Origin of the sequence: Pseudocolwellia sp. AS88 (assembly GCF_030551755.1) — a bacterium.
Taxonomy (GTDB): Bacteria; Pseudomonadota; Gammaproteobacteria; order Enterobacterales; family Alteromonadaceae; genus Pseudocolwellia.
The window spans coordinates 1-57671 of the sequence record NZ_JAUPEC010000027.1; the positions used below are offsets into that span (position 1 = coordinate 1).

Consider the following 57671-nt stretch of genomic DNA (forward strand, 5'->3'; position numbering starts at 1 on the left):
GCCGACGAAATTGCAGAAGATTTAACAGAAGATCTAACGGATCCTGATGATATTGATGCACTTATGGCTTCGATAGATAATGCTGAACCAGAAGAGCAGCCGGAGCCTGAAACGCAAGAACCCATTGAAGACGTTGCCGAAGAAATAGACGAAGAAATTGCAGAAGATTTAACAGAAGATTTAACAGAAGATTTAACCGACCCTGATGATATCGATGCACTTATGGCTTCGATAGAGAATGCTGAACCAGAAGAGCAGCCGGAGCCTGAAGCGCAAGAACCAATTGAAGAAGTTGCTGAGGAAATAGCCGAAGAAATTGCAGAAGATTTAACAGAAGATCTAACGGATCCTGATGATATTGATGCACTTATGGCGTCTATTTCCGATTTAGAAAATGATGATATTGACTCTGAAGATACAGAAGCATCAGAAGAGTTAACAGATTCCGACGATATTGATGCATTTCTAGAAAGTTTATCTGTTGAAGAAGACGATGATATATCTTCTCGAGAACTTGATGACTTATTAAATTTAACGTCATCAGATGAAGAGATAACTCCTAATCATGAGCCAGAAGATGAAACCAGTGAGCTTGAGCCTGATAATAAAGCTTTAATCGAGAAATTTACTGAAGAAGATGTTGCACCTTATCTGAATTTCGATTTTTCTGATATCAAGGCTGCGAGCAACACCGAGAATAGTGAACAAATAACTGAGGCTATTGATAACTCGATTGAAGATTTAGATATAGATGAATTGATACAAGCTACAGAAAAACAAGATGAAGTTATTGAAGAGGCAACTGATGCGCTTGATCTTGGTGATGACTTAGATATAGATGAATTGCTCCAAGCTACAAAGCAACAAGATGAAGTTATTGAAGAGGCAACTGATGCACTTGATCTTGGTGATGACTTAGATATAGATGAATTGATTCAAGACACAAAGCAAGAAAATGAAGTCACTGAAGAGGAAACCGACGAGCTTGATCTTGGTGATGATCTAGACATAGACAAATTAATTGAAGACACAAAGCAACAAGATGAAGCCATTGATGAAGAAATAGATGCACTAGATTTAGGCGATGAACTAGATATAGACAGTTTAGTGAATGAAATAAATGCTGAACCTGAAGAAGAAGTAACAAAAACCATTGATAACTTTAATGATATTGATGCTGAAATGTTACAAGCAATGGAAACTGATTTTGATGAAGATGCATTAAGTCATTTATTAAATGAAAGTGATGATGAAACTGAAGAACCGATAGAATTATCACCTGATTTTAGTGACAGTAATGTGCTTGCAGAGTTACTAGCAGACGATGATAGTGAAAAATCAACAGCAACTGAAGCTAATGAATTAGAAGATATACAAGAACTTGATAACTTAGATTTCGATGAATTGTTGATGAATATTGAAGAAGAGTCTTCTAAAATTTCAGAAGATGATTTAGAGCTAAGTGACGATTTTGATTTAGGCGAAGACATCAATGAAGATTTAGATTTAGATATTGGTGATGACTTAATTGATGCTTCAATTAACGATATAGAAGATAACCCACCGGAAGACTTTATCTCGGTAGATTCACTACTATCAGATTCTTCAGAAGGTACTAGCGAAGAAGAGCCTTATGATAAAACTAGTATTAATGTGGGTTTAGATGAGTTTCCTGAATTTGCTAGTGAGTTAAATCATGAAGATGATGACAACGGAATGGAAGCAAAATTAGATTTAGCTAAAGTTTATATAGAAATAGATGATAAAGAAAATGCTGAAATTATACTCATGGATGTTGTTGCAAATGGCGATATTCAACAACAATTAGATGCCCAGCAATTACTTGATAATTTAATGTAAACTGAAATAATAAAAAGATATTTTGGTTGGTAAGTCATCTTGATTTTCTAGTTAACCTTAGCTCAGGTTAGCTGATCTCAATAAGAATATTATAAAGGATCATTAATATGGATATTAGTTTGTTGGGTGTGTTTTTAACGGTTGCTGTAGCGCATTTTCTTGCCTTACTTAGCCCTGGTCCTGACTTCGTACTTGTTGTAAAAAGTGCAATAAAGTACGATAGTAAAAATGTTATTGGTATTGCACTAGGAATAGCTTCAGCTAATGCGCTATATATTGCTTTATGTTTAGTTGGTGTTGGCTCTATTTTAGCAACGTCAGTAACCACAATGATTGTATTGAAGGTGATTGGCGGAGTGTTTTTAATCTATCTCGCCTTACAGGCTTTACGTGCTAGTAAAAGCTCATATAGTAATCTTGATATTCAAGAAGACACAAATCCCACTGAAACAACTTTTATAAAAGAATTCTTTATAGGTTTCCTATCAGGTGCTTTAAACCCTAAAAATTTACTTTTTTACTTAAGCTTATTTACTGTAGTACTTACTCCTGACGTTGGCTTTGCTTTCAAATTAGCGCTAGGTATTTGGATGACTTCAGTGGTGTTTTTATGGGACTTATCAATCATATTTCTTCTTTCTCGACCTAAAGTGAGAAGTAAATTTACAAAAGCTGCGTTCTATATTGATAAAGTCACAGGTGTTATTTTAGGCGTTATTGGTATTGCTATAGTGAAGTCAGCATTATCAAAGCAATAAGTTTAGTAAATATATCGTTATTTTTTCAGGTTCCAAATATGAAGTGGTTTCAAGTTTTAATATTCGCAATAACGTACTTAATTTTATTCAGTACGTTTGCAGCACAAGCTAGCGAAAAATCTAGGGATATCAGCCACCTTATTACACAAGAGAAATTTTCTACATATGCTAATGTCGCTGACTTTATTGATGACTCACCTAAAGTAACGACAATTGTTCAACCTCAAGCAAAAGATATTGCTGAATACGGTAAAGGCGTTGTTAAGTCGCTGACAGGATCTGATTGCGATAGAGATGGAAAAATGGATGATAACGCAACATGTAATCGCGTTTATTTGAAGCTCTGGCTTAAATATAAACGTTAATCAACTTCTTAATAATCCTCAAATCTTCAGAAAATAATCCCACCTAAATCTTTATAAACTGTAGAATAGTATAGGCGAAATTAATCCTTTCTTTTGTTAGCGTTTTTTTTTATTTACGTTAAACACATATCGAGTAAAGTTAAAAATATGATGAATTTTCTGGTTGTTATTACATTACTAAGTGGCTCTATCGGACTTATGTTATTTATTGTTGGAGCCGCATTCAGTGGTATTGTTGCGATAGGAAATCAGCAAAAAGTATTTGGTTGGGCTATTTTCTTATGTATGCCTCTATCTTTATTTTACTGCGCGAAACATTGGGATATAGCATCATATTCTGGAAAAATGGTTTATTCGGGCACTTTTTTACTCTGTATTACTGCTGGTATACTAAAATACGTGGGTATATTTTAAAATAAGTAAAAAGTGAGTAATAGATAAAATATACTCATCAATTAACAAAACCTAAAAGGACAAAATAATGAAGAAAATAATTATAAGCTTACTTGCTTGCTATACACCTTTCATTGTTAATGCAACGGAGATTGTAACACCAGATATAGAGCTTGGTAACTGGGTCACCACAACAGATGTTTCAGCTTTTATTGCTCAAGCTTTAGCTGGTGTCCCTGAAGCAGCTAGACCAATGCTCCGAAAGATGATGGAAGATCAAATGGAAGGTGCAAATAATGCAAATCAATGTATTACTAAAGACATTTTAGCAAACTTTGATAAACAGCTGAAAAGTGCATTTGGTGAGAATCAAGATTGCAAGTTTGCAGTAACCGAAAGTAGCAAGACTAAATTGGTAGCTTCAATGACTTGTCCTGGCTCTGTTATGAAAATAGAAACACTTTTTGTTAATGACAAGTTAAGTACTTCAAGCTTAAAAACAAATGCGCAAGGTATGCCTGAAACAACTCTTAATATGACGTCTAAATGGACATCGAGTGATTGCTCTAAAGATGTTTAATAGGTTTTTAAACTATCAAGGAGCATATTTTGCTCCTTTTTTAATTGAAGAACTATAAGTGGATAGCAAGTGAAACAGTTAATTAACACCAATAAAACCTTCGGTAATGAAATCTTCATAGGTTTAGAATGCGCTAAAGAAGTTATATCAGGTAAAGAGTTTTACGACTGTAGATTTGAGTCATGTGACTTTAATGAAGCACAATTTCTTAATTGTGAGTTTAACAACTGTACGTTTGTTGCCTGCGATCTTAATAATGTTAATGTAAAAAACTCTAAGTTCTTAGAAGTTGAATTTCTAGATTGTAAAATCATAGGTGTTAACTGGACTTTAGCTTACTGGCGCGGCATGTTGTTATCAGCACCGTTAACCTTTAAACGCTGCATGATAAATTCATCTACTTTTTATGGTTTAAGCTTAGAAAAAATTATATTTGAAGGTTGCCGTGCGCATTACGTCGACTTCAGAGAAGCCAATTTGAATGGTGCAAACTTCTCTCATAGCGACTTAAGAGAAAGCTTGTTTAATAATAGCAACCTCACCAACGCAAACTTTAAAGAAGCTGAAAACTACGATATAAATATAAAAAATAATATCATTAAAAATGCAACATTCTGCCGTTATGAAGCCATCAGGCTATTAAGTTCGTTAGATATAAATTTGATTGATTAGCATCAGACAAGTTTTTACATATCGAAGCTAAAAACTCCTCAATCTACCTTTATTTTCACTACCAACACTTTACCTAAAATGCTCTGACAGCTTGATATGTTTGCACTTAATTGGTGCGTTTAAGGAGCTAGATTATTACATCCTTGTTTGGTTATTATTCAAAATCAATAAATTGATGTAACTATATATAAAAACACTCATTTATTGTATTCATCATAAATATTAATAAGTTATTATTCCTTACTATGACTTAAATCATAGACTTATTTTTTTGTGATATTCAGCTTTAGGCATCGTTTTTGCTTTCTTAGCATTAACTTCATGAAACATAATATGAAGAGTAATACGAACTCTCATATTTTATAGGGAATCATTATGACGCTTAAAAGTCATTTAATGCAATTAACGGATAAAGAAAAACACTGGCTACCTTGGTTTGGTGCTAATGGAAAGTTTGCACTTGGTTGGTCTTGTTTTATTAATAAAAGTACATACTCTGCAGTAGAGCAAACTTTTGAAGGGATAGCGGCAACACGTGTTAAATTATTACATATGTGGGCTGAAAACCACTGGGAACATTTAAACTCACTTCATAATATTCTCAATATAAACCAACTTTCTGCTAATCAAGAATTATTAGTTCAAAAGCAACAAACAGCTCCTGATTTTTCAGAGTTATTCATTTTAGATACAAATAATACTGTCATCATCAGTACCTATCAGAAAAGAGTCGGGCAGCAACACGAGCAATTAAAAGCATTAGCACAAGTAAAGAAACAGCCTTTGCTCCATGGTCCTTATGTTGATCCAATAACATTATCAATTGGCCCATCAAGCTCGAAGTTTCATGACGAAGTAACCTTAATGTTTTATTTTCCTATTATCGATGAAGGGCAGGTTATTGGGATTATTGGGGGGCGAGTACCTAATGATGTTTTAGGAGACCTTATTCAACGTGAAGCAGGACATATTTACTCGGAGTCAGGCGACAACTATTTATTCATGGTTGATTCGGTCTTTGATAAAAGCATAAAACAAGGTACAGCGCTGTCGCGCTCACGTTTTGAAGATAATACTTTTAGTCACGGTGAAAATTTAAAATCAGGTATTAATACAGGATTTGGTACAGTAAAAATAAAGCGTCATACAGAATTGGAAATCCGGTTTACTGATCCCGCAACAAACGAGCTTCATCCGGGAATAAGAGAAACAATTAAAAAGGGACAAAATTTATTTGTTACATACCCAGGCTATTCTGACTACAGACATATTCCAGTTATAGGTAAAGGGTTAACTTTCAAACTTCGAGGTTCACCTGACAAGTGGGGCATGATGTGCGAAGGAGATCTAGAAGAAGTCTATAGAAGGCGCTCAATAAACTTAGGTTTAATGAAACTTTATTTACTTATGGTTACCGGTATTGTTGGTATACATGGAGGTTTAACTGCTTATACAGACTTATCTACTTTATCCGTAAATGGGATTACAGGGTTAGCAACATTAATCAGTTGTTTTATCTTTTCTAAATGTGGAACTAATAAAGTATCTAATCGTCTTCAGGGAATGACAGAAGTCTTAAGAACGATTGCTGAAGGTGAAGGGAATTTAACTCAGCGTCTTGATCCTGCAAAAATAAAACATGACGAAACAGGTGATATGAGCCGTTGGATCAACAGTTTTATTGATAATTTAGATGGTATTGTCGGCCAAGTTATTCATGCTTCACATAATGTGAAAGGAACAAATGAACAAATGCTTGAGAGAAATGAAGAAGCCCACAACAGCTCTCATCAAGTGCATGAATCTATGTTACATATGCAAAGCTTAATTGAGCGTCAACGTGAAGTTATTCTACAAGCATCTCATACTGCTGAAGAAATGAAATCGAGTATGGCAAATGTTGTAGAGAAAGCAAAAACAGACTTTGAAGCTGCTCGTTCAGGTACACATGCCATTCGCGATATTGTTGAAACAACAGCAAACTCAGTGCAATCCATTGATGCTCGTATGAGTGAAATTGGCAATATTATTAATGTGATCACAGGCATAACTAATCAAACAAATCTATTAGCACTTAATGCGGCAATTGAAGCAGCAAGAGCAGGTGAACATGGCAGAGGTTTTTCGGTGGTTGCTGACGAAGTAAGAGGTTTAGCCGGCAGAACGGCAGAAGCTGCACAAGATATAAAATCCATGATCCAAGGTTTACAACAAGAAACTCAAATAGCAGTAAGTTTTATGGAGTCGGGCGTTGAAGATGTAGACCAAAGTTTAAAACTTACTGAGGCTGCATCAGGCGAAAACCATGAACTACTTTCTATTGTAGAAAACATGTTTGAAACTATTAATATCATCGAACAAAATAGTGCTCGAAATGGCGAAACCGCAAGATCCGTTACAGAAGTTACCTTACAAATGGAAAAATCTATACTAGAGTTAGCCGCTAGCTCTAACATGGTTGATATTACTGCCAATAAATTGCAGCAATTAGTTGGCACTTTTAAAGTGAGTGCTACTAGATAAAAAATATAAAATATAAAATATGATGATGTAATTCATTTGTAAACGGTTAATCATTTTAGCCAGAGTAGTTGATAAACTGCTCTGGCTATCTGTTATTTCATTAAAGTGCTTTTGATATTTTATACGCACGGTAAAACCTATTACTTAAATTCAAGATTTAACTGAACATGTGCTTACTGCTTTATTAATGATATAAAAAATTATAAACGACTCTTAGGAATTTATTTTGAAGAAAACCTTAATATTCGGCAATTCAGGTTCAGGAAAATCAACCTTAGCTAAAACGTTGAGTGAACAGAATAATGTTGCTCATTTAGATTTAGACACAATTGCTTGGCAACCCTTTACAGCAGAGCAAACAATTCCGACACGCATGCCTTTAACCGAGTCAGAAAGTTTAATAAAAAGCTTTTTAGCACAACATAATAGTTGGGTTATTGAAGGCTGTTATTCTGATTTATTAGAACTAATATTAGATGAAGCACAAGAAGTGATATTTCTTAATTTGTCTGTAGATGAGTGCATTGTTAATGCTAGGAATAGAGCATGGGAGCCACATAAATATGAATCTGAAGAGGCTCAAAACGCTAATGTAGATATGCTAATCAATTGGATATCAGAATACCCAAATAGAGACGACCACTTTTCTCAAAAATCACATCTCGCACTATTTAATCGCTTTAGTGGTAAAAAAGAAATGCGCACCTCAAATCAGTAAACTTATCTGGCTAACTGATTGATAGGGTTTTACCTTTTTCACTACTTTCAATTGCTAACTCGATCAGTTTAATGCCTTGTAAGGCTTCTAATGCGGTAACAGAGGGTTGCTTGTTGTTATTGATAGCATCAGCCACACCAAGAAAGAAATGCTGATATCCACCACGTTCAGTTTTAATTACTTGGCTCGTTTGAACATCATAAAAGTGACCATAGCTTTCAACGTCTTCATCTGCCCATTCGGCTGACGTAGGAGTTATCCCCGCTTTTAATCGATCTTCTTGAGGATCTAACCCCATCTTTTCGTAACATCCTAGATCACCTTGTACTTTAAACCGTGTATTCGGACCCGCACAAAACAGACTTGCTTGTAATACGGCGATTTTATCGGGGTAATGCAGCGTGATATTGAACAAATCAACATTATTAGAGCCTTCTCGTAATATACGACAATGAGCTGTTATCGCTGATGGCATACCAAATAATTGTAATGTTTGGTCGATTAAATGAGGCCCAAGATCAAATAAAATACCACCACCTTCTGTCGCTGTTTCTCTCCAACGCTGGCGTATTTCAGGTCTAAATCGGTCAAAATGGGTTTCGAAGTACTTAACATTACCAAGGGTATTTTCGTTGATGAGTTTTTTTACTGTTAGAAAGTCACCATCCCAACGTCTGTTCTGGTAAACACTCAATACTAAGTTTTTCTGTTCAGCTAAAGCGATTAACGCTTCACCTTGTGCGCTTGATGTGACGAAAGGCTTCTCTAAAATCACGTGTTTATTATTTTCTAATGCCAATTTAGCTAAGGAGAAATGCACATCGTTAGGTGCGGTAATAATCACTAAATCAATATCACTGTCTTCTATCATATCTATAGCAGTTTCATAAAGCTGCGCTTGTGGAAAGTCTTTTTCTACAACCTCTGTCTGGCTACTGCTAATCGTACACAAATCGAACTCAGCTAAAGTATTTATAAACGGAATATGAAATGTTTTGGCCGAAAATCCATAGCCGACAACGCCTGTTTTTATTGGAGGAGTATTCATATTTTCAGCTTCCGTGTTAGTAAGAGTGATTTTAGAGAGATAAAATGGCATATCCGTAAGGGATACATTTAGTTAAATGATAACGCGCGACCACTTACAATACCAAGAGGAAATCAAATAACTGGTTTATGAGAAAGAAAAGGTTTTCTCTCATTTTTATCGCTAGATTAGGCTTAATCAACTAAGTTTATGGTTAGTTGGTGTAAATCCTTTATAATCACCGCAATTCTCGTTGAACATTACTTCTTCGATAGCAACATATAAAAGGCCATAAACATGATGAATACCAAAATATACAAAAGAGTACTACTAATTACTGATCTCCTAATGGCTGCAGCTCAGGATGAAAATCAAAAAGAATTTGATAAATACTACGCTGAACTTAAAGAATTGTGTGAAGAAAACGAAAGTACCGATAAAAACCATCCTGTCCAGTGGGAAACGTTAGGCGATTTCACTGAAGACTTAGCCGAAGCGGTAACTATTTATGAAAAAGCTTTAGCCAAAGCAGAAGAAATTAACTCTAAAGACTTCCGTTCATCAATCGGCTTTTCAATTGCTAGCTTAAAAGTTGAATTAGGTGACAAAGAGGGCGCTATTGAGCATTTAGAAAAAGCTAAAATTAGCTGTAATAAAATTGTCGATAAACAACTAAAAGCTGAAATACATGATCTTTTAGTAGAGTTAAAAGGCCCAGAAGAACCTAAAGAGCCAAAAGAACCAGAAGCGCCACATCCTATTTATGGTTAATGCTGAAGTTTCGTTTTAATAAACACGATAATAAGTAATTTACTATCGTGTTGTTATCCCAATCAATAATATTATTAAGACGCTTTCATATCGAAAGTTTGTTGAGATTTACCCACAAAAAATCATTACTATTTAAGAGATGCTTATTTCTTTAATTACCACCTAAGACAACATTCCTGTATAATCCCGCGCATTAAACAACAGCCTATTTTTAATCTTAACTTGAGCTGTTAACACCTATTTATAATGCTTTAACCTATAGGTTCAAAGCCAGTTAAAGCAACAGAGCGCAATATGACCGTAGAACAATTCGACCCGCAAGCACCAAAGAAAAGTAGTAACTCGGCTGAAAGCCAAACGACTACGTTAAACATTCCATCTAAAATGATTGAAGAGCAAGCTAATGCTCAACAGCACCTTCAACCGGAAAACCAGCAACCAGAAAACCAGCAGCCAGCTAAAGCAGCTAAAATTGGTTTTGTTAGTTTAGGCTGCCCTAAGAACTTAGTAGATAGCGAACGTATTCTTACTCAACTTCGCACTGAGGGTTACGATGTTGTTAACTCTTACGATGATGCTGAAATGGTGATTGTAAATACCTGTGGTTTTATTGATTCAGCAGTTCAAGAGTCGTTAGATACGATTGGTGAAGCTCTTGCTGCGAATGGTAAAGTATTAGTTACCGGTTGTTTAGGTGTTAAGAAAGACGAGATTATTGAATTACACCCTAATGTATTAGGTGTTACTGGCCCACATGCTTACGATGAAGTATTAACGCAAGTTCATCAACATGTGGCTAAGCCTGTTCATAATCCTTTTATTGATTTAGTACCGCCTCAAGGTGTTAAGTTAACCCCTAAACATTATGCGTATTTAAAAATATCTGAAGGCTGTAACCATCGTTGTACCTTCTGTATTATCCCGTCAATGCGTGGTGATTTAGACTCACGTCCAGTGGGTGATGTATTAGGTGAAGCTAAACGCTTAGTTGATGCTGGTGTTAAAGAGTTATTGGTTATTTCGCAAGATACGTCGGCTTATGGTGTTGATGTTAAACATAAACTTGATTTTTACGAAGGCATGCCCGTTAAAACTCACATGCAACAGTTGTGTGAAGAGTTAGCTAAGCAGGGCGTTTGGATCCGTTTACATTACGTTTATCCGTATCCGCATGTTGATCACATTATTCCATTGATGGCTGAAGGTAAAATACTGCCTTACTTAGACATTCCATTCCAACATGCTAACAAACGTATTCTTAAGTTAATGAAACGTCCTGGCAGTTCAGATCGTGTATTAGAGCGTATTAAGAAATGGCGTGAGATTTGTCCTGAGTTAGTTATTCGTTCAACCTTTATCGTAGGTTTCCCTGGTGAAACGGAAGAAGAGTTTGAAGAGTTGTTAGACTTTTTAGAAGAAGCTCAACTTGACCGTGTTGGTTGTTTCAAATACTCGCCAGTTGAAGGTGCTACAGCGAATGCTTTACCTGATCATGTATCAGAAGAAGTTATGGAAGATCGCTTACAGCGTTTCATGGAAGTACAAGCAAGAATAAGCTCAGCAAAATTACAAGCGCGTATTGGTCAAGAGTATCTTATTCTTGTTGATGAAGTTGATAGCCTTGGTATTGTGGGGCGTTCATACATGGATGCACCAGAAATAGACGGGAAAGTATTTTTGTCTGATGATTATGATGCAGAACCTGGCGACCTTATTTGGGTACAAATTATTCATGCGGATGAACATGATGTTTGGGGTGTTCGTGTTGACGACGAAGCTGAAGATTAATTGTTCATCATGAATATAAAAATAAAAAACCAACTTCATATAAGTTGGTTTTTTTGTTTAAACACTTCGAACAATGCATACTTTTTAACTATTGCACTCAATTTATAACTTTATAATTGAGTGTTTATTCAGGCTGATTAAGTACTCTTTTCAACGGTCCAAGATGCGCTTCATAATTACGCCATTGTTCTAAACCACTTTGATAAATAGGTTGTCTAACTTGCTCTGAACTTGGTGTACGTACGGCACGTTTGTTAGTATGAAAATCGATACAAGCTTGCTCAAAAGGCAGGCCACAATAATCGAGTATACGACGTACTTGAGTTTCTAAATCGGCTACAACATCTTCATATTGAACACGTAATATTTTTCCAGGTAACTCTTTGTCCCAATGATCCATGATATCAACATAATTTCGGTAATAATGTCCAATATCCTCTAGATCATAAGAAAACTGTTGTCCTTCACCAAAGAGTTGTTTGAAACCACTAAAACAACACGACATTGGATGGCGTCTAGCATCGATAATTTTTGCGTTAGGTAAAATTAAATGTATGAGGGCGATATGTCTGAAGTTGTTTGGCATTTTATCGATAAAAAACATCCCACCTTGGCGATGATGTTGAGTTTCTTTAATATAAAGTTCACCCATTTTTTTGATGTCTTCAGCTGATACTTTCTTAAGAATACCCGGATATTGTGGTGTTTCTTGTTTTAATTTACGACCACCTAAACGATGAGCTAAACCAATAATATTAGCTAACTCCATAGTTCCATCTACTTGCGAATGTGATGATAGAATTTGCTCTAATAGTGTTGAGCCTGCACGTGGTAATCCAACAATAAAGATAGGATCTGGCGCTTGGCAACCAGCCTCTTTATTACGCTCAAAAAACTCAGCATCGAAGTCGCTTTTCTGAATATCAAATGAAGTATCAAGGCTTTTACTATCAAATTTGTCTTGCTCACTTTTCAGTTTGTTACCGCGATGATAAAAGGTGAAAGCTTCGTCGAATTCTTTTCTGTCTTCTAAGTCTTTACCTATAGCGAAACAGAAGTGAACTCTATCATTTACTGAAATTGCAGAACTCGCCTCTTGCTCTCGCATTTGCTGGCGTTCTTCTTCGGTGAATCGATACGTTTTTAGGTTGGCTAAACTCCAAAAGGCATCGCCAAAGTCAGGTTTGATGTTATAAGCATTTCGATAAGCTGTTATGGCATCTTCAACTCTACCCATAGTTTTAAGGGCATGACCCAATGTAAGATGAATTGAATGATTGCTTGGGTTACTTTCTAAAACTGTTTCAAATGTATCTATAGCTGCCGCAAAATCGCCTGTTGCTTGTTGAGCATTACCTAATGCGATCTTGAAATTTGCATTGTTAGGATCTGCAGCTAAAAGAATGTTAGCTTGTTCTAATGCTTTATTAAATTTCTGACGTTTATGTAAAACGTTAACGTAATCTAAACGAGCTCTTTGATATTTTGGTTCAAACTCAAGACAACTCGCTAATAAGAACTCTGCATCGTCCAGTACTTGGAACTTTGAACCTAGTTCAGCTAATAAGCGCATTGCTTCAGGGTGGTGTGGATTTTCTTTTAAAAAATGACGACAAAGCCATTCTGCTTTATGCAGGTGTTTTTGATAAATTAAGCTAGAAACAGAAACTAATTCAGGTGGTAAGCTCGATAGCCAATCAAGATGCCTTTTTGCGTCAAGTTTTTTTGCATAGCTTGGCTCATTAGCCAATACTCGCCAACTTCCAAACAAGGCTGGATTAAGCGTTACTGCTTTATCAAATACTTCAATGGCTTTTGATGTTTCACCTAAGGTTTTATAAATATAACCAAGTTCTTGATACGCTCTTGCGTGATCGGGAACTTGCATCAAAACTTGATTCAAGCTGCCCATAGATTCGTTATATTTTTGTTGTTTACGTTGACACACAGCAAGACAATAAATACCTTCAATATGTCCTGGATGTTCAGCAAGCATATTATTAAGATCTTCAGCCGCTTGATTTAGGTGACCCTTTTGGATCAACTGCTGACATTGTTTAATTATTTTTTCAGGTTGGGGAGTCTTTAATTGTTCAGGCAAAATAATGTCCAGTGAATATCAAGTGTATTAAATATGGTGTATTGAATGTTTTATATAAGCAAAAATTAAAAAGGTTGACGATTTTACTCGCCAACCTTTATATACCTATTCCACTTCAAGATGCAAATCTCAGTACGTTTGAATTAAATCTTACATCTTGAAATGGTAGAGCTATACATTAACATAATGTTAAATGTTAATAATCGTAACTTACTCTAAAGCCAATAGTACGTGGTCTAGTTGGAGATACTCTGAACACGTTATCTGCAGAACCAGCCGCTACTTGACCTAACGAGTCTGTCGCATTGTCGATGAAGAACGTTGCTCTCCAGTCGTCTTTGCTAATACTCGCTGATAAGTTAACTTGGTTATAAGATGGTAATTCAACACGGTCATCAGCAACTAGGCTGTTGAAGCGTGAATCTGTCCATTTGAAAACACCCTGATAAACAATAGAAAAATCACCGGCTTCTTGGTAGATACGAGCACCAAGTACACCTTCAGTTTCAGGAGCATAAGGAAGATTTGAACCTACTGGAGCAATACCTACTAGAAGATTATCTGGAATATCAGTTAATTCAGAATCGATATAACTAAATGAACCAAATACATCTAAATAATCGTTAGCAGTCCAGTTTAAATCGAATTCAAGACCGTTAATTTTAGATGTTCCAACATTATCAAAGAATGAGTTGTTAGCAATATCTAGATCAAGAACACTTTGCTGCATATCACTAAAATCAACGTTATATATAGCACCGTTAAAACGTAAAGTGTTATCTAACCATGTTGTTTTCCAACCTAATTCAACGCTTGTTACATCATCTGTATCAAAAGACGCTGGGATACCATTAACATTAGCAGAACGGTTAAACCCACCACTTCTGAAACCTTCAGAGTATGTAAGGTAGAACATAGCGTCGTCGTTCATTTTCCAACGAACATTACCTTTATAGATTGTGCCCGAAAGGGTTGTTGGTGTTAAACCAGCAAGGTTTTCATCAACATTCGTTCCTGCATCAGCTTCTGGTCCTGCTGCTCTTTGACCAAAAGGTGATTGACCTTTAAGTCCGATATCAATTTCATAATGACGAGCGCCAAAGGTTAATGTAACTGCTTCAGTAACATCATAAGCAATTTCACCAAATACAGATATTTCTTCACGATCTGATTGGTAATCATTGAAATAAGTTACACCTGCTGGGCGTGCACTACCATCTGTGTTGGTAAATGCGCCAGGAATAGGGAAGTTTGGTGAAAAACCAGCTTGAACAGAACCTGCATAGTTAAAATCAGTTAAGCTGTTAAGTTGTTGGTCATCATAAAACACACCACCAATAGCACGGAAACGTTCATCAGCATTCGTTGAAACACGGATTTCATGAACTGAACGTTCTGTTTCAAATTGCTCTGATGTAGTCATTACCGGACTAAAACATTCATCGTAGCCAGGGTAAGTACATATGTAGTAAGGAACAAAAGGTCCTACTTCTATGTAAGCCGTGTAATCGGTGTTACCTTGATAAGTTCTGTCAGTAAATGAACCATTGTAGATAACCTCAAGATCACCAAGCATACCGTTCACAGTCCACTGTGTAAGGTTTACTTCATCATTACCTTCTACAGGTGAAAAGGTAGTAACGTTTAAGTCATCATCATCACTGATTGATGGGTCGTATTCAAAAGAACCTTCAGTATCAAGCTGTTGACTTGTATGTTGTACTAATAAATCCCACTCATCGTTAATTTGCCATAATGCACTCGCTCTCATACCACGGTAAGTTGCTTCGTTGTAATCGTCTTTTGCGTATGTTGCATTAGTTACTTCTAAACGAGATGAAGGAATTGTTCCACCTAAACCCGGATTTGTAAGTGGTAACTGAGTTGTAGCAAGTTCGTTATCAATAAAACCGCCATCAGTTGAGCTGTAACCAGCAAGTCTGATTGCAAAAACATCTTCAACTAGAGGGATGTTAACAAAACCTTCAGATTGATTGCTGATAGCACCGCTTTTAGTTGTTGATATACCGAATTCACCACCGGCTCTAAAATCAACTAAGTCTGGTTTGTTAGAAATCAGACGTACTGTACCTGCCTGAGAACTAGCACCAAATAATGTACCTTGAGGGCCTTTTAGTACTTCTACACGTTGTAAATCTACAGCATATAAATCAATATTACGGCCAGGCGTTGTGATAGGCGCTTCATCAAGGTAAAAAGCTACACTTGGCTCGCCACCAATACCAGCAAGTCTTACGTCTGAACGACCAGCAGAAACACCACGAATATAAGTTTCTTGTTTACCTGGGCCTTGACCTTCCGAACTAACACCCGGAAGTAATGCAACGTAATCTTCAAAGCTATCAATACCAAGTTGTTGAAGTTTTTGGCCACTCATTGCTTGAACAGCAAGAGGTACTTCTTGTTGGTTTTCAGCACGACGAGTTGACGTAACGATGATTTTTTCGAGTTGGCGTTCGCTGTCAGCTGCTTTTTCTTCTAAGTTATTTTCTTGAGCTTGAACTGCGCCATTACTCAATGCAAGTGCTACTGCTACAGTTAATACTGTTTTAGTAGGTCTTTTGATTTGAGACATACTTTTCCTTTATGTTTATTATTTAGATTAAGAAAGTTTTATTGTTCCTAATTGTATTAAATGCATATTGCAGATTTAAGACTGTTTAAACCTAACAGCAACAAACAACGGTTCTTTACAACCAAGGTTCGCTTTAAAGCCAACTGCTAAATACTTGCTCTTAAAACTTTGCATTAATTATTCTGTAACAACATGCTCCTATATTTAAAATAGACAGAGCATAGGTAGAAAAACGTAGTTACTTAACCTGTTTTTTACGATCTCAAAGGAACCATTTGAATGATCGTTTGCGGGGATTATAACAAATGAAGCAATTAAGGGGGCAGTTTCAAGCTGTTTTTTTGGGGAAAATTATTTGTTCTCTAACTTTATGCTAAAACCCATAAATATATTGCTTTGGTTATTAAGTGATTGTGAAACTATCGTTTTTGTTGCTATATTGCTGAAATAATGCCGATTTTAGTACGATACAGAGCTAAAAGTTGCTAATATATACGGCAATATTAATAGGCTTAATGTTAAACTAAGCTCGAAATTAAAAGCTTTTATTTGTTTTATAGTTCGTATTGAAAGTAATTTATTTAAGAATAAAGAGAAATGAATTTTGGATAAAAACGTTTTAAAAATAGGCCATCGTGGTGCCATGGGGCATGAGCCTGAAAATACCATTAGGTCTTTCAAAAAAGCATTAGAGTTAAATGTTGATGCGATAGAGTTAGATGTGTATGTGTGCAAAACAGGCGAAGTTATTGTTATGCACGATGACAAAGTTGATAGAACGACAAATGGTAAAGGCTACACTGAAGAGAAAACCTTTGCAGAGTTACGAGAGCTAGATGCTGGTAAAGGTGAACTTGTTCCGACACTTGAAGAAGTTTTAGATGTAATTGATAAAAAGGTTATCGTGAATGTTGAATTAAAAGGTAAGAACACAGCACTAGCGACTAGCCAAGTTATTCAAAAGTATATAAAGACAAAAGGCTGGGCTGAGAGTGATTTCATGGTTTCTTCATTTGATCATCGCGAGTTAAATAAGTTTAAAGAGCTTTATCCTGAAATATCGATTGGGGCATTAATTGAAGGTGTTCCTCTTTCTTACAGCGAATGTGCCATTCAACTTCAGGCTGATTCGGCTAATTTGAGTTTAGATTTTATTAATCAAGATTTTGTCAACGATGCTCATGATAAAGGCTTGAAGGTATATGTTTGGACAGTGAATGAATATGATGACATTGCAAAAGTGAAAGCTTTAGGTGTTGATGGTATTTTTAGTAACTTTCCTGAGCGCCTTTAAGTAAATATAAAAATAAGAATTTAATTGCATTGAGCTATGAGTAACTTTGTTAAATAGGTATTTGTTATCTGAATACTTAAATATCATAACGAATATACAATTAATATTAATTCACACTAACAGAACCATAATTTTATAGACCTTCAAAAAACTATATTACAGCGTTCAATGAGAAATTATGTCTAGTAGACCTCCTAAACAATTAAATATCCTTATCTATATGTATTTGGGTTATGCCGCCATGATGATCTGTCGACAAATGATCACCATTCTTAGCCCAGCTATGCTGGCGGATGAGACTTTGGGCTTAACAAAAACAAACCTAGGTGATTTTACCGCATATGGAACTTTAGGTGCATTGGTGGGTAAACTTATTTGGGGACCTCTTGCCGATAAAATTGGTGGGCGTTTTACCTTTTTAGCCGGTGTGTTACTTACTGCTTTGTTTATTATTGCTTTTGGTTTTTCGCCTAATGTCATGGTGTTTTCTGTATTTTCCTTTTTACTTTACCTTACTAAATCTGCTGGCTGGCCTGGTATGACTAAGCTGGTAGGCGACTGGTACCACCCTCATCATTACGGAAGGGTATGGAGTATTTTATCAACCAGTTCGCGTTTTAGTGTAGTGCTTGCTACCTTATTCTTTGGTTGGTTATTAAGCTTTATGCATTGGCGAACAGTGGCAATAATCGCTGCCGTTTTTGCTTTAGTTATTTTTGTAGGCTGTTATATTTTCTTGAAAGAAAAACCGGAAAATCCTAACTTTTTTAAAGATAATGAAAGTGATAATACTGATATTAACGCTAGCCCTGAAGAAATTGAGTTAGCCTTAGCATCAAAACAAGCCCTTGATAATAAATACAATCATCCGCTGGAAGGTACTAGCATGATGGGCGGAATGCTCGCTTTTGCTAAAAGCCCAAGAGTTTGGTTAGTGGTGATCATGTTAATGATGCTAACCTGTATGATGGCATTTTTAGACTTTGTCGCCGTTTACTTAATGGAAAGCTACAAACTTACACCTTCACAAGCAGCAATGGCTTCTACTATCTTTCCAGTAGGCTCTTTAGGTGGCTTATTAGCTTCTATTGCGTTTTATGACAGATTCTCTAAAAAGGGTATTAGAACTGTTTTAACCATTGCCTTAACGATAAGTTTATTGAGCGTACTTACCTTGAAGTATTTATCTTGGTTTGCTTTTAGTAATGAAGTTAATTATTTAGTGGCGTTAACGGCTATTTTCTTATTCGCTTTTTCAATATCACCAGCTTATTACTTACCAATGTCTATATTCTCTATTGAATATGGCGGACCACATAGCGCGAAGTTAGTATGTTTTATTGATGCTTTTGGTTTTGCTGCGAGTGCAACGTTTGGTTTTGTTGGTGGTCGATTAGCTGATAGTGCAGGTGGCTGGTCTAGCTTTATGAATATGTTAATTTTGATTTCTGCCGTGGGTATTATCTCGGTATGGGGATTTATGCATTCAGAATATAAAGCGACTAAAGTAACCGAAGCTTAATTTATTATTTAAAAAGCCGTGATTCGTTTAAATCGAATCACGGCTTTATTGTTCTGAGTCTTTTAAACCATGAGGTTAGTTAGCTAAATCTAGATTCTCAATTATGTATAAACGGTTGCTATCAATAACCGTTTGTCCAGCGTCTAAGTATTTCTGTTCAAGTACGCCATCTGACGACCATGTGGCGAAGTCATCGTCATTGAGAACACCAATAGTTGTATCGTTTATCAACCAAAGACCTTCTAATTTGTCATGTGGATAACCATTTTCGGCCACTAAATCTACTAATAAGCTTTTATTTGTTACCTCAATGCCAGCATTGGTTAACGTTTCCCAGCCATTAGCTTCTAAGGTAACTTCTTCTAATGTTTTCCCGTCTATGAGTAAACCTAGTGAAGCATCTTGTGTAATATTCCCAGTAGCCGCTAGAGTTTCAATATTTGTAGCATTACTAATGTCGATTTTATATAAATGTTTCATCGCGTTTATATCTTCATTATAAAAGCTTCCATCACGTTCTATAACAACAAACTCGGTATTGCTTAAAGCGACAATACCCGATTGTGAGTTCTGAGTTTTTTCTTGTTTATAAAGGTACTGACCAATACTTCCATCGGTTAAATTTACGGTAACTATACGAACAATATCATTAACTTTTACAGCACTACTTGGATTATAAATAGTTGACTGCATTATACCTACGAGTGTTGATTCATCAGGTGTTACTGCTAAGCCTTCCATACCTCTGTTAGCACGACGATTTGCAAATTCCGCAGGTAATGTATAAGTATTACGAACATCGTCGGCAAATGCATTAATTCGTCCAATCTCTGTACCTTCAGCATTGAAATGAACTATGTGTGGACCGTATTCATCGCTTATCCAAAAGGTGCCATCTGATAAAGCAACTAAGCCTTCGCCATCTAATCCGTAATCATCTACTTTTATAGGATTTGTGGTTTCATCATAAGGTAAGCTCATATCTTCAACGATAACGTTTCCATCTGCGTCATAGGGTGTTTCACCTGTACCACCCAAGGCTGAGCTATTAGGTAAACCTGTAATCAATGTGCCGTCTGGACGTTTTAATAAGATATCTTTAATTTTCTTAACATCACCATTGTTTTGTAATTCAAATAAACCAATTCTTGGTGTGTAGTCTGGTGTTGGGAATTTTTTGCCAACGCCTTGGTCGCCAGTAAATGCAGCATTCGGACCTCGGTCAGTTAATGCATAAAAAAGTGTAGGATCTGTTGGATGTGCAACCATGTCTGAGCCAAAACCACCATTGCGAATTTCCATAAAACTACCCGGTAGCGCACCATTCTCTATGTCTGATCGTATTACACTATAAGGCAATTGAGAACCTGATGTGTCGATCGGATTTACATTACAATTAGTGCTTATGCTTGTTATTTCATTGTCAGCTAGTGAACCGTCACTATCAGTGTCTAGACCTGATGTTACTTTTAAGCCGCCAAAAAAACACTCATCGTTACCTAAAGCTAAGGTTTCATGATCGATTAAACTGTTCAACCCGCTAGCACCTTGAGTTCCATCAGAACCATCATCACAGGCCATTAGACTTAAACTTGCTATTAGCGTTACAGCTAAGGTTATTTTTTTATGTTTCACATTATTTCTCGTATTGATTGGTTTTGTAGTTATCGAGAAATGATAAGTGTAAATTATGACTGTTTTATGAAAAGAGGGTTGAGAGGGAATATGAAAATGAGCATAAAAAAGCCCAACTTATAGTTGGGCTTTTTCTAATAGAATTTGTGTTAATTAAGAATTAACAGCATCTTTTAATGCTTTACCAGCTTTAAATGCCGGTACTTTAGCAGCAGCAATTTGAATTTCTGCACCAGTTTGTGGGTTACGACCTGTACGTGCAGCACGATCGTTAACTTTATAAGTACCAAAACCGATTAATGTTACGTCACCGCCACTAGCTAATTCAGCTGTAACTGTTTCAATTAAGCTATCTAACGCACGTCCAGCAGAAGCTTTAGTGATATCTGCGCCTTCAGCAATTTTTGCTACTAATTCACTTTTGTTCATTATTATTTTCCATTAACTATGATTGTTATGAACATACTAAGAAATAACTGACGTTTGAGCAATAGCTAAAGTTACTTGTTTTCAATAATATGGCTAAAAAAACCTTTATCACTGTAAAAACGGGGCTTACAACCAATGATGAAATTAAAACCACACTCATGGTTGTGTGAAAATTGTGCGATGTTGATATGTTTTTATAACATTTGATGAGTTTGAAATGAATTTTAACTAGGAGGTGTTTTAATAAAATGGCACTAAAACACAATAAAAATTCAAAATACTTCTTAAAAAAAATAACAAAACAATAAAATTAAACGATTTTAACTGGCAATATTTGATTTTTCAGACTTTATCACTAGAAAGGTTATCAAAATATATTTTTTAAAAGGGAGTTAAGCTTTTTTAAATAAACTTAATTGTAAGATTTTATTTATAACTCGGCTTTTTTTATAGCTTTGAAAATAGTTAATTTATTTTATTTGTATTCAACGATTTCTACTTTCTTAAAAATACGACTCAATAGTCATGTCAGGTATTACTTGAAAGTGGGGCTTTATCTCCTGAATTAACTTGAACTAAGTCATTCAAAAAAATAACTTTGAAATTAAAGGTGTATTATATTTGCAAGTATTAAAATAAAAGAACTATTGATTTTATCATTTTTCAATTCTCACTTAAGTACGTATATTTTAAGAATAATGATATAATAAGGGAAAGTTTTATGTTGTTTTTTATATAGGGTATTACTTTGTTTCCTTCCTTTTAACTTTTTATTTTCCTCGTTTAAATACTAAACTTGTTTGAATGTGGTTAGTAATAAAATGAATATGCATTTCACATTCACCGTTCAAGTGAATATTTTAAATTAAAGCCTCGCTGCCTCGCAGCTTTTAATGAGATTGATAAATGTTTTTGATTGACCAAATAATATTGTTGTCTGCGGTTTTGATCTTGCTTGGGATTATTTCAAGCCAATTATCAGCCCGATTAGGATTACCTGTACTCGTACTTTTTTTAATAGTGGGAATGTTGGCAGGTGAAGACGGGCCTGGTGGGATTTTCTTTGATAATGCTGAAGCAGCTCATTCATTGGGAACCTTGGCATTAGCGTTAATTCTATTTGATGGCGGCTTACAAACGCCCTTTAAAGCTATTAAGCAAGTGTGGAAACCAGCCTCTACTTTGGCTACTTTAGGTGTATTAGTCACGGGTGGTGTTACTGGCGTAGCAGCTGCTTATATTTTAGATATTCCGCTGTTACAAGGTTTATTACTTGGCGCTATTGTTGGCTCTACTGATGCTGCCGCTGTATTTTCTTTGCTTCGAAATGCAGGCATCAATCTTAATTCAAAGCTAAAAGCTACCTTAGAAATAGAAAGTGCATCGAATGACCCAATGGCAATATTTTTAACTATTGGTTTGTTAGAAATTTTAGTAAACGATTTAAAGCCAGGCTCTGGCTTGCTTGTGATGTTTTTATCACAAATGGGGTTAGGGGCTCTTGTTGGTTTGGCTGTAGGTTGGATTTCGGTGAAGTTAATTAACAAAATTCAGCTGGTGGCTGCTGGTTTATATCCTGTATTAGTTTCAGCATGTGGGCTTTTATCTTTTGGTATAACTGCCAACATCGGTGGTAGTGGCTTTTTAGCTGTTTTTATTACAGGTGTCGTTATCGGCAATAGTCGATTTGTATTTCAGCGTAGCACCTTCTTATTTCATGATGGTTTAGCTTGGTTAAGTCAAATTACTATGTTCGTTGTATTAGGTTTATTAATAACCCCTACATCGTTATTTGATATTTGGTTTGAAGGGCTTCTTATTGCACTTGTATTAATTTTTATTGCTAGACCTATTGCTGTTGTTCCTGTTTTAGCTTTATTTGGTTTTAATATTAGAGAAATTACTTTGGTTTCGTGGGTTGGATTACGCGGCTCAGTACCTATTATTTTAGCTATATTTCCATTGATATTTGGTTTACCTGGCGCAGATCTTATATTTAATGTTGTGTTTTTCGTGGTGCTTATTTCCGCTACTTTACAAGGCTCAACCTTATCTTGGATGGCAAAGAAACTTAACTTAACGCTTCCTCCACCAGTAACTCCTGCCGCAACATTAGAAATAACCGCTTTAGGTGATGTTGACGCTGATATTGTTGAATATACTTTAGGTGATACATCTCGTTCAGTCGGGCGTCGTATATCCCAACTTGCTCTACCTGATGGTGCTGTGATGGCTATGATCACTCGTAATAATAAGGTTATTGCTCCACGAGGTTCTACTCTATTAGAAGCTGGCGATCAGCTGTTTATTGTATTAAAGCCTAATATCAGAGAGTTTATTGATTATGTTTTCTCGGGAGCCATAACTAAAGAAAGACATGAGTTATCAGTACAAGAGTTGAAAGTTAAAGGCAATAATACTGTTGCTGATATTGCGCATTCTTACAATATTGAAATCCCTACAAAGCCAGAAGAGACGCTCGAACAAGTCATAAAGTCTATGTTAGAAACATCGCCTAAAATAGGGGATGTTGTTGAGTTCGGTGATTTAAAGTTATATGTTCACGATATGGTTGGCGAGCGTATTATTACGGTTGGGATTTTAGAAAAAGTAAGTTTAATTAAAAGATCTTGGCGCATCAGAATGTTGGCTAAAATCAAAAAATAGCATTAAGATTTTTGAGGTAAATATTCTAAAGTAATTCTTTTAGAGGTAATTCTTTTAAAGGTAATTCTTAAGTTATCTCTTTTTGTCATTGTAATCAAAGACCTGACGATAAGCTAAAGCATGGGTAATGTGTTTTATTTCTATAGGTGTAAAACACAAAGTGCGTTTAGCTTTAGTTACTGCGGTATTTTCTGGGTGGGTAAGTGTCTTATTTTGTGTATGGTCTTCACCCCATAATATTTTGCTTGATACGGTAATTTGCATCGCATCACCCGTATGCCAATCCAAAAACAAGAGATTAGCTATTGGATTTTTATATAAATTTCCCATTGTATTAAAAAAGCCATTGCCAAAATAATCCTCTACGAGTAATTGTCCCGTTTCATTAATCTTCACAAAACCAACATCACCGCCACGGTGTGACATGTCTACACCTCGGTTATTTAATTGCTGACCATCATCAAAGCTACTGGCAATAAAAAATACATCAGTATTTGTTATTACTTTTTTATCGCTTTTACTGAGGAGTTGGCGTGTTTCAGCGATAAAATTAGCGTAATGAGCGTTTGGAGTTAAGGTTTTCGGTTGAATATATTTAGGGCAGTTTCCATAACTTTGTAACACCTTTAATCTGATGTTTTTTTGATTGATTTCAGTAATAACTCCATTGATACGATTACGTCTTTTTGTATTAAATTCAATACCGACTAAGCCAATACGGTCGCCTATTTTTAAATCAGAGTTGATATCGTTACTTATAGAATATTGTGTATTAATGATTAACTCATTTTCCGTAGGTGACTGAATAAAGCCTACAGAACCAAATAGAACACTAGCCATAATGTCGGAACTATAATCGTTATAGCCAATAAAAATCATCGACAACGACTGAAAAAAATCACGGTGTTGCTCAGGCATAAATTCACGAATAAACTTATTACCTATTTCAGCCATTCTTAGATCAGTGCCTGCTAGTTTTTGAACCGCCAGTTCACCTTCATGCCAAACGGCTAACTGCTCATTATTCATTAAATTGTCCTACGCTGTAATTAGTTCAAGTCTGATGCCACCAGGAATAATACACATCATATGATGAATAGGGAGTTCGTCTAATTGTTCTGGTGCAAATTCAATATCGATATTATCAGCTAAAGCAAATTGTTGATGTATTGCTTCTAACTTTTCTAAGTTGGCAACTTTAAGAGCAAAATGATGTAAACCTACGTTATTTTTACGATCAAATGTAGTCATGGTATTTGAATCGCTGATTTGCCAAAGAGTTAGCATTACTGTGCCATCTGAAACAAATAGAGCTGGATATTCTGGTTTTTCACCAACGATATTGAAATTGAGTTGATCGATAAAAAACGCAGCCGTTTGTTTTATATCAGGCACACTAAGGCCAAGATGATGAATACCTAAAGTACTAATAGTATTGTTATTAGTTGCTGAGTCTGTTGCTGTAGTACACATAATAATTGACCTTAATCTACATTAAATGAGGGGTGAACAAATCTGTCTACCCATTATGGGTGGACAGAACTGTTTACGTCAAGCTAAATGTTGTTATAATTTAGAACAAGTAGTGAAAATTAAGATATGAAATATGCAACCAAGAAAACAACACTTGATTGATACAGCGTTGGAGTTATTCAATCAACATGGTTATCACGCAACAGGCATTGATCTGATTTTAGCGCAATCTAAAGTATCAAAAGCAACGCTATACAAGCATTTTCGCAGTAAAGAAGAGTTGATTTTAGCTGCGCTGCAACAGCGTCATGAACAAGTATTTACAGCAATACAAAATAAAATAGAGCAAGCCAATGAAGCAGAGGATTCTGGTATTTTAGCTATATTCGATAATTTAGATGAATGGATTAATAGCGAAACTTTTTGGGGCTGTAATTTTATTAATGTGAGCGGCGAATATGCCGATGCTTGCCATCCGATCAACATATTCTCAGCACAACATAAACAGTCGATTGTTGAATTGATCAAAACACAATTAAAAGATAAAAATGAAGATAAAGCAGAGCAAATTGCGCTGTTGCTAGAAGGCGCTATTGTAATGGCCCATACGCGTGGGTTAAAAAAATCAGCACTTATAGCAAAAGAGATGGCCAAACATTTTATTTAATAGTTATTTATTGAATAAAGCCAAATAAAAGTTATTCATAAATAATGGAGAATATAAATTTTTTGAATGAAAAACCCAAATGAAAGGTCTTTATCAATTAAGCCTACATTCATTTCAGATTTTTAACTAAAGCAGGAACGTGTAGAGGAGTGATGTAAATCGTACTTTTACTCAGCTTTATAACTGGTTTAGTTAAAAACTAAGAAGGTATTCATGAAATTATTTAATCATCCATTTTGTTATTCTTCAGAGAATAAATTTTGTATTAAATCTCTTGCATTTAAAACGATATTTACCGTTTTAATATTGTTACTTGTTTTAATATTAACGGATAAAGCCAGTGCTGAAAGTTCTCGCTCTATAGACAACACTGATACGAATGTTAGTGCTGTATGGCCCTCAAAAACTTCTTATCGTTATGCCACGGTAGAAGGAAAACGTATTTTTTATCGTGAAGCAGGCGAGCAACATAAGCAAACCATTGTGTTATTGCATGGTTACCCTTCGTCTTCACATACCTACCGTGAGCTGATCCCGTTGTTGTCAGGCCGTTATCATGTTATTGCATCTGATTATTTAGGTTCTGGTTATAGTGATCGTCCCGATCCATCTCAGCATAAATATACCTTTGACGTTTTAGCTCAGCACGTAGAAGGTTTGCTTAATATCCTTAATGTTGAGAAATATAGTTTATACATACAAGATTTTGGTGCGCCAGTTGGTTTTAGAATGTTGTTAAACAATCCAGATAAATTAGAAGCGTTAATTGTACAAAATGGTAATGCTTATTTAGAAGGCTTAACGCTTCCAAGACAAGCTTTTTTCAAAAAAGCGAATCAAGACAAATCACTAGAACAAACAGATAAAATTTATTCGTTTACCTCAGAATCAGCAATTATTAATAAACAGTATTTGAGAGATGTGCCTGAGAATATTGAAACCATGAACCCTGATAGTTGGATTCATGACTTGCATTTTTTACAAACGGAAAAAGATAGAAACATTCAAGTTCAGTTACTGCAAGACTATTATAATAACTTACTTGATTACCCTAAATGGCAAGCTTATTTAAGGAAGTATCAACCACCTACGTTAATTGTTTGGGGTAAAAAAGATCCTGCTTTTATTGCTGCTGGCGCTAAGGCTTATTTAAAAGATGTACCTAAGGCTGAATTACATTTATTAGATTCAGGTCATTTTAGTGTTGAAGAAAAGTCAGTTGAAATTGCTCAGTATATTGTTCAATTTATGAATAAAACGTTTACTATAAAATAAGCTTTTTTGATAAGTGTAAATTTTCATCATGATTGTTTCATTCATCATTTATAGGTCATAAAAAAGAGCTAATCATTGACTGATTAGCTCTTTTTACATTCTTATAAGACTAACTAACCTCAGCTCAGGATAAGCAAAGTTACTCAATAAGCTATTTTTAAGCCTAACATCGTTGTATTCGTTACCAATAGCCAGCTATTGGGTAAACAAATCCGCCTTGCTAGGCATAAAACTATCAATATTGAGTCATCATATTACTTGTAAAGTACTCTGATGTTTCTTTAATCTATTGATAAATAATTCTTTTTATTGAATGTTATGACATTCATTATCCCGAGTTGAGGTTAATTACTATATCGACTTAAAATCCACATTGCTTACCTTGGTTTTTCTCTTTTAACCAAGTTTGTAATGGTGAAAAATAATCTAAAACAGCAGTAGCATCCATTTCTTCTTTACCTGTAAGAACTTTGTAAGCTTCTTGCCAAGGTTGGCTTGCACCCATTTCTAATACAGTGTTTAACGCGGTACCCGCTTCTTTACTGTTGTAGATTGAACAACGATGAATTGGATCTGTATTACCTGATATTTCACAAAGGGCTTTATGAAATTCAAACTGCTGAACATGAGCTAAGAAGTAACGAGAATAAGGTGTTCCGCCAGGTATATGGTATTTTGCTCCTGGATCAAAAGCATTTTCATCACGGTCAACAGGTGCGGCAATACCTTGGTATTGTTCACGTAACTCCCACCAAGCACTGTTGTAGTTTTCTGGTGTTATTTCGCCTGAATAAACTCCCCAGCGCCATTTATCAACAAGCAAACCAAATGGAATAAAGGCAACTTTATCAAGCGCCATTTTAAGTAATAAACCTATGTCTTTCGACTCATCAGGAATAGTATCAATTAAGCCTATTTTCTTTAAGTATTTAGGCGTAACGGAAAGGGCAATCGTATCGCCAATTGCTTCGTGGAAGCCATCATTTGCACTGCCGCGATAAAGCTTAGGTTGATCTTTATAAGCACGCTGGTAAAAGTTATGACCTAACTCATGATGTATTACACCAAACTCTTCACCTGTTTTTTGAATACACATTTTGATGCGAATATCGTCTTTATCGTCAAGATCCCAAGCTGAGGCATGACAAATAACATCTCGATCTTCTGGTTTAGTAAATAAAGAACGAGTCCAAAAAGTTTCAGGTAAAGCATCAAAACCTAACGAAGTGAAGAACTGCTCAGCGCCTTTCACCATTTTTATTTCGTCGTAGTTATTTTTTTCTAATTGCGCTGTTAAATCATAGCCTGGATCAGCATCTTCAGGAGCAACTAAATCATAAATATTCCCCCAAGATTGAGCCCACATATTACCTAATAGATGTGCCGGGATAGGTTTGTCTTGAGGAACTTTATCAACGCCATATTCTTCACCTAATTCGGTGCGAACATAACAATGTAGGTCATCATATAATGGTTTTATTTGTCCCCATAAACGATCAAGTTCTTTCGCAAAGTCATCAGCAGGCATGTCGTATTTTGAACGCCACATAACGCCTAAATCTTTATAGCCTAAGCCTTGAGCACCTTCGTTACCTAGTGCTGATTGTTCAACATATAAAGGCTTCATATCAGGGCTGATTTCTCGCCATCCTTCCCACATTTCTAATAATTCATCGTAGTTACGTGAGTTAGCCATAATGCTAGATAGTTCGCCTAAACTTAATTCTTTACCTGATTTATCAGTGTAAGTGCCTTTACCGTACATACCATTTAATGCTGATGTTACTCGTGCAAGTTCTGCAGACTTTTCAGGATCTTGCGGTGCAGGCATAACCAAGCTTAGTTTTAACATATCTAGCTTACGTCTTTGATCGGCAGTAACTTCTACATTGTCGTAGTTCGCAGCTTCCATCGCATATTTAACGCCAACTTCTGTGATCTTTTGATTAGTTCTAGCTGATAATGCTTCGGTATCTTCAGTGATGAAATTGCTATAAACCCACTCGACTTGACTACCTTCTAAGCTAAGTTGCTCAAATTCTTTTTCAGCTTTCGTTAAAAATACTTCGGCATCTTGTGAGGTTAACTCTTGCTGTTTACTTTGCTGTGCAACAGGTGTTGTTTGCTCAGAAGATTCTTGCCCACAACCATATAATAATGTGCTAATAACGAGTGCTAGGGAGGATAAGGTAAATGATTTTTTCATCGGATAATTCACTGTCTTTTGAATGATGTTATTGAACTAGTAAAGTATACTTTTAAGCAGATAAAAACAATGTTTTAGCTGTTTTAACAGCGTTAAATTATTCATCCATAAATCTTATTTATTGTTTTAAAAAATCAGCTTGTACAAAATTATTCTGATTTCCATAAGGGTAAGTGAAGGGAATCATTTTTTTGCTGAGTTTTAACATGGCTTTGTGCCTCTGAAATATTGACCTATGGCGGCGTATACGTTATTTTAAACAAACGTTTTAAATGCATTTCTTTTAAAATAATACTATTTAATCCTATTTCATTTTCAAGATAAGTTTGATCATACTATGAGTACAAAAAGTAAAATTTTAGATGCAGCAGAACATTTATTTGCCATACATGGCTTTAATGGTACTTCGTTAAGAGAAATAACAAGCCAAGCTGAAGTTAATTTAGCTGCGGTAAATTATCATTTTGGCTCTAAAAAAGAGTTAATCAAGGCGGTAATGTCGCGTTACATGAACGAGTTATCTCCGCGTTTAGAAGCGGCTTTACAAGAAATTTGTGAGGCTGAAACAAAGCCAACATTAACGGAAGTGTTTTCTGCTTTTGTTGAGCCTTTATTATCGTTAAATGAATATAAAGAGAATGGTACAAGTCATTTTTTACAACTTCTAGGGCGCAGTTATACTGATAGCCAAGGTTTTTTACGTTGGTTTTTAACAAGTCACTATTCAGGTGTTATTAGTAATTTTGTGAAAGCTGTTTATAAAGCCTACCCAGAATTAACAGCCGAAGAGGTTTTTTGGCGTTTACATTTTACTATGGGGACTTTGGTATTTACTATGTCTTCAAGTAATGCATTACTTGATATCGCTAAAAATGACTTTGATAATAATATTGATATTTCGGGGATTATCCACAAAGTTATTCCGTATATTGCTGCAGGTGTTGCTGCGCCGATCATGCCTTTAAATAAAGAATAAAGAATAAAGAATAAAGAATAAATAGAAGAGTTTACTTAAGCTTAACTCTTCACGTTTTGTATTCTTTAACTAAAGCCTTCTTTTGCTTTTTAGATAAACACATTCAGTTATATCCTTTCCTTTTTAATCATTTATAATTAACCTCAATCACAAAATTACAGATAAATAATGGTTTTTATGGGTCCTATAATGTTAGATGTGCTTGGCACATCGTTAACCGCAGAAGATAAAGAATTATTAGAACATCCATTAGTGGGTGGCCTTATTTTATTTACCCGAAACTTTGAGTCGGTTGAACAATTATCGGATTTAAATCTTCAAATACGTAAAGCCGCAGGTAAAGATATTCTTATTGCTGTTGATCACGAAGGTGGCAGAGTACAACGATTCCGCGATGGTTTTAGTCTTATTCCTGCTATGGGCTCTTTGCTTACAAAAACACAACACGACTTTAATATCGCTAAAGAACTCGCCCAGCATTGTGGTTATGTGATGGCGACTGAAGTTCAAGCCTGTAATATTGATATCAGTTTTGCTCCCGTTTTAGATGTGAATGGTATCAGTGAAGTGATTGGCGATAGATCTTTTGATTCGCAACCTGAACCGATTATCCATCTAGCTAATGCTTTTATTGATGGCATGCATTTAGCTGGTATGAAAGCGACAGGTAAGCATTTTCCGGGACACGGAAGTGTACAAGCTGATTCTCATATTGCACTGCCTATTGATCCTCGTGAAAAATCAGAAATTGAATCTTTTGATATTTTACCTTTTAAACACTTAATTAAAGCCAATAAAATTGATGCTTTAATGCCTGCACATATTATATTTCCAGAGATTGATAATGAATCAGTCGGATTTTCATCTTATTGGTTACAAGACATATTACGCAAACAACTTGGTTTTGAAGGCGTTATTTTTAGTGACGACTTATCAATGGAAGGTGCTTCTTGTGTAGGCGGTTATGTGGAGCGCGCTGAAGCAGCACAACAGGCCGGTTGCGATATGTTGTTACTTTGTAATAACAGAGAGGGTTGTATTAGTGTTATTGATAAAGCCAATATTGAAATTAATAAAGCTAGTAATCAACGCATTGAGCGCCTACTTAAAAATACAAACACAAAATTTAGCCAACTTCAGCAAGATATAAAGTGGCAAGAGTCACGTCAGTTTATTGAAAAATACAGCTAAGCTATAAATAACTCTCATAATAAATTTAGGTACTTTTTATGTTGTCTAAACGATCTTTTCTCTGGTTAGCGCCGCTTTTAAGTTTCTGTTTTTATTATGTGCTTACCTTTTCTGGGTTAGCTCATATTCCTGCTATCGCGGCAGCAATAACCTTACTTACCGTTATATGGTGGGTAACCGAAGCTATACCTATTCCTGCAACCTCACTTGTTCCCTTTGCCTTATTTCCAATATTTGGCGTAATTGATCACAAAGATGCTGCTGAATCCTTAGGTAGTCACGTTATTTTGCTTTTGATGGGCGCATTTATGCTGTCTAAAGCAATTGAAAAAAGTGGTGCCCATGAACGTTTAGCTATGTATATGCTGAAGCTAGTAGGGGTTTCGAGCGGCAAACGTTTAGTTTTTGGCTTTATGTTCGCTACTGCATTTTTGAGCATGTGGATATCAAACACAGCAACCACCTTGATCATGTTACCTATGGCTTTAGCTATTCTTAAACATGTTGATAACGCTACATTAAAAGTAGCCTTAATATTGGGGATTGCTTATTCAGCAAGTGTTGGAGGTATAGGAACGCCTATTGGAACACCACCCAATGTTATTTTTATGGGGATATATGAAGAGCAAACAGGACTAGAGTTTAGCTTTTTTTCTTGGATGAAAATAGGCGTACCTGTTGTTCTAGTATCTATCCCAATTATTGGCTTATGGTTAACTCGAAATGTAAAATTAGAAAGTAATATTTCGTTACCTGAAATAGGTGAGTGGCGTATCGAGGAAAAAAGAACGTTAATCGTATTTGGTATAACAGCGCTTTTATGGATAACGCGTTTAGAGCCCTTCGGAGGCTGGAGCGTATGGTTAAATATCACAACCATAGGAGATAGCAGTATAGCTTTATGTGCTGTGGTTGTTATGTTTTTAATTCCTAATGGTAAAGAAAGCGATGGTGAGAAAGAGCATTTATTAGATTGGAACACTGCCGTTAGTATTCCTTGGGGGATGTTACTTTTATTTGCTGGTGGTATTGCTCTGGCTAAAGGTTTTTCAGCTTCAGGACTTAGTCAAATTATGAGTGACTGGTTGACATCTTTTGCTGCTTTACCGCCTATTTTAATGATATTAAGCATATGTTTGGTGGTTACCTATTTAACTGAAATCACCAGTAACACTGCAACGGCAACTTTGCTAATGCCTATTTTGGCTATAACCGCTATTTCATCAGGATTAAATCCTGAGGTATTAATGATACCTGCGGCTATTTGTGCGAGTTGTGCATTTATGTTGCCTGTAGCAACAGCGCCTAATGCTATTGCTTACGGTACAGGTGAGATAACCATAGGCGATATGGTAAAAGAGGGCGCAGTATTGAGCTTTGTTGTTTCTTGTGTCGCTGGTGTGATTTGTTATTTCATGCTGATGTAGGCTGTTATAAAGGCAAGCTAGAGACTAAAGAGATAAACAGTTAAAAAGATGAATAAACCGAATAAGGTTATTCATCTTTTTTATTTAGGTCACTACGATTTACAGATTAGATTGTTTTATCTTTGATTAAACGTATGGTTAATAAGAACGCCAAAATCGCGCTATAAACAGCAAATACAGCAATCATTACTTGCGGCATACTAAAGCCTACAAACTGCCAGTTAATATCACCACAATCACCATTAGCTTCAAACAACGATGGTAACCATTCGTGCAAAGGTGCCCATTGTGGAAAGTTAGGTACAATTTCACATACATACATAAATGAAAGAGTCGATGTTTGCATATCAACATGTTCAATGGCTATTAACATTCCCCATATAGAACTCGTACCCCAAAGAATATAGGCTAATAAGCGCGTTATAAGCAAACTCTTACCTAGATAACCCACTACAGCAGCAAAGAATACTCCCCAAAGCGCAGTACGTTGATAAATACACATAATGCACGGATTCAATCCCATAGCATATTGAAAATACAATGCGACTATTTCTAATCCTAGAGCACTTAATGCTAATACTAACCAAGCGCGAGAGTTAGTCGCTAAATCACTTATAAACTTCACGGAATAACCTTCTTAATTTTTCAAAACGTTAGGGTTTATTGAACTATCGATATTACTTTTCAGCAATATGTTTGGTACTCATAAACGGCAAAGTGTGTTGTCTATGATGAGTTACTTAAACAAACGATAATGCTATCTAAGTTTCAAACAAATGATGCTTTTTAGGTTTATTTGAAACTTAATACTGAAACATCAGTAAACCCTATCTTATATAAATAAAAAGCGCCATAAAAGGCGCTTTAAATAGTGTAAAACTATATTTTAATACAACTTAGTGAGCTTCAGGTGCCGCGCCATGAGATGTAGACTCTGAATGATGAGTGATAATACCAGACTCATACATATCAGCTGTGCTACTTGCTAAGTGACCTGACGATATAGCAACCAAACCTACAATTGTTAAAACGATAGTATATGGTAAAGCCATAATAACCATTCTACCGTAAGACAAACGAACTAACGGAGCAATTGCAGAAGTTAGTAAGAACAAGAACGCAGCTTGACCATTAGGTGTTGCAACACTTGGTAAGTTTGTACCTGTGTTAATTGCTACTGCTAATAAGTCGAATTGGTCGCGAGTTATTTGCCCAGCCATTAATGCTTTTTGTATTTCGGTAATGTAAACAGTACCAACAAACACATTATCACTAACCATTGAAAGTAAACCATTAGCTAGATAGAACATCACTAATTGCATGTTACCTTCGTAAGTAAGTACCCAAGTGATTACCGGTGTAAATAATTGTTGATCAATGATTACCGCTACCACAGCAAAGAATACGGCAAGTAATGCAGTAAAAGGTAAAGCTTCTTCAAAAGCATGACCAATTTGATGCTCTTCAGTAATACCTGTAAATGTTGTCGCTAAGATAATAACAGTCAGACCAATTAAACCAACTGGCGCTAAATGAAGTGCTAATCCAATAATTAACCAAACAGCAATTACACCTTGCATAACAAGTTTAATGTTGTCACTTTTTGTACGTTTAGCTGTTTCTGCAACATCGTAATCATTAAGGATCTTACGAACGTTAGTTGGTAATACAACACCGTAACCAAAGAATTTAAATTTCTCTAAAGCCACACAAGTTAACATACCAGCAATAAATACAGGGATAGTAACGGGAGACATACGAATCGCAAACTCTACAAATTCCCAACCTGCTTGTTGGCCAATAATTAAGTTTTGTGGTTCACCAACAATAGTACATACACCACCTAAAGCAGTACCAACACCCGCATGCATTAACAAGTTACGTAAATAGCCACGAAATTGCTCTAAGTCAGTTCGGCTAAGATCTGGTAATTGGTTGTCTTCATTATGGTCGTGTGATTGATGTGAGTCTTTACCTGAAGCTACTTTGTGGTAAACAGAGTAGAAACCAATTGCAACACTGATGATAACCGCGATAACGGTAAGTGCGTCTAGGAATGCTGATAAAAAAGCACCTGAAAAGCAAAATAAGAAAGATACCATGACTTTAGAGGTGACTTTAGTGACTATTTTTGTGAATAAAAATAGCAGTAAGTTCTTCATAAAGTAGATACCTGCAACCATAAATATTAGAAGTAAAATCACTTCAAAATTTACAATCATTTCATGCATAACTTGGTTGGGAGATGTCATCCCTATAGCTACAGCTTCAATAGCTAACAAACCACCTGGTTGCAGTGGGTAACATTTTAATGCCATAGCGAGTGTAAAAATAAACTCGATAACTAATGCCCAGCCTGCGGTATATGGGTCTACAAGAAAAAATAATATAGGGTTTATAACTAGAAAAGAAACAATTGCGAGTTTATACCACTCTGGAGAGTTTCCTAGAAAGTTTTTATAAAATGCAGCCATAGACGATTGTTGCATAGTGGACCTTTTTGAAGTTAAGTTGAATTAAGTTTACAGATTCTTAATTTTATTATTATTAATACGTACATTAATATCGTACATTATTGATAAAAACACCAATAGTTATATTAGTTTAAGCGCTAAACTATCGCTTGTAAATAATCATTACAGCTGATTATAGCGGCTTGTACCAATTAGATGTTCTGGTACAATCACTATTATAAATAATAAAAATCAAGTCATTGGATACTTATGGTTATTAAAGCACACAGTCCGGCAGGATTTGCAGAACAATATATTGTTGAATCTATATGGAATGGTGGTTTTCCTCCAGGTTCTATTTTACCGGCAGAACGTGAGTTATCTGAACTTATTGGTGTTACTCGTACTACGCTTCGTGAAGTTTTACAGCGTTTAGCAAGGGATGGTTGGTTAACCATTCAACATGGTAAACCGACTAAAGTAAATAATTTCTGGGAAACCTCTAGTTTAAATATATTAGAAACTTTAGCCCAATTAGACCAAGAAGGTATCCCCGACTTAGTTGATAACCTGTTATCCGCTCGTACCAATATAAGCGCTATTTATACTCGTGGTGCTTTAAAAAACAATCCAGAAGAAGTTATTAGCATTTTGAGCGAATATAAAAATATTGCTGATGACGGTGATGCTTTTGCTGAATTTGATTATAAAATTCATAAAGCACTTGTGGTTGCCTCAGGAAACTCAATCTACTTATTAATCTTAAATGGCTTTAGTGGCCTGTATTCGCGTTTAGGTGGTTTGTATTTTTCTCATCCGAAAGGGCGTGAAATTTCAAGGAACTATTACGATGCTTTAATAGAACTGGCCAATACAGGTAAGTTTGACGAAGCTGTTTTTGTAACACGAGACTATGGTATAGAATCAGGTAGACTTTGGTTAGAACTTAAAGAGCAGATGCTTAAAGAGTTAGCTAAGTAACCTGAGTTAGTGATAACAACTTGTATGCTAATAGCGGTTTCCCTTATTAACTAAAAGCATCAAGCTAGAATCAATAAAGTAATTAAGCATTTTCAAAAGGTAGCTAATATAGCTGCCTTTTTTCGTTTTAACAGACCTTATCTCATAGTATTCAGTAGAGGGATGTTTGATAGATAAATATAAATTATTTTTCTAAGAGGAAGGGCATTGAGAACTAGAACAAAAAAAATAGGCTTAGACATATAGTCTAAACCTACTTTTGTTGTTAGGGTCTGTTGATCTTTCAGGGTTAAATTTTATTCAATTTAAAACGGATTTAATCGCGATGTGAGTTTTGTCTAATAGTTATTCTATTAAAAAAGCGAACAACAATGAGTAAATTCGCTTTAAATGAACCCAAAGGGCAGCATGTGTTTGAAATTCCTAACTTTGGATAGTCAGGGCGTTATCGTCTGTTCGAGTAGCCAGCTACACGTCACAGACTCCGCCTTGTCTAAATATCAAACACCTTGCTGTAAAAATAATCTCGAAAGATTAACAGACCCTAGTTTGAGCTTATATAAAACGATAAGCTTACTTTACTACCAAATTTTTACTCTATTTTCAGGTGCGATATACATTTTATCGCCTTCTTTAACATTAAATGCATCATAAAATTCAGGCATGTTTGATAAAGAACCTAATGCTCTGAACTCTCCCGGTGAATGCGGGTCTGTTGCCACACGGTTTCTCATTGATTTCTCAACAATTTTTGAGCGCCAAATTTGAGCATACCCCATGAAGAAGCGTTGATCACCTGTTAAACCATCAATGACTGGAGCTTCTTTACCATTTAATGATGCCTTATAAGCTTTGTAAGCTATAGTTACACCCGATAAATCACCAATGTTCTCACCTAGTGTTAACTCACCATTTACGTTTAAATCGTCAAATACAGCGTAGTTACTGTATTGAGATACTAAGTTATCAGCTCGTTCTTTAAAGGCTTTTAAGTCTGCTTCAGTCCACCAGTTTCTTAAATTACCTTTGTCATCATACTTGCTACCTTGGTCGTCAAAACCATGACCCATTTCATGACCGATTACAGCGCCAATACCACCGTAGTTAACGGCATCGTCTGCAGCCATGTTGAAGAAAGGAGCTTGTAAAATCGCTGCAGGAAATACAATTTCATTTACTGTTGGATTGTAATAAGCATTAACTGTTTGAGGTGTCATACCCCATTCCCAAGTTCTGATTGGCCCACCAAGTTTTTCAACTTCTTTTGTATGGCTGATCTTACCTGAGCGAATAATATTACCAACAACATCATCAGCTTTAATCGTTAAGGCTGAATAATCTTCCCATTTGTCTGGGTAACCGATTTTAGGTGTAAAAGCGGCAAGTTTTACATGCGCTGATTTTTTAGTGTCGTCAGACATCCATTCAAGTTCATCAATGCTTTCACCGTAAGCGCCTCTTAGATTTTCTACCAGTTGACTCATTCTTGATTTAGCTTCAGGAGTAAAGTGCTTAGCAACATAAACTTTACCTATAACTTCACCTAGGTTTGAGTTAACAACAGATACACCTCTTTTCCATTGTGGACGTTGTTCTTCACGACCATTTAATTGCTTTGAAAAGAAGTTAAAGTCTTCATTATCTAAGTCAGCAGTTAAATAAGAAGCAAATCGACTTAATGTGTGGAATGTTAAATAAGTTTGCCAATCAGCTACTGACGTTTCAGTAAATATATCACCAAAAGCAGCTGCATAATCAGGTTGGTTTACAATCAGGTTTTTCTGCCCAGAAACGCCAAGTGCATCAAGGTAAGTTAACCAATCAAATTTATCTGTAACTGATTTTGGTAGATCTGATACTGCAAATTTATTGTAACGCTTTTCACTGTCTCTTGATTCAACACGAGTCCAATGATGCTCCGCTAACTTAGTTTCTAATGACATAATGCTTTGAGCGGCAGCCTTACCATTTGGAAGTCCTGCTAATTCAAACATTTTTTCAATGTGTGCTAGATAACCTTGGCGCAATTTTACAAAACGTTCTTCTTCGTTAAAGTAGTAATCTTGATCAGGTAAACCTAAGCCACTTTGCCAAACGTGTGTTGCATAGTTGCTAGAATCTTTAGCATCCACACTAATGTAAAATGAAAATGGCGTATTAATACCAACTGCTTGGTATTCACCAAAGAACTTAGCAAGATCTTTTTTACTTTTTAGTTTGTTTATATCATCCATTATTGGCAGAAGAGGAGTAATGCCAGCAGCATTTCTTTTTTCCATATCCATAAATGAATTAAATAAGTCTGCTACTTTTTGTTCATCGCTACCGGCTACAAGATTTTTTTGTTTAGCTAAATCTTCAATAATGGCTTTAACACTATTATCGGCATCATCACGTAGGTCATAAAAAGAACCTATGGCGGTTTTATCACCTGGAATTTCAGATCTCTTTATCCAGCCACCGTTAACGTATTGATAGAAGTTATCTTGTGGGCGAACTGTGTTATCGATATTGGCTTTTGTAATACCAGACACCAGTACAGATTTCTTAGGCGCTTGCACAGCAGCCGTTTCTGATAAAGCTTGAGGTGTTTGATTACAGGCAGATAGCAATAATACTGACGTGCACACTGCGCTCGTAATAAGTGTTTTCATGGAGTAAGTACTCTTTAATATTTTTATGATTATGGGATATAAAACGAATTATTTATATTCATTGGCTTACCTGTTTAGCGTTATTTGATTAACGCTAAACTCAGTGAGTAATGAATGTTACTCAATGATAATAAATGGGAAAGGTTATAATTTCCATAACATGACATATATACTTACATTTATCATGTTATGGATCAGTTAATTACAGAACTTTACGAGGTGGTAAAGTGACGTTCGAAAATAATAATCCAGCCACTAATGACATAAAAATCAAAAAGGTTTGCGAACCAAGATCACTGGCATTAATCATGTGTTGACCCGAAACCGCGCTATTCAAACCTATATAAACTTTACTTCCTGGTACCAGAACAACTAAGCCCAATAGTTTAACGATACTTGAAGGTAAGTTCATTATTTTAGAGAACATGTTGCTGTATAAACCTAATGCAAATGCACCCACGAAAGCGCTAAGTGGGCCACCTAAATATAAGGCACTCCAAATACTTGCGCCGTAAGCTACATATCCAGAAGCGATCCCCCATGGAGCATCTTTTATTCTTACTTTAAATTGCACCACTAAGCTGATAGATAAAACCGTAACGGCAAGCCATGCTGTCCAGTCAGGAATAAAAGTTGATGGTACTATATCGACTTCGCCCCAAAGTAAACGACCTATAGCTAACCCAAGGAAACCACCAAAATAGAGTTTAAATAACGACATTAAGGCATCCATTATTCGAGCGGTGCCTGAGATTAAATTTCTTGAAGCTAGTTCAGATAAGCCAAGGGTTAGGGCTAAACCAGGAATAAAGGAAATAATACTCGAGAGAATAACAACGGGAGTATTCAAGCTTGGATCAATTAAGGTGGCTGCAGAAGCCAGTACTGCGACTGTTAGAGCTGTTATTGGTTCTAACATCTCAGTAACACGTCGAGAATAACCACTCCAAAATACAAACAAATAAACAACAACGCCTAAAAGGGCTGACCAAAAAACATCATTCCAGCTGGTGTGCATTAACATCGCAAATGCACCACTCGAGCCTACAAAGGCAAGTAGCGTTAAAATTTGCCCGTAAGGATTAGGTTTGTTTTGTATTTCGTCTAAACGTTCAATGGCTTCTGAAAGGGTTCGTTGTCCAGAGCTTAATTCATCAACGAGTTCATCTGTTCTCGCTAAAGAACCTAGATCTAAATCACCAGGGTCTACACGAATAACATGCGCATATTCTTGTTCGTCATCTGTTTCAGATAATACGAAGGTGAGAGATGTTGGTGTAATTAAAAAACAAGAATCTAAATTTAATGAAAGCGATACATTATGCAGGTGAGCTTCAAGACGATAAGCCGGTGTCCCAAACTTATGCAGCGCTTTTCCTAACTTGATTATAAAGCGTCTTTTATCTTCGAAGTCTAAACCTTTTTCCATTAACGTATGTTCCCAATTATTTGATAGCTTATTTTAGTGGAATTGTGTGAAAATGTATTGAATTATTTATTAAAATTCACTTAAGTTAGTTGAACTTATATTGTTGAGTTTAGTTTTAAATTACTCAATCTGAACGAGCTCTGTTAAGTTAGATTTCTTGGTTATTTCTATCGTGTTACTATCTTGCTTATTTTTTACTTGTATTCATTTACGATTAAAGATTTGACTCGTTTAAGTTTCAAAAATAGCAGCGACAACAAGCTGGGAAGATAAATAAACCTTACATTTATAATTCGTACAAGGACATATTCATGGCACTACTTATTATTTTAGCTGTTATTTTTGCTGCCGTTGCTTTGATGGTGGTTTTAGGTGAACGTTTTGGTAAGCCTATGGAACAAGAACAACAAGCTAAACTATCTAAAATTGCAGGTATAGCTTGTTTTGTTTTAATTATTGCTGTGATTATTAAACAATTAGTTTAGCCACTAAATAAAAGGCTAATTAGGGTCTGTTGAACTTTCAGGGTTAAATTTTATTCAATTTATAACGAATTTAATCGCGATGTGAGCTTTGTCTAATCGTTATTCTCGGCTTTGTCTCCTGAGTCGCCCTACCTTCTGCATCCATGCAGTCGTATTAAAAAAGCGAACAGCAATGAGTAAATTCGTTTTAAATGAACCCAAAGGGCAGCATGTGTTTGAAATTTATACCACGTTATCGTCTGTTCGAGTAGCCAGCTACACGTCACATACTCTGCCTTGTCTAAATACCAAACACCTTGCTGTAAAAATAATCTCGAAAGATCAACAGACCCTAGTAAATACTTCATCTAGTGACATATTTTTATTGCTAACTGCTTCTCCTGATGGAGCATAAGTTCGTTCAGTAATCTCAACCACATTATTTATATCTTTTGTGATAATAATGGTTGAACGTGTGCCGTAATCAGGTGAAGTGATAAATATAGAACTGAGTAGGGCTTCGCGTTCAAGAGGTAAGCCTGTTCTGGGTAACGTTTCTGTGGAGGCTTTAGTTGTGTCATTCATTAAGGCTAACAGTAGCTCTACATCAAGTTCATTTTCATGCTTTTTATCCGTTACTAAATCTTTTAGTTTTTGTTGACCTCGTTTCATTTTAGGCCAGCTATCCGATATAGCACCATTGCAAATACTAAAAACACCGTCTTCCATTAGATGTTCTTCTTTATTAACACTATCAAAGCCGTAGAGTTTGTCTAAACTGCCGTAGATTAAATTAAAACCATTATAGTTTTGACTATTCTCAGTGAGGTGGTTTCTGATTTCTTGATGGTTGCCTGCAATGTTTTCTGGAGACAAAGCTTTAAGTACTAGATCACCACGCGATGTTTTGGTGTTATCAATTAAATCCGGTTGTCTAAAATTGGTTAATGCTGAAAAATGTTCTGATTGAGTTAAACCAAGCCAAGTTCCGCCTGCTTGTAAATCTTTACCCGCTAATATTTCGCTCTCAGACCAACGATGAAGGTTTTGGGTAGGTCTTTGGTGGAACTCGTCTCTGTTTGCACAAATAATAACTGGAAACTTTGGGTGTTGTTTTAAGGCGATAAATAGAATGCACATAGTTAATTTAAGACTTCGTTTAAGCTGGAAAATATATGAATAAGAACTAACTTTCGATTATATTCTTTCACTTCATTTGATAAAGGATGATTAATCAAGTCATCATCTTAGAAAATAGAGAAAGTGTTAGATATGTTTAAAAGCAATGCTCTATGCTTTAAACTTGATAATATTAAAGTGAGCCTGATGAAACAAGGTGTTTATGTTCGAATTACCTAATATAAGTAATATAAATTTAAAAGATAAAGTCTCTGAAAGTGAGTGGAATACGCGAGTCGATTTAGCCGCTTGTTATCGCTTAGTGGCTTTACATGGTTGGGATGACTTAATTTACACTCATATTTCAGCACGTATTCCTGATACTAATTATTATCTGATTAATGCATTTGGACTAACGTTTAAAGAAGTTACTGCATCAAATCTCGTTAAAATTGATATTGATGGCAATATTATTGATGCAGAATGTCCTTTTGAGATAAACCCTGCAGGTTTTACTATTCATAGTGCAATACATGCAGCACGACATGATGCTATGTGTGTTTTACATCTTCACACTAATGCAACTATAGCGGTTGCGAGTGTAGAAGAAGGGCTTCTGCCTTTAAGCCAATATGCGATGTTTGCACTTGCCTCGCTAAGCTATCACGATTATGAAGGCTTAGCGGTTAATCCTGCAGAGAAAGTCAAATTACAAAACAACTTAGCTGATACCAATTTTATGCTGCTAAGAAATCATGGTGCGTTAACTGTGGGTAAAACCATAGGTGATGCATTTATGCATATGTACGATTTAGCACGTGCATGCGAAATTCAAGTGCAAATAATGTCGACGGGTATGAAACCTAATATTGTTGATCAAAGCATTATTGATGGCATTAAAGCACAAGCAAATATAGTACATACTGGATTAACAGGTGGTCAAAAAGCTTGGCCTGCCATGTTAAGACGTGTGTATAACGAAGATCCAAGTTTTGCTCAATAGTATTTTGAGACCACAAACTCATTTACTTATTTTTTAAACAGCTTTTTATATAGAGAACTCCATGAAAGTAACTCACGTTGAAATTTTTGATATTCATTGTCCAGAACGTCCACCTTGGAATCCCGTTTTTATCCGCATACATACTGATGAAGGTATTACAGGTGTAGGTGAAGCTGGTTTAGCCTATGATTGGGGACACAGTGCAGCTGCAGCTATGATCAAAGAAATAGTGGAAGCTGTGTTAATTGGTTATGACCCTTTTCAAACTGAAAAGCTTTGGTCACGTATGTTACGTGAAAGTTTTTGGGGCTTAGGCGGAGGACCTGTACTTTATTCTGCCATGAGTGCGATTGATACAGCGCTTTGGGACATAAAAGGTAAAGCTTTAGGTGTTCCTGTTTATCAATTGTTAGGGGGTAAAGTAAATGATGAATTACGTACTTATGCTAGCCAATTACAATTTGATTGGGATACTGAAATTACCAAGTTAACTCAGCCTGAACAATACGCTGAAGCAGCATTAAAAGCAGTTGCAGAAGGTTATGATGCGGTTAAAGTTGATCCTATTGTTTATGATGCAAATGGTGAATCATCATTTGATCGCACTAAGTTATTTACTCAACCGCAAATGCGTTTATTTGGTAATCGTTTAAGAGCTATTCGTGCTGCTGTTGGACCTGATGTTGACATCATTTTTGAATCTCATTCATTAATGGGCGCCGCTTCAGCTATTCAAATGGGCGAAGTTATCGAAGAAGTAGGCTGTATGATGTACGAAGAGCCTGTAAATTACTTAAATTCTGCGGTACATAAAAAAGTTGCTGAAAATGTGAAAGTGCCAATTGCTGGTGGCGAACGGTTGTACCATCGCTGGGATGTACGTCCGTATTTTGAAGATCAAAGTATTGATGTTTTACAGCCAGATGTTGGTTTATGTGGTGGTTTTACTGAAGCTAAAAAAGTGTGTGATTATGCTGATGTTTATGACATTCGTATTCAAGCACATGTTTGTGGTGGTCCTGTAGCAACAGCGGCATCTTTACATTTAGAAACAGCGATACCTAACTTTTTAATTCATGAGCATCATACTTATGCAACTAAAGCATGGAATCGTGAATTATGTATTCAAGATCCTCAACCTAAAAATGGTATATTCAAAGTGTCTGAAACACCGGGTATAGGCATTGAATTGAACGACGACGTTGTAAAACGTTCTCCGCATGTGATTGTTAAGTAACCTAGAGTTATTGATATGAATAAAGTTGATATTAAGTTTTGTTCTAAATGTAAATGGTTAGCGCGCTCAGCTTGGATGGCGCAAGAGTTATTAACTACTTTTGAGAGCGAAATCGATGAGCTATCTTTGTTACCTGGTACTGGAGGTATATTTGAAATTTATGCTAATGGTACGCTTATTTGGTCGCGCAAAGATATGGGGCGATTTCCTGAGATTACCGAGTTAAAAACTTTAGTAAGAGATACCATAGCGCCAGATAAAGATTTAGGCTGTATTGATCGGAAAAAGAATAACAGTTAGTTTAAGCGAGGGATAACCCATTATCTCTCATTCATACTTGTTAGTTTTTGATAATTACAAAATCTGATATCTCAATAAGTTAATGTTAGAAGAAGTTAATATCACAAGAAGTTAAGTGTGCTTAGTCGATAAGCTCTTAACTTCTTTTTCTTCTATATTGAGATTTTATCGCTAGTTATACCAAGCGGATTCATTTATTGCACACTTAGCGAGAATTAAAAGGCTTAGAGGCACAGGTTCATAGTTCCAGACTGAACCTAAGCACCTACATTCATGTAGGCGAGGCATTGATTGAAGATAATGATTATTCTCGGTAACTGCTCCTGCGTTACCCTAATGTCCTACATCCATGTAGGAACCTTGTCAAAATCAATAACGCGGCATATAAGCTTTTAAATTCTCGCCCTTGGGGAGCTCATTAGCAAACTGATAACATCACAAAATTGAAGAAATATAGAATAACTATGTTTAATCAATTTTGCTTGTTCTAAGCTTGCTAATGTAGCTCTAAGTTGCTCAATAAATTAATCCGTTTGGTATTATTCTAATGCTCTAAAACTTATACCAGTGCTTTGAGTTTTCTAAGCAAAGTTGTGCCAGTTGTTTTTGATTATAAAACGTTAGACTTGAATGAAATTGCCAAACCTCTTGATAACTTTTACTGAATAAACACAGTGGAAAGTTGCTTCCTAGCATGACTCTATTAATACCAAAAGCTCGAACACAATGAGCAATAATATTATCGCACCAAAGAGAATTATATTCTCTGTTTTGCATTTCCCAACCAGAACATTTTATTGCGCAATGTTCAAATTGACTAAGTGTTTTTAAGCTCTTTAGCCAATGATTAAAGTTACTGTTTTGCTCAGGAATATTATGTTTCATGAAGTAGGGCGGTGAGCCAGCATGATTAATAATAATGGTCAGTTCAGGTAGTTGCTGAAGTATGTCGGTTAACGCCTTTATGCCTTTTAGATCGGATAAAGGCATTTGTAAGTCAAAACTTAATTGCTTGTTTGCTAAGATTTTTAAATTAGCTAAGGTGTTTTTATGGCTTAGTATGTCGAATGCTAAATCATCTAAAATATGTCGACAGCCGACAACACTTTTAAAGCTAAGTAGTTTACCTATTTGCTTTATAAAAACATCCGCTGGCGTAGTTAAATCAATACAAGCCACAGAGCGGAAGTTATTTTTACAGTTCGATTCTAACCATTGAATCTCTCGCCAAGGAAATTCATTATCAAAGCCCGCTTCAATATGCACAAAGCCCGAAAGTTCAAGATCTTGCGTTTGAGTGAATAAATTAATATCTGCTTCAGAAAAGTTATTATTGATAACTTTTTTATCTGACCAAAAAGGAGGGTTTTCAGGCTTTAGCCATTGATATTCGCCAAGTGATAAATCAAATAAATGAATATGTGGATCAATAATTTTCATGCTAAAACCTTGCCTTACGTATTGTTGCTGTTACTTGTTAGGAGATTTATTGTGCGGTATATCCGCCATCAATCACTTGTAAGCTACCTGTGATGAACTTTGATTTTTCAGACGCTAAAAATAGCACAAGTTCTGCAACTTCTTCCGGTTGTCCTAATCTGCCTAATGGTTGTAAATCAGATTCTTCTTGATGGATTTGAGCTTTATCGGCCCCTGAGCGTTCACAATATTTATCTATAGCTTGATGATAAAGAGGTGTTTCAATGGTCCCAGGACAAACAGCATTTGAGCGTATATTGTAACTTGCGTAATCGAGCGCTGTTGTTTTTGCGATTGAGGCTAATGCTGCTTTACTCATGTTATAGGCAAATGAGTTGTGCTTTGCTATCAATGCTTGGTCTGACGCCATTATAATAATTGAACCAGCGTTGTTTGCCTTCATTGAAGGTAGTACCGCTTTTACTGCGGCATAAGCACCTTTAACATTAATATTAAAGACACGATCAAATTCAGCTTCTGAGGTGTTTTCAATAGTACCTGAAAAATGAATACCTGCATTCGACACCAGTACGTCTATTGTATGTTGAGCACTTATTTCATTAATAATTTGACCTACGGCATCAACATTTGTGATGTCACATGCTTTAAATATTCCATTGTCTGATGGCGTAATATCTAAGTTAAATACTTGGTAATTATTTGCTAAAAATAATTGAACAATACTCAAACCGATACCTGAACTACCGCCAGTAACTATGCATGTTTTTTTCATGGAAATGTCTTTTAAGGAAATAAAAATATTAGGTTTATAATAACGTTATCAGTAATGAACTGCTATTAAGAGTATTAAAAAAGCCAACAATTTGTATAAACTGTTGGCTTTGATGTTTTTTTCCTAAAACTCAGGCGTTAATAAAGCCTGTTTATTTAGAGACAACTATTTAGCTAACTCGATAAACGCTGCAGTGTACATTTTTAAATTTAATGTGAATTGTTTTACTGTAATGAATTCATTTTCCGTATGACCTGTATATTCGGTATTTGGCATTGAAGGTCCAAAACTTACGGCTCTAGGGAACATTCTTGAGTTTGTGCCGCCACCAATTGAAATAGGTTTAGCATCTTTAATCCCTGTATAGTGCGAGAAGATAGATAATAAGGTGTCAACTTGAGGTGCATCATCTTGTACCCAAGGTTCTTTAACAACAGTATTTAAATCAGTGATAGTGAATTGGTTGGTACTTGACCAGTCGTATACTGTTTTGATTACTTGTGCTTTCAGAGTTGTTGTATCTTTTCCTCTAGGACGTCGAATATTAATATTAAGCTGCGTGCCGTTATCAAGTTGCTTTAATACTGTTGGAGATAAGGTTAGAGGTCCCATAAAGTCGTCTTTAAACGCTAATTCACCAAATTTATCTGCGTATAAACCTGTTCCAATATTATCATTAATAAAGTTTACTAGTGCGCCACTTGTATTCGCTGGCCAGCGTTTGAATGAGATTAAATCTGCAAGATAGGTAATAGCATTTACACCGTCTTCAGGTTTTGAAGAATGAGCTGATTTACCTAAGGCTTTAATTGTTAAAACTTGATCAGTTAAATCAAAGTCGAAACCTATGTTTTTGTAAAATTTTGCTTTATTGATAACTTGTTGAAGTAATTCAACGCTCGCATTTTTAATGATGGCTGTAGCATCTTCAGGTATTTGGCTACCAAAAAAACCACCGGTAAATGATTCTAAATAAGCCTGTTGAGTGCTTACTGCTTTGTTAGGAAAAGTTAAACTAATGGTCCCATACCCTTTTTCTGCTGTTACAACGGGGTATTCTGCATCAATAGTTATATTCATTTGAGGTAGGTCGTGAGTTTTTATGTATTCTTCTAACGGTGCCCAATCTGACTCTTCAGCCATGTATATGTATAACTCTAATCTTTTGTTTAGCTTTATACTTTTATCTTTAATTGCTTTCATAGCGTATAAAGCTGTAGAGATAGGGCCTTTGTCATCTTCTGTTCCACGACCAATTATTGTGCCGGGTTTTGATGTTAAATCTAATGTGTATGGCGATTGTTTCCATTTAGTTTTATTAGCCGGCTGAACATCACCGTGCGTAACAATACCAACACGATCTGTTGAATCACCTAAGCCAATGATCACGACAAAACCATCATCTTTAAAATCAAGACCAAGTTCGGCAGCTTGTTTCTTTAATTCTTGTTTAAAAGCTATGTGAACAGGGTTTTCTGGAGAAGGAATACCTTCAACGGCAACAGTATTATGCTTAACGAGTTGCGCCAAGCTATTTATCATGTCTTCTTTGTAAGTTTCTACAGCGTAAGTTGCTGTTTCATCAGCTAATGAGCTTACTTTCATTGCACTTACTGATGTTGAGAAAAAAAATGGTACTAGTAGTGTTAATAAACTAAGTTTCTTAATCACAAGTTATCCTTAAAAGTAATTTTATATTGATGACATTATCGTATGATTCAAAGTTATTATAGCGAATAAATACATAAGCTCACTGCACAGATATGTTTTAATTAACCTATACAGCTCTTTATGTTCAGAAATATTAAAAAAGTGATGAAAACGTCCCTGTTTAGTGTGGTTTTAAGGTAAAATATGGGACTGTTTATTCAATTTATTATCTAGGTAGGTTATGACGTTAACACAACTTTTAGAAGTAATATCACAACAACCACAAAACGTTTCTTTTGATGATGTGATCAGTACTATTAATGAAAATTACCAATACACACCAACAACTTTTAGTAATGGTGAAGTGGTTAATGAGTCAGGAACTAATGAAGGCTCATGCAAAATTTTTGCTTTTGCTCAATTAAACGATCTTTCAGTAGAGCAAACGCTAGCATGTTTTGGTAAGTATTATCGTGAAGATGTTTTAGAAAACCCTGAAGGCAACGACCATGGTAATATTCGCAATTTTATGATTTCTGGCTGGGAAGGTGTTAAGTTTTCTGGTGAGGCTTTAGTTAAGGTTTAGTTAAGGCGCAAGCTAAGGGCTTAAGTTAAGAATAAAACTAAGTTGTAAAAACTGATATTTATAACAAGCTACACATGGTTTGCAATCTAAGTGATGCTGAATCAAAAAAAAGCATCACTGAATATATTGTTAAGTATGAATGATTGGATCGATATGAACCTTTCTTTCTAGATAAAACATTTTACTTGGGCCATGTTCTCGTTTTGTTCTTTCATTGAAGTCACCAATATTAAGTTTTACACCATGATATATACGTTCTGTGGCTTCAATATATACTTCAGTCATATAAGTTTGAATTTGTGCTTCAATAATCTCTTTTTCAACAAGAATTTCACCCATTTTACGGGCATGGTATTGATAGGTTGAAACCACTTTTTTTATCATTTCTGCAGGCGCTTTGCCCTTAGGAAGTGCCTTGATTTTATTGGTTGCTACCTTTAGTTCTTGAGTTTTATTGGTTTCAATTTTTAGCTGTTCTTCAACTTCTATAATTTGCTGTCTGTATTCTTGGATTTTTTTATTAAAGGTAATTGTTGTTGCGCTTCCTGCTGTTGCGCCTACTGTTCCTGCGTGTACTGAATTCACAGCATTGATATAACCAGCAATTAGCTTTCCATCGGCTTTCTCTTCTGAACCTACCCAAACTTTATCGTTAACATCAATTATACTATGCATTAATTGGTTGTTTATTCTCAAGGTATTGCAGGTAATGTCTGCATATTGACAATATTTGGCGAAAATATTACCTACAGCATTAATCGTTGCGCTCATTGTAATATCTGATTTAGAGAGGTCTTCCACTTCTTGCTTTTTACCAAGAATACCGCCAATGATAGTGATATCACCACCAGCCTCTAAATAAGCTGATTCAACAAAACCACCAACAGTTATATCGCCTTTAGCAACAACTTTCATACCTTCACAAACATCGCCATCTATAATAACGCTGCCTTCAAATTTAATATGACCCGTTGTGACATCAACATTTTTCAATTTATACACTTCATCTATCGCTATTCCATTGTTTATCGACCGCGGTAATCCGACTAATGTAGAAATAAGGATGTTTTTATTTTTAGGGCTGATGATAGTGCCTTCCCCCGCAGTCATTTCGATATCGTCACCTGGATTCGGTTCAAGAGGAGCACCTTTGACGGTATAACCTTTAACACCTTCGGTACAAGGTATTATTTGGGCAAGAGGTTCACCAACACGTACACAAATAATGTCACCTAAATCTCTCATATCAACAGTGCCGTCATCACGCTCTCTGGGGCGTAATATTCGGTCTTGAGCACATTGTACTAGGAGTTTTATACGGGCATTGGAACCATTGATGGGGGTTTTACCTTTAGCAATAACTTCTTTGAGTAATATGCCTTCAGGTTCTGTAATTGATTTTTGAGCTAGGCGTATGAGCCCCTCTTTTACGAAACCTTTTTTGACACCTGCAGCCTGTGCTGAATTTAATATATCTTTAGCTGTAAGGTTTTTACCACCTAATGCTGTTGTGATTTCGGCGGAGGCAGACATCTCATCATCATCAATTTTTATTTCAATGGTGGCATCTTTGCGCTCTAGAACTTGATAACGGATTTCTCGACCCGTTTTATCTTTTTGTAATGGTTTTAAAACGCTATTCAGTTCTGCTATAGCATTTCTAATATTACTAATATTTAACTCTAAATGACTGTATTCAGATTTCTCAATTAGGCTCTGTATAACTGATTCATTAATGACGCTGTCATTTTTGATTGGTTGTAAAACCAAGTCGATATTGTTTTTTTTATTTTCAACCAAGTTTGCTTGAGTCACGAACTACATCCTTTATGTTCAACCGTTGCTTAATTTTTTAAATATAATTTTCTTGATGTATCTTTATAAATGCAGGTGTTTTTATTTTAGAGTAATCAATTTTGTACTCTTTATTATCTAAAGCTTGTATAAATAATAAGGTTTTTTCTTCGCCAAAACATTCCGAGGAGCTTATATCAATAACTTCCTGATAGACTTTTTTAGCTTCAGACCTTTTTCTTGGGATTTCACCTTTATATTCGCCTATACCCCTATTACTTATTATAACGACAGGGTTTTCGCCATTAATTATAAGTAAATCAAATTTTCTATTTTTGTGGATAATGGTATTTCGTCCACTAGTGATAAAATTCTTTTCTATCAAAATACGCTCCTAATCTCGGCAACTGGTTTCAGTTTGATTTTAAAATGTGTAACTTACAGTATTTAAAATATAATAAATTGCTGTATTAACAATAAATTAACAGTGAGGGGAAGTAATAATTTAAATGCTTTAGCAGTCAATATATAAAGTTTTAAATTACTAAGCAATAAATAACCCGTATATCATTACAAATACGCATGTATTAAGCGTTTTATATTAATTTACATACCAAGGTTGGTGAGAACTGTTTATTAAAAAACGTCTCACTAAATCTAAACATCTTGCCGCAACCGTGCGCTGGAAGTTATTTCTTTCACCTTTAACAATAAAATGTTGGCTATGCATATTGTTAGAATTCCCCCATGCTATCCAAACTGTACCCGTTGGTTTTTCAAGTGTTCCGCCTGTAGGGCCTGCTATACCAGAAACAGCAACTGCTATATCTGCATGACTTTTGGCTAATGCACCTTGTGCCATAGCTAAAACGGTATCTTTACTTACCGCACCAAAGGTATTTAACGTTGTTTGTGGTACACCTAGCATTTCTGTTTTCATTTCGTTGGAGTATGTAACAAAACCTGCTTCAAATACTTGTGATGAACCTGAAAGTTCAGTTATTTGACTAGCAATTAACCCGCCAGTACATGATTCAGCTGTGGTGATGGTTAGTTTGTTTTTTAGTAATAATTGATAAACATATGAAGGAAGAGATACGTTATCGCCTTCTATTTCACCTAAAATGTGATCATTTAATAGATTATGAAATTTTGGCAACCATTGTTTTTTTGTTTCATAAGCCGCTTTTGTATAACTTGTTAATTTCAATTCTAAAGTAGGGGAGTTTGCTCTATAGCCAATTTCAATTTCGTTAGGTAGGTCAGGGAAACTCTCATTAATTAACATCTGAAGCTTCGATTCTCCAATACCGAAAGTTTGAAATCGAGTGGTATGAGCTAATTCTTGTTCAGGCAGCTGGCTTTTTAATAAAGGGATAATCTCTTCATTTAGCATTATCTTCAATTCGCTCGGGACCCCTGGTGTACAATATATGTCACAGTCGTTAATGTTTAAATGAATACCAACAGCACTGCCAGTTCGGTTATGAATGATTTTACTTTTTTTTGGTAATATGGCTTGTTTTAAATTAGCTTGATCAAGCACTAACTCGCGTTTTTTCGCCCATAAAGTTAAATGTTTTATTGCCTCAGGGTTCTCTTCTAGCGTTGATTCTGCAGCTATAGCTAATGCTTCAGAGGTTAGATCATCCGTTGTTGGTCCTAAACCGCCATTAATAATAAGTATGTCTGCAAGTTTAGACATATGTTGTATTTCGCTCGCCAGCGTATTTAGGTTATCTGAAATAGTTACACGTCTAGAAACATCAATACCCAAGCCTTTGATCTGTTTTGCAATATAGGCTGAGTTTGTATCAATAACATCGCCGCTGACGAGTTCATTGCCAGTGAGGAGTAATTGCAAATTGATAGACGACATAAGTTTACCTTTCTTTTATTCAATTAATTATAGCTATGAGACATCATAAATATTATCTAAGTATATTCATACATTTATCATTGAATTTAATACTGTTTTTATTTTAAATGTGTTTTTTTGTTTAAGTGAATAAAGCAATTAATAAATAATTCAGAAATATTTATTGGTTAATGTTTGTATAGATTTTAATAAACATAAAAGTAGAATGTTTTTAAAGTCTTAATTACATTATTGTTTGCTCAACCGTATCAAATAACTAAGTTTAACGTTAGAATAAAGTCGATTATTGTAGCTAAGGAAGCTTAATATTTTGGCTAAAACATTTAACCGTAATTTGTTATTAGGGTATTGGTACAGAGGCGATTCAGATGCTGAAGGAAATCAAATAACCGAGTTCGCACGGATAGAACCAGACGGTAGTTTTGAGTTTTTATTTGTGCAATATAATAACGAAGGCGAGGTTGTTGAAGAAATAACTGAGCTAGGTGACTGGGGCTTAGTTGGCGATATTCACTTTACCATCACTAAAGGTGAATTAATTGACGAAGAACATTATGCTGCTGATATGACTGATGATGAAAATTATCAAGCCTATAAAGTACTGGCCTTAGACAGTAATATTGTTAAGTATCAACATATAATTACAGAAGAAGTATTTATCCTAAGACGTGTTGTTGATAAAATAGCTCATTGCTAATCATAGTTTGAGCAAATATATTACACAACTTTACATATTATTATTTTATTTATGTGTAAGCTTCCCATTCTGAGTGTGTTGAGCTTTCTAGATTAATGAAATGTTTTTCCGTGTTACGTTTGTATATGTAAATAACGATAGAGTACAAACGCTAGTTATTTGAGAAAACAAACTAATTATACTAATTACCAAGTGTTTAATATTTACCGCACTTTTAAAATTTTGAGATAAAAATGAAAAGACTTAAAGACGCAAGTTTAATAACAGCAATAAAAACCCCTTATGATGCACATGGTGAAATAGACCTAGCAACATATGATTTACTTGTGGCAAAGCAACTTGAAGCTGGAGTTGACGGTATTATTGTTGGTGGAACAACAGGAGAAGGGCATCTTTTAAGCTGGGAAGAGCATTTAATGCTTATTGCTCATACCGTAAACCGTTATGGCGATAAATTAATTGTTGTTGGCAATACTGGTAGCAATAATACGCGCGAAGCGATTAAAGCCACTAAACATGGTTTTGCAATGGGAATGCATGCAGCATTACAAATTAACCCATATTACGGTCGCACTTCAGATAAAGGTGTTGTAGAACATTTTAAAGCGGTATTAGATATTGGCCCTGCATTTATTTATAACGTGCCGGGTAGAACAGGGCAAGACGTAACGCCTGAAATGATAGCGCCATTATCAACACACAAAAACTTTATTGGTGTTAAAGAATGTTCTGGCAATGAGCGTATAGCTCAGTATGAAAAGAATGGTATTGCATGTTGGTCTGGCAATGACGATGAAAGTTTTGCTGGCAGACATGAATTTGGTTCACATGGCGTTATTTCTGTAGCTTCAAATATTATTCCGCAAGTTATGCGTAAATTAATGGATGAACCAGATCACGAGTTAAATAAGAGTGTTACAAACTTTATGTCGTGGTTGTTTTGCGAGCCTAACCCTATCGCATTAAATACAGCCTTGATGATGACTAAAGCTGTTAACCCTGTATTTAGATTACCGTATTACGCTTTAAACCAACAACAGCGTGAAGAAGGTTTTGCTTTATTACAAGAAATTAATTCAGATGAACTTGTGGGCGATAGCTTATCTGTTATGTCTGACGATGATTTTTCTTACATAGCATAAGTCACTAAATTCAGCTAAGTACTAAAAAATAAATTTAGATTACACTAATGTCTTATCATAGATAAGTCATGATGTTGCTCTAGAGAATAAGGCGTCGCTTTTATACATAAGTAACCTCAACTCGGGATAAGCAAAGTTACTCAATAAGCTATTTTTAAGCCTAACATCGTTGCCTACATGGATGTAGGTACTTAGTTTTTATCGGGAATAAAAAAACTGTGTATTCGTTACCAATAGCCAGCTATTGGGTACACAAATCCGCCTTGCTAGGCATAAAACTATCAATATTGAGTCATCATATTACATGTAAAGTACTTTGATGGTTCTTTAATCTATTAATAAATAATTCTTTTTATTGAATGTTATAACATTCATTATCCCGAGTTGAAGTTACGTAATAAAAGCGACGTCTTTAAATTTTAAAATACCTTATTGTATCTAGTTCAAGTTATTGGCTTAAATGTGAAGGTAATAATTCATCAGGTAAACGAAAGGTTTTAGTTTCTAAGCTTATTGGGCAAACAAATACCAGTGAGAATGCACATAACTGCAAATCTATATCTTTACTCATTTTCTCTTTTAATAAATCATCTCTTTTACTATCCCCGTGTAACCTGTCTCCAACAACGGGCATTCCTATACTTGCAGCATGAAGTCGTATTTGATGCTTCCTTCCTGAATCTATTAGTACATCAATCAAAGATGTATCAAGGCTTTCATTATAGCTTTTACAAGTAAACTGGCTTTTAGCATTTTTGCCATCAACTTGTGTTGTTATTATTTCTGGTTGAGAGTGACTTCTATGATCTCCATGGATCAAAATTAAGTAGCGTTTTTCTAGATGATGCAGCTCAAACATTTTGCTGAAGGCTTGAGCCATCTTTTTTGTATGAGCGATAATAATGAGGCCAGATGCTGCACGATCTAATCGATGTACAATAAAAACAGCACGCTCTGGTTGAAGATGAGTTTGCGCCCAACGTGCAATTGTACAATGATCGCTCCACTTTGAACCTTGAGATAGCATGCCATAAGGTTTATACCAAACGCTATATTCGCCCATGTCTTCAATTAACTTGGCTTCATTCGGTACTTGATTAAGTACATCTTGGTTATAATAAAAATGTAATTCATCACCTTGCTTTAAAGATTTTTTTATTCGACGAAAGCGTTGGGTAGATTTACCTCGAGTTAACCAAAGTGCACCTTTATTTATCGCCTTTTTAAGGTCGGCAATGCTTATATTACAAACAGCTTCTAATTCTAATAAGGCATTAGTGGTTTCTGATGTTACAACAATATGTTTTTCGAAGATTTGCCTGTCAGCTAAATGATCTTTTGAAATGCTCAAGCTAAGCCTTTAAATCAATTTAAATAAAAATATTAATGCTAGTTTACCAAACAAGGCAATGACCTGTCGTATTTTTGATAGTATTATTTAACTGAGCTTGAATTCATGTGATTTGTAAATCATGTACTTGTCGAGTAATACAAAAACTAAAATTTATTAAGGTATAAAATGGAACGTGATTTAGCGCTTTTTCCACAAGATGAGATTGGCGAATTTTTATGGAATGCAGTGAGTGCAGGTCATGATATCAACCAAGAAAGAGAGATTGAGTTTACAGTTATTTTTAAATCCCATGAGCAAGCGCTTAAATTTGGTCATTTATTATTAGAAAATAACCAAAAACTTTCTTTGTGTTCATTTGATGGAAATCCAGAACATCCGTGGGAAGTTACGGCTTATCCATTTATTAGTGCATCATATGAAAATATCATTTCATATAGGCATTTATTAACAGAAAGCTCAGCACCTTTTGAAGGTGTTTTTGATGGCTTTTATTTTCAAGTAAATTAATAATAATTTTCGATAATTGAAGAGTGATATGATTGATATTAAGCAGTTTGACGAGATAAAAAAAACAAGTGCAAGGTCTTTTAATGATCAAAAAGCATTAATAAAAAAAATCATGGCTGGAAGAGTAATTCCATGTGACAGTTGTGGCACAACAATAAAACTAGTTTTACCTGAACAGTCAGAAACGCCAGGCTTGTATTGTGATAAAGGCTGTACCGATATCGCTTTAGATTTTACACTCTAAAAGAATGGTTTTGTGCTTGTATGAAGGCTTTATAAAGCTTGAGAGGTAAAAACTCTAAACGTTTGTTTAACTTTACTCTTTGCTTGATCTAATTAATTTTATCATTCGACATTTTTTCGTCATCTTATCTCGTTTCTAGTAAATATTTATTCTTGAAATTGCTCAAATAAAAAGACCTGTTACGATAAAATAACAGGCCTTAGTTTATGTTTGTACAAGTTTTAAGGTTTAATCGTTAACTAGCTTTAGAATCAGCTTCTTCGTCTTCTTGACCCGCATCCATGTCATAGAAAACATCTTCATCAAATTGCTTTTCAGATTTACCAACAATAACCGTAACCATACTATCGCCTGTCACGTTAACTGCTGTTCTTGTCATATCAAGCAGTCGGTCAACACCAATAATCAAACCAATACCTTCAACAGGCAAGCCTACTTGATTAAGTACCATAGCAAGCATGATGAGCCCTACACCTGGAACTCCGGCTGTACCAATAGAAGCGAGTGTAGCTGTTAGTATTACAAGTAAATAGTCTGACAAAGTTAAATCTACATTGAATACCTGAGCGATAAATACTGTTGCAACCCCTTGCATTATGGCTGTGCCATCCATGTTAATGGTTGCACCTAAAGGCACAGTAAAAGAGGCGATAGAGTTTTTAACACCTAATTTTTTAGTTGCTGTTGCCATAGTGATTGGTAATGTTGCATTACTACTTGATGTTGAAAAAGCGAATATAGCGGTATTACGCATTTTTCTGAGAAATATTAAAGGATTTAAGCCTGTTAATAATTTAAGAATTACAGGGTAGGTAATAGTTGCATGTAAAACTAAAGCAAAGAAAACCACAAGAAAATACTGGATCAAATTACCAAATGTTTCTATAGATACATCAGTGAATAAGCCCGCTAATAAACAGAAAACACCATAAGGAGCTATGTTCATTAACATAGTAACTAAGCGCATAATAACAGTACTTAAATCTTCAAATAAGCTAGTAATTCTTTCGCCCGCTTTACCTGATAGAGCAATAGCTATACCAAACAATAAT

General features: G+C 35.5%; 49 protein-coding genes (1 of these 49 running past the window's edge). 28 read left to right on the top strand and 21 right to left on the bottom strand.

Translation table 11 applies throughout. The features are described from left to right. The 8 genes from Q5N69_RS15670 to Q5N69_RS15705 form a co-directional block, all read left to right on the top strand. A partial coding sequence (locus Q5N69_RS15670; RefSeq protein WP_304370027.1) for a FimV/HubP family polar landmark protein occupies positions 1–1860 on the top strand: 1860 nt, incomplete at its 5' end. Positions 1861–1967: 107 nt separating this feature from the next. Further along, complete coding sequence (locus Q5N69_RS15675) at positions 1968–2618, top strand: LysE family translocator (protein WP_304370028.1); 651 nt, start codon at positions 1968–1970, stop codon at positions 2616–2618. A 38-nt stretch (positions 2619–2656) separates the two neighbouring features. Then, positions 2657–2983, top strand: coding sequence for a hypothetical protein (locus Q5N69_RS15680; protein WP_304370029.1), 327 nt, complete (start codon positions 2657–2659; stop codon positions 2981–2983). Between the two features lie 147 nt (positions 2984–3130). Continuing rightward, positions 3131–3397, top strand: a complete 267-nt coding sequence (locus Q5N69_RS15685; protein ID WP_304370030.1) for a hypothetical protein — start codon at positions 3131–3133, stop codon at positions 3395–3397. A gap of 67 nt (positions 3398–3464) precedes the next feature. After that, complete coding sequence (locus tag Q5N69_RS15690) at positions 3465–3956, top strand: DUF3617 family protein (protein ID WP_304370031.1); 492 nt, start codon at positions 3465–3467, stop codon at positions 3954–3956. Between the two features lie 69 nt (positions 3957–4025). After that, positions 4026–4628 carry a pentapeptide repeat-containing protein gene (locus Q5N69_RS15695; RefSeq protein WP_304370032.1) on the top strand — a complete coding sequence of 201 codons (603 nt, stop codon included), beginning with the start codon at positions 4026–4028 and terminating at the stop codon, positions 4626–4628. Positions 4629–5003: 375 nt separating this feature from the next. Further along, positions 5004–7151, top strand: a complete 2148-nt coding sequence (locus Q5N69_RS15700) for a methyl-accepting chemotaxis protein (RefSeq protein WP_304370033.1) — start codon at positions 5004–5006, stop codon at positions 7149–7151. Between the two features lie 226 nt (positions 7152–7377). Next, entirely contained in the window at positions 7378–7869 is a 492-nt protein-coding gene (locus tag Q5N69_RS15705) for an AAA family ATPase (protein WP_304370034.1), read from the top strand. A gap of 10 nt (positions 7870–7879) precedes the next feature. Here the strand turns inward: Q5N69_RS15705 and Q5N69_RS15710 are convergent, their stop codons facing one another. After that, entirely contained in the window at positions 7880–8917 is a 1038-nt protein-coding gene (locus Q5N69_RS15710) for an oxidoreductase (protein ID WP_304370035.1), read from the bottom strand. 276 nt (positions 8918–9193) lie between these two features. Between Q5N69_RS15710 and Q5N69_RS15715 the strand changes: the two genes are divergently transcribed. Continuing rightward, complete coding sequence (locus tag Q5N69_RS15715) at positions 9194–9667, top strand: tetratricopeptide repeat protein (RefSeq protein WP_304370036.1); 474 nt, start codon at positions 9194–9196, stop codon at positions 9665–9667. Between the two features lie 294 nt (positions 9668–9961). After that, positions 9962–11455, top strand: coding sequence for a 30S ribosomal protein S12 methylthiotransferase RimO (rimO, locus tag Q5N69_RS15720; RefSeq protein ID WP_304370037.1), 1494 nt, complete (start codon positions 9962–9964; stop codon positions 11453–11455). Between the two features lie 124 nt (positions 11456–11579). Here rimO and Q5N69_RS15725 read toward each other — a convergent pair whose 3' ends face one another. Next, entirely contained in the window at positions 11580–13556 is a 1977-nt protein-coding gene (locus Q5N69_RS15725) for a sulfotransferase (protein WP_304370038.1), read from the bottom strand. A 196-nt stretch (positions 13557–13752) separates the two neighbouring features. Continuing rightward, complete coding sequence (locus Q5N69_RS15730; RefSeq protein ID WP_304370039.1) at positions 13753–16152, bottom strand: TonB-dependent receptor; 2400 nt, start codon at positions 16150–16152, stop codon at positions 13753–13755. 604 nt (positions 16153–16756) lie between these two features. Between Q5N69_RS15730 and Q5N69_RS15735 the strand changes: the two genes are divergently transcribed. Then, a complete protein-coding gene (locus Q5N69_RS15735) occupies positions 16757–17446 on the top strand; it encodes a glycerophosphodiester phosphodiesterase family protein (RefSeq protein ID WP_304370040.1) in 690 nt (229 codons plus the stop codon). Between the two features lie 178 nt (positions 17447–17624). Continuing rightward, positions 17625–18968 carry an MFS transporter gene (locus tag Q5N69_RS15740; RefSeq protein ID WP_304370041.1) on the top strand — a complete coding sequence of 448 codons (1344 nt, stop codon included), beginning with the start codon at positions 17625–17627 and terminating at the stop codon, positions 18966–18968. A gap of 75 nt (positions 18969–19043) precedes the next feature. Here Q5N69_RS15740 and Q5N69_RS15745 read toward each other — a convergent pair whose 3' ends face one another. Both Q5N69_RS15745 and Q5N69_RS15750 read right to left on the bottom strand, forming a co-directional pair. Beyond that, a complete protein-coding gene (locus Q5N69_RS15745; protein ID WP_304370042.1) occupies positions 19044–20603 on the bottom strand; it encodes an esterase-like activity of phytase family protein in 1560 nt (519 codons plus the stop codon). A gap of 153 nt (positions 20604–20756) precedes the next feature. After that, on the bottom strand, positions 20757–21032 hold the full coding sequence (locus tag Q5N69_RS15750; protein ID WP_304370043.1) for an HU family DNA-binding protein: 276 nt from the start codon (positions 21030–21032) through the stop codon (positions 20757–20759). Positions 21033–21938: 906 nt separating this feature from the next. Between Q5N69_RS15750 and Q5N69_RS15755 the strand changes: the two genes are divergently transcribed. Then, positions 21939–23699: a potassium/proton antiporter gene (locus Q5N69_RS15755; RefSeq protein WP_304370044.1), complete on the top strand. Its 1761-nt coding sequence runs from the start codon at positions 21939–21941 to the stop codon at positions 23697–23699. Between the two features lie 72 nt (positions 23700–23771). Here the strand turns inward: Q5N69_RS15755 and Q5N69_RS15760 are convergent, their stop codons facing one another. Both Q5N69_RS15760 and Q5N69_RS15765 read right to left on the bottom strand, forming a co-directional pair. Beyond that, positions 23772–24728 carry a hypothetical protein gene (locus tag Q5N69_RS15760; RefSeq protein ID WP_304370045.1) on the bottom strand — a complete coding sequence of 319 codons (957 nt, stop codon included), beginning with the start codon at positions 24726–24728 and terminating at the stop codon, positions 23772–23774. A 9-nt stretch (positions 24729–24737) separates the two neighbouring features. Beyond that, on the bottom strand, positions 24738–25172 hold the full coding sequence (locus tag Q5N69_RS15765) for a VOC family protein (protein WP_304370046.1): 435 nt from the start codon (positions 25170–25172) through the stop codon (positions 24738–24740). A 133-nt stretch (positions 25173–25305) separates the two neighbouring features. Between Q5N69_RS15765 and Q5N69_RS15770 the strand changes: the two genes are divergently transcribed. Further along, on the top strand, positions 25306–25839 hold the full coding sequence (locus tag Q5N69_RS15770; RefSeq protein ID WP_304370047.1) for a TetR/AcrR family transcriptional regulator: 534 nt from the start codon (positions 25306–25308) through the stop codon (positions 25837–25839). A 213-nt stretch (positions 25840–26052) separates the two neighbouring features. Next, positions 26053–27114, top strand: a complete 1062-nt coding sequence (locus Q5N69_RS15775; RefSeq protein WP_304370048.1) for an alpha/beta fold hydrolase — start codon at positions 26053–26055, stop codon at positions 27112–27114. A 361-nt stretch (positions 27115–27475) separates the two neighbouring features. On the opposite strand, the gene Q5N69_RS15780 is transcribed toward Q5N69_RS15775, so the two are convergent. After that, complete coding sequence (locus Q5N69_RS15780) at positions 27476–29320, bottom strand: M2 family metallopeptidase (protein WP_304370049.1); 1845 nt, start codon at positions 29318–29320, stop codon at positions 27476–27478. A gap of 337 nt (positions 29321–29657) precedes the next feature. Here Q5N69_RS15780 and Q5N69_RS15785 point away from each other — a divergent pair, with 337 nt between their 5' ends. The 3 genes from Q5N69_RS15785 to Q5N69_RS15795 all read left to right on the top strand — a co-directional run bounded on the left by Q5N69_RS15785 (position 29658) and on the right by Q5N69_RS15795 (position 32914). Beyond that, a complete protein-coding gene (locus tag Q5N69_RS15785; RefSeq protein ID WP_304370050.1) occupies positions 29658–30296 on the top strand; it encodes a TetR/AcrR family transcriptional regulator in 639 nt (212 codons plus the stop codon). 177 nt (positions 30297–30473) lie between these two features. Next, positions 30474–31487 (top strand): beta-N-acetylhexosaminidase, encoded by a 1014-nt coding sequence (nagZ, locus tag Q5N69_RS15790; RefSeq protein WP_304370051.1) that lies wholly within the window; start codon positions 30474–30476, stop codon positions 31485–31487. A gap of 38 nt (positions 31488–31525) precedes the next feature. Beyond that, positions 31526–32914 carry an SLC13 family permease gene (locus Q5N69_RS15795; protein WP_304370052.1) on the top strand — a complete coding sequence of 463 codons (1389 nt, stop codon included), beginning with the start codon at positions 31526–31528 and terminating at the stop codon, positions 32912–32914. A 106-nt stretch (positions 32915–33020) separates the two neighbouring features. Here Q5N69_RS15795 and dsbB read toward each other — a convergent pair whose 3' ends face one another. Beyond that, entirely contained in the window at positions 33021–33539 is a 519-nt protein-coding gene (dsbB, locus tag Q5N69_RS15800; RefSeq protein WP_304370053.1) for a disulfide bond formation protein DsbB, read from the bottom strand. Between the two features lie 271 nt (positions 33540–33810). After that, a complete protein-coding gene (gene nhaB, locus Q5N69_RS15805; protein ID WP_304370054.1) occupies positions 33811–35403 on the bottom strand; it encodes a sodium/proton antiporter NhaB in 1593 nt (530 codons plus the stop codon). 234 nt (positions 35404–35637) lie between these two features. Here nhaB and fadR point away from each other — a divergent pair, with 234 nt between their 5' ends. Then, a complete protein-coding gene (gene fadR, locus Q5N69_RS15810) occupies positions 35638–36348 on the top strand; it encodes a fatty acid metabolism transcriptional regulator FadR (RefSeq protein ID WP_304370055.1) in 711 nt (236 codons plus the stop codon). Positions 36349–36929: 581 nt separating this feature from the next. Here fadR and Q5N69_RS15815 read toward each other — a convergent pair. Both Q5N69_RS15815 and Q5N69_RS15820 read right to left on the bottom strand, forming a co-directional pair. Further along, positions 36930–39002 (bottom strand): M13 family metallopeptidase, encoded by a 2073-nt coding sequence (locus tag Q5N69_RS15815; protein ID WP_304370056.1) that lies wholly within the window; start codon positions 39000–39002, stop codon positions 36930–36932. A 202-nt stretch (positions 39003–39204) separates the two neighbouring features. After that, a complete protein-coding gene (locus tag Q5N69_RS15820) occupies positions 39205–40431 on the bottom strand; it encodes a threonine/serine exporter ThrE family protein (protein WP_304370057.1) in 1227 nt (408 codons plus the stop codon). Between the two features lie 311 nt (positions 40432–40742). Here Q5N69_RS15820 and Q5N69_RS15825 point away from each other — a divergent pair, with 311 nt between their 5' ends. After that, positions 40743–40916: a hypothetical protein gene (locus tag Q5N69_RS15825; protein WP_304370058.1), complete on the top strand. Its 174-nt coding sequence runs from the start codon at positions 40743–40745 to the stop codon at positions 40914–40916. A gap of 321 nt (positions 40917–41237) precedes the next feature. On the opposite strand, the gene Q5N69_RS15830 is transcribed toward Q5N69_RS15825, so the two are convergent. After that, entirely contained in the window at positions 41238–42035 is a 798-nt protein-coding gene (locus tag Q5N69_RS15830; protein ID WP_304370059.1) for an NRDE family protein, read from the bottom strand. 202 nt (positions 42036–42237) lie between these two features. Between Q5N69_RS15830 and Q5N69_RS15835 the strand changes: the two genes are divergently transcribed. From Q5N69_RS15835 to Q5N69_RS15845, 3 genes are all read left to right on the top strand, one after another. Beyond that, positions 42238–43017 carry a class II aldolase/adducin family protein gene (locus tag Q5N69_RS15835; protein WP_304370060.1) on the top strand — a complete coding sequence of 260 codons (780 nt, stop codon included), beginning with the start codon at positions 42238–42240 and terminating at the stop codon, positions 43015–43017. A 61-nt stretch (positions 43018–43078) separates the two neighbouring features. Further along, the gene (locus tag Q5N69_RS15840) at positions 43079–44254 is read left to right on the top strand and encodes a mandelate racemase/muconate lactonizing enzyme family protein (protein WP_304370061.1); all 1176 of its coding nucleotides are present in this window, start codon (positions 43079–43081) and stop codon (positions 44252–44254) included. A 15-nt stretch (positions 44255–44269) separates the two neighbouring features. Then, positions 44270–44554: a SelT/SelW/SelH family protein gene (locus Q5N69_RS15845; protein ID WP_304370062.1), complete on the top strand. Its 285-nt coding sequence runs from the start codon at positions 44270–44272 to the stop codon at positions 44552–44554. Positions 44555–45106: 552 nt separating this feature from the next. Here Q5N69_RS15845 and Q5N69_RS15850 read toward each other — a convergent pair. The 3 genes from Q5N69_RS15850 to Q5N69_RS15860 all read right to left on the bottom strand — a co-directional run bounded on the left by Q5N69_RS15850 (position 45107) and on the right by Q5N69_RS15860 (position 48437). Further along, the gene (locus Q5N69_RS15850; protein WP_304370063.1) at positions 45107–45994 is read right to left on the bottom strand and encodes an amidohydrolase; all 888 of its coding nucleotides are present in this window, start codon (positions 45992–45994) and stop codon (positions 45107–45109) included. A gap of 46 nt (positions 45995–46040) precedes the next feature. Continuing rightward, complete coding sequence (locus Q5N69_RS15855; protein WP_304370064.1) at positions 46041–46766, bottom strand: SDR family NAD(P)-dependent oxidoreductase; 726 nt, start codon at positions 46764–46766, stop codon at positions 46041–46043. A gap of 165 nt (positions 46767–46931) precedes the next feature. Beyond that, positions 46932–48437 (bottom strand): dipeptidase, encoded by a 1506-nt coding sequence (locus tag Q5N69_RS15860; protein WP_304370065.1) that lies wholly within the window; start codon positions 48435–48437, stop codon positions 46932–46934. A gap of 220 nt (positions 48438–48657) precedes the next feature. Between Q5N69_RS15860 and Q5N69_RS15865 the strand changes: the two genes are divergently transcribed. Further along, entirely contained in the window at positions 48658–49002 is a 345-nt protein-coding gene (locus Q5N69_RS15865) for a HopJ type III effector protein (RefSeq protein ID WP_304370066.1), read from the top strand. Positions 49003–49131: 129 nt separating this feature from the next. Here Q5N69_RS15865 and Q5N69_RS15870 read toward each other — a convergent pair whose 3' ends face one another. From Q5N69_RS15870 to Q5N69_RS15880, 3 genes are all read right to left on the bottom strand, one after another. Continuing rightward, a complete protein-coding gene (locus tag Q5N69_RS15870) occupies positions 49132–50817 on the bottom strand; it encodes a DUF342 domain-containing protein (RefSeq protein ID WP_304370067.1) in 1686 nt (561 codons plus the stop codon). A gap of 37 nt (positions 50818–50854) precedes the next feature. Next, complete coding sequence (locus tag Q5N69_RS15875; RefSeq protein WP_304370068.1) at positions 50855–51181, bottom strand: hypothetical protein; 327 nt, start codon at positions 51179–51181, stop codon at positions 50855–50857. A 216-nt stretch (positions 51182–51397) separates the two neighbouring features. Then, entirely contained in the window at positions 51398–52675 is a 1278-nt protein-coding gene (locus Q5N69_RS15880; protein ID WP_304370069.1) for a CinA family nicotinamide mononucleotide deamidase-related protein, read from the bottom strand. 310 nt (positions 52676–52985) lie between these two features. Between Q5N69_RS15880 and Q5N69_RS15885 the strand changes: the two genes are divergently transcribed. Together Q5N69_RS15885 and dapA are read left to right on the top strand one after the other, a co-directional pair. After that, positions 52986–53372, top strand: coding sequence for a hypothetical protein (locus Q5N69_RS15885; protein WP_304370070.1), 387 nt, complete (start codon positions 52986–52988; stop codon positions 53370–53372). Between the two features lie 233 nt (positions 53373–53605). Then, positions 53606–54514, top strand: a complete 909-nt coding sequence (dapA, locus tag Q5N69_RS15890) for a 4-hydroxy-tetrahydrodipicolinate synthase (protein ID WP_304370071.1) — start codon at positions 53606–53608, stop codon at positions 54512–54514. Between the two features lie 448 nt (positions 54515–54962). Here dapA and Q5N69_RS15895 read toward each other — a convergent pair whose 3' ends face one another. Next, a complete protein-coding gene (locus tag Q5N69_RS15895) occupies positions 54963–55865 on the bottom strand; it encodes an RluA family pseudouridine synthase (RefSeq protein WP_304370072.1) in 903 nt (300 codons plus the stop codon). Between the two features lie 168 nt (positions 55866–56033). On the opposite strand from Q5N69_RS15895, the gene Q5N69_RS15900 reads away from it, so the two are divergent. Continuing rightward, positions 56034–56375 (top strand): ribonuclease E inhibitor RraB, encoded by a 342-nt coding sequence (locus tag Q5N69_RS15900; protein ID WP_304370073.1) that lies wholly within the window; start codon positions 56034–56036, stop codon positions 56373–56375. 28 nt (positions 56376–56403) lie between these two features. Then, the gene (locus Q5N69_RS15905) at positions 56404–56619 is read left to right on the top strand and encodes a hypothetical protein (protein WP_304370074.1); all 216 of its coding nucleotides are present in this window, start codon (positions 56404–56406) and stop codon (positions 56617–56619) included. Between the two features lie 235 nt (positions 56620–56854). On the opposite strand, the gene Q5N69_RS15910 is transcribed toward Q5N69_RS15905, so the two are convergent. Next, a protein-coding gene (locus tag Q5N69_RS15910; RefSeq protein ID WP_304370075.1) for a dicarboxylate/amino acid:cation symporter crosses the window boundary here: on the bottom strand, positions 56855–57671 show its 3' portion. 515 nt of this gene lie beyond the right edge of the window; the window shows 817 of its 1332 coding nt (coding positions 516–1332); the start codon falls outside the window, past its right edge — the gene reads right to left on this strand; its stop codon occupies positions 56855–56857.

Excerpts from the sequence above, each read along its gene's own strand:
- Q5N69_RS15855 (WP_304370064.1), bottom strand. The coding sequence starts at position 46,766 with ATGAAAAAAACATGCATAGTTACTGGCGGTAGTTCAGGTATCGGTTTG.
- Q5N69_RS15850 (WP_304370063.1), bottom strand. The coding sequence starts at position 45,994 with ATGAAAATTATTGATCCACATATTCATTTATTTGATTTATCACTTGGC.
- Q5N69_RS15880 (WP_304370069.1), bottom strand. The coding sequence starts at position 52,675 with ATGTCGTCTATCAATTTGCAATTACTCCTCACTGGCAATGAACTCGTC.
- Q5N69_RS15815 (WP_304370056.1), bottom strand. The coding sequence starts at position 39,002 with ATGAAAACACTTATTACGAGCGCAGTGTGCACGTCAGTATTATTGCTA.
- Q5N69_RS15715 (WP_304370036.1), top strand. The coding sequence starts at position 9,194 with ATGATGAATACCAAAATATACAAAAGAGTACTACTAATTACTGATCTC.
- Q5N69_RS15820 (WP_304370057.1), bottom strand. The coding sequence starts at position 40,431 with ATGGAAAAAGGTTTAGACTTCGAAGATAAAAGACGCTTTATAATCAAG.
- nagZ (WP_304370051.1), top strand. The coding sequence starts at position 30,474 with ATGGGTCCTATAATGTTAGATGTGCTTGGCACATCGTTAACCGCAGAA.
- Q5N69_RS15775 (WP_304370048.1), top strand. The coding sequence starts at position 26,053 with ATGAAATTATTTAATCATCCATTTTGTTATTCTTCAGAGAATAAATTT.
- dapA (WP_304370071.1), top strand. The coding sequence starts at position 53,606 with ATGAAAAGACTTAAAGACGCAAGTTTAATAACAGCAATAAAAACCCCT.
- nhaB (WP_304370054.1), bottom strand. The coding sequence starts at position 35,403 with ATGCAACAATCGTCTATGGCTGCATTTTATAAAAACTTTCTAGGAAAC.
- Q5N69_RS15675 (WP_304370028.1), top strand. The coding sequence starts at position 1,968 with ATGGATATTAGTTTGTTGGGTGTGTTTTTAACGGTTGCTGTAGCGCAT.
- Q5N69_RS15830 (WP_304370059.1), bottom strand. The coding sequence starts at position 42,035 with ATGTGCATTCTATTTATCGCCTTAAAACAACACCCAAAGTTTCCAGTT.
- Q5N69_RS15825 (WP_304370058.1), top strand. The coding sequence starts at position 40,743 with ATGGCACTACTTATTATTTTAGCTGTTATTTTTGCTGCCGTTGCTTTG.
- Q5N69_RS15780 (WP_304370049.1), bottom strand. The coding sequence starts at position 29,320 with ATGAAAAAATCATTTACCTTATCCTCCCTAGCACTCGTTATTAGCACA.
- Q5N69_RS15760 (WP_304370045.1), bottom strand. The coding sequence starts at position 24,728 with ATGAATAATGAGCAGTTAGCCGTTTGGCATGAAGGTGAACTGGCGGTT.
- fadR (WP_304370055.1), top strand. The coding sequence starts at position 35,638 with ATGGTTATTAAAGCACACAGTCCGGCAGGATTTGCAGAACAATATATT.
- Q5N69_RS15765 (WP_304370046.1), bottom strand. The coding sequence starts at position 25,172 with ATGTGTACTACAGCAACAGACTCAGCAACTAATAACAATACTATTAGT.
- Q5N69_RS15865 (WP_304370066.1), top strand. The coding sequence starts at position 48,658 with ATGACGTTAACACAACTTTTAGAAGTAATATCACAACAACCACAAAAC.
- rimO (WP_304370037.1), top strand. The coding sequence starts at position 9,962 with ATGACCGTAGAACAATTCGACCCGCAAGCACCAAAGAAAAGTAGTAAC.
- Q5N69_RS15900 (WP_304370073.1), top strand. The coding sequence starts at position 56,034 with ATGGAACGTGATTTAGCGCTTTTTCCACAAGATGAGATTGGCGAATTT.
- Q5N69_RS15750 (WP_304370043.1), bottom strand. The coding sequence starts at position 21,032 with ATGAACAAAAGTGAATTAGTAGCAAAAATTGCTGAAGGCGCAGATATC.
- Q5N69_RS15840 (WP_304370061.1), top strand. The coding sequence starts at position 43,079 with ATGAAAGTAACTCACGTTGAAATTTTTGATATTCATTGTCCAGAACGT.
- Q5N69_RS15700 (WP_304370033.1), top strand. The coding sequence starts at position 5,004 with ATGACGCTTAAAAGTCATTTAATGCAATTAACGGATAAAGAAAAACAC.
- Q5N69_RS15770 (WP_304370047.1), top strand. The coding sequence starts at position 25,306 with ATGCAACCAAGAAAACAACACTTGATTGATACAGCGTTGGAGTTATTC.
- Q5N69_RS15710 (WP_304370035.1), bottom strand. The coding sequence starts at position 8,917 with ATGAATACTCCTCCAATAAAAACAGGCGTTGTCGGCTATGGATTTTCG.
- Q5N69_RS15690 (WP_304370031.1), top strand. The coding sequence starts at position 3,465 with ATGAAGAAAATAATTATAAGCTTACTTGCTTGCTATACACCTTTCATT.
- Q5N69_RS15740 (WP_304370041.1), top strand. The coding sequence starts at position 17,625 with ATGTCTAGTAGACCTCCTAAACAATTAAATATCCTTATCTATATGTAT.
- Q5N69_RS15795 (WP_304370052.1), top strand. The coding sequence starts at position 31,526 with ATGTTGTCTAAACGATCTTTTCTCTGGTTAGCGCCGCTTTTAAGTTTC.
- Q5N69_RS15680 (WP_304370029.1), top strand. The coding sequence starts at position 2,657 with ATGAAGTGGTTTCAAGTTTTAATATTCGCAATAACGTACTTAATTTTA.
- Q5N69_RS15730 (WP_304370039.1), bottom strand. The coding sequence starts at position 16,152 with ATGTCTCAAATCAAAAGACCTACTAAAACAGTATTAACTGTAGCAGTA.
- Q5N69_RS15685 (WP_304370030.1), top strand. The coding sequence starts at position 3,131 with ATGATGAATTTTCTGGTTGTTATTACATTACTAAGTGGCTCTATCGGA.
- Q5N69_RS15835 (WP_304370060.1), top strand. The coding sequence starts at position 42,238 with ATGTTCGAATTACCTAATATAAGTAATATAAATTTAAAAGATAAAGTC.
- Q5N69_RS15755 (WP_304370044.1), top strand. The coding sequence starts at position 21,939 with ATGTTTTTGATTGACCAAATAATATTGTTGTCTGCGGTTTTGATCTTG.
- Q5N69_RS15845 (WP_304370062.1), top strand. The coding sequence starts at position 44,270 with ATGAATAAAGTTGATATTAAGTTTTGTTCTAAATGTAAATGGTTAGCG.
- Q5N69_RS15785 (WP_304370050.1), top strand. The coding sequence starts at position 29,658 with ATGAGTACAAAAAGTAAAATTTTAGATGCAGCAGAACATTTATTTGCC.
- Q5N69_RS15905 (WP_304370074.1), top strand. The coding sequence starts at position 56,404 with ATGATTGATATTAAGCAGTTTGACGAGATAAAAAAAACAAGTGCAAGG.